This is a genomic window from Actinomadura opuntiae (assembly GCF_030283205.1).
GTDB lineage: Bacteria > Actinomycetota > Actinomycetes > Streptosporangiales > Streptosporangiaceae > Spirillospora.
The window spans coordinates 1-57086 of sequence record NZ_JASNWF010000002.1 but is presented as its reverse complement, the minus strand read 5'-3'; the positions used below and the strand labels follow the sequence as shown (position 1 = coordinate 57086).

Sequence of the window (57086 nt, the reverse complement as noted above, 5' to 3'; positions counted from 1 at the left end):
CGGGTAATGCACGATCATCATCGATTCGCCCGCTTCGGCCGGCCGCCGGCGGGTAGCGTTGAAGCGTGACGCATGTGACGGAAGACGATCTCGACGACCTGGAGTTCGACACCCTGCGCACCGGCGATCACATCTCGGCGGCCAAGCGGCTGTCCGAGCTGGCCGAGTCGGTGACGGGCGGGGTGTCGCGCGCCAACGTGCTGCTGCGCGCCGGCGAGCAGTGGCAGCACGCCGGCGACCACGCCAAGGCCGCCGACGCCTACCGCAAGGCCCTGGAGGACGGCGGCGAGGTGTACGGCGACCCGCGCGCCTACCTGGCCGACGCCCTGTTCGAGCTGGGCCGGGCCGAGGAGGCCCGCAGGCTCGTCGAGCAGATCCGCGCCGACCGGCCGCGCGACCCGGAGGTGTACCGCACCGTCGCCGAGGTGCTCTACGCGCAGGGCGACGCGTCCGGCGCGCACGAGTGGGCCACCAGCGGTGCCGACGTGGTGCTCGCGCTGCGCGACCGCGCCGTCGGCACCGGCATCGGCGACCCCGAAGAGCCGCCCGCCTCCGACGACGAGTCCCTCACCCCCGGCCCCGACGACGTCGCCCTGGCCGAGGACAGCCTCGAGGCGCTCCTGCGCCTGCGCTACCGCGCCCGCATCGACCTCGGACGCAAGGAGGACGACTACGACGCCCTCCTGGACGACCTGCTCAAGAACTGACGGCCCGGAAGCAGAGCCGCCGGCGGGCGCGACAGGCGCTTCCGGCGGCCCCTTACGCTGTGGGGATGCCTGAATCCGCCGCCGCCGAGGCGCGCACGCAGCCGGTGATGCTCACGTTCTTCGGCGCGCACGTGCTGGGCCGGCCCGTCGCGGTGTCCGCGGGCAGCGTCATCGCGGTGCTCGACCGGGTGGGGATCGGGGAGCACGCGGTCCGGACGTCGCTGAACCGGATGGTCAAGCGGGGGCTCCTGGAGCGGCACCGGCAGGGCCGCAAGATGTACTTCGCGCTGACCGCGCACGCCGCCGGGGTGCTGGAGGACGGCCGCGAGCGGATCTGGCGCACGGGCGTGGTGAACCGGCACTGGGACGGCCGGTGGACGCTGGTCGGGTTCTCGCTGCCGGAGGACTGGCGGCGCGAGCGGCACGACCTGCGGTCCCGGCTGATCTGGGCGGGTTTCGGCCCCCTGCAGAACGGCCTGTGGGTGGCGCCCGGCCTGGTCGACGTCGCCGGCGCGGTGGCGGGGCTGGGTCTGGAGGCGCACATCCGGGTCTTCGGCGGCAGCGTGCTGGCGCCGACGGAGGTGCGCGACGTGCTGGAGCAGGCCTTCGACGTGTCCACGATGGGCGCGCGCTACCAGGCGTTCCTGGACCGCTGGGACGTCCCGGACGCCGCGTCCGGGCTGCCCGACGACCTCGCCCGGCAGCTCGTCCTGCACAGCGACTGGCTGGAGCTGGTGCGCCGGGACCCGCACCTGCCGGTGGAGCACCTGCCCGCGGACTGGCCCGCGATGCGGGCCGAGTCGGTGTTCCGGGACCTCGCCGGGAAGTGGGCGGGGCCGGCCGCGGCGGAGGCGGCCCGGATCCTGGACACCCTCCCGCTCGGCTGAAACCGCTGGTGATCGGCCCGGGGTCCGGTCCGCGCCGATGTTCGTCACATTATTGACAGCCGTCAAGATTCGGACGTACATTCGCGGCGACCGTCCGGCACGCTCCCCCCGTCAGGAGCCCTCATGTCCCTGCTTCGCCCCGGCGGCCGTCTCGGCCGGCTCTCCGTCGCCGGTGCCGCCCTCGCCCTCGTTCCCGCCGCCGTCGCCCCTGCGGCCGCCGCGTCCACCACCGCGTCCACCGCCACGCCGTCCGCACCGGCGGACGGCACCACCTCGCACTCCGGAAAGCTCGCCGACGGCGCCACCTGGACCGCCGAGGTGCCCGCCCGCTGGAACGGCACGCTCCTGCTGTTCAGCCACGGCTTCGGCCCGCTCGTCGCGCAGGACGCGCCGAGGCCCGGCGCCCGGACCGCCCTGCTCGCCGAGGGCTACGCCCTGGCGGGCTCCTCCTACGACCCGAACGGCTCGATGTGGGCGCTGAAGTCGGCCGAGCGCGACCAGTTCGCGACGATCGACGCCTTCCGCGCCGCCGCCGGACGGCCCCGCCAGGTCATCTCGGTCGGCCAGTCCATGGGCGGGCTGATCAACGCGCAGATCGCCCGCGACGGCGCCGGACGCGTCGACGGCGCGCTCGGCCTGTGCGGGCTCGTCGCGGGCGGCGTCGACCTGGACAACTACCAGCTCGACGCCGAATACGCGATCTCCGCGCTGCTCGACCCGGGTGACCGGAACAAGCTCGTCGGCTTCTCCGACACCGCCGAAGCGGCGGCCCTCGGCGCCAAGCTCACCGACGCGGTCACCAAGGCGCAGGCCACCCCGCAGGGCCGGGCGCGCATCGCGCTCGCCGCCGCCTACCTCAACCTCGCCGACTGGGCCCCGGACCAGCAGCCGCCCGCCAGGAACGACTACGCGGGCCAGGAGAAGCAGCAGTACGCCTGGTTCGCGCAGGGCCTGCTGTCGTTCCTGACGACCGCGCGGTACCAGGTCGAACTGTCGGCCGGCGGCAACACCTCCTGGAACCGGGGCGTGGACTACGCCGCGCTGCTGCGCCGGTCTTCGCACGCCAAGCAGGTCGGCGCGCTGTACCGGTCCGCCGGGCTGAACCTCGGGACCGACCTGGCCCGGCTCACCAAGGGCGCCGACGTCACCGCCGACCCGGTCGCCGTCCGGTCGCTGCGGCGGACCTCCACCGCGGGCCAGGGCCTCGGCGTCCCGCTGCTGGACGTGCACACCACGTCCGACCAGCTCGTCCCGGTCGAGCAGGAGAGCGCGTTCGCCGCGCGGGTCCGGGCGTCCGGTGACGGGGCGCTGCTGCGGCAGGCGTACGTCGCCCGGCAGAGCCACTGCAACTTCACCACGGCGGAGACCGTCGCGGCCGTCCACGCCGTCCAGCGCCGGGCCGACACCGGCCGCTGGACCGGGACGTCCGCCGCCGGGCTCCAGCGCAGCGCCCTCGCCCTCGGCCTGGACGGCGCCGCCTTCGTCCGCTACCGGCCCGGCGTCCTGGTCGGCGCGCGCCGCTGACTCCCGCACCACCCACCCCTACAGGAGTTCACGTGTCCACCACCGCGGAGACCCCGCCCCGCTCCACGCCGGCGCCCGGCTCGGCCCTGGCGCGCGGCACGCTGATCGCCGGCTGCGTCGCGGTCTGCCTGGCGCAGATCGGCATCGCGATCCCGGCGACCCTCAACGGCCTGTTCCAGAAGGACCTGCATCCCGTCGGCTCCCAGCTCACCTGGATCTCCGACGCGTTCCTGCTGCCGGTCGCCGTGCTGGAGCTGACCTTCGGCGTGCTCGGCGACCTGTTCGGCCGCAAGCGGCTGCTCATCGGCGGCGCCGCGCTGATGGCGGTCGGCGAGCTGGTCAGCACCACCAGCTCCGGCGTCCACCAGCTGTGGGCCGGGCAGGCGCTGGCCGGCCTCGGCGCCGCCGCGCTGTTCCCGACCTCGCTGGCGATGCTCGCCGCCGGGACGAGCGGCACCACCCAGCGGGCCCGGGTCATCGCGCTGTGGGCGGCGTCCCTGTCCACCGGCGGGTTCCTGGCCCCGCTGCTCGGCGGCATCACCGCGACCTACGGCTCGTGGCGCTGGTCGTTCATCGTCGTCACGGTCGCCGCCGTGGCCAGCGCCGCGATCAGCACCGTGCTCGCGCGCGACTCCCGCGCGCCGCAGGGCCGCTCCCTCGACCCGGCCGGGCAGGTCACCATCGGCCTCGGCCTGTTCGCGCTGCTCTTCGCGATCATCCAGGGCCCCGAGGACGGCTGGGGGTCCACGCCCGTCGTCGGCGGGTTCGTGCTGGCCGCGGTGTTCCTGGTCGCGTTCGTGTTCGCCGAGCGGCGCGTCCGCTCGCCGCTGCTGCGGCTCGACCTGTTCGCCAACCGGGCCTTCGCCGTCGCCTCGATCGTCGCGGTCGTCGGCATGTTCAGCTTCCTCGGCACCGCCTACTCGGTCAGCATCCGGCTCGGCCCGGCGCAGGACCAGCCGCCCATGCACACCGCGATGGCGTTCCTGCTGCTCAACGGCCTCGCGCTCGTGCTGCTGCCGGTCACCGAACGGCTCCTGCACCGGGTCCCGCCCGGCCTGCTCACCGGCGGCGGGCTCATCCTGATCGCCGCCGGCGACTTCTGGACGGCGACGCTGCCGATCGGTGACCGCGCCATGACCTCGCTGATCCTGCCGCTCGGGCTCGTCGGCATCGGCTTCGCCGTCACCGTCTCCTCGATCACCGCGACCGCCGTCAACACCGTCCCGCACCACCTGGAGGGCATGGCCAGCGCGACCACCAACCTGCTGCGCGACTTCGGCTTCACCCTCGGCCCCGCCGTGATCGGCGCCGTGGCGCTGAGCCGCGCGAGCAGCGGGTTCACCGACTCGCTGAACGCCTCGTCCCTGCCCGCCGGCCTCAAGCACGCCGCCACGGAAGTACTGCGCGAAGGCGGGCCGCTCGGCATCAACAGCGCGTCGTCGGCCGCTCCGCCGCTCAAGCCCGTCCACTCGCTGGCGCTGGACGCCGTGGGCCACGGCTACTCGATCGGCTTCGTGGTCTGCGGGGCCGCCGCACTGGCGTCCGCCCTGCTCACCCTGGCGACGCTGCGCGGGTCGAAGCGCGCCATGTCCGCCGAGCCCGAGGTGGACGCCGCGGCCTGACGGCCCCTACAGGGTCGCTATCAGCTCGCTGAGCGCCTGCGCGGCGGCCGTCGGCGGCTCGTGCTCGATGACGGACCAGCCGCGCAGGCGCGCCGCCCGGACCGTCTCGTCGCGGCCCGGGAACGCGGCCCGGTCCGCGTGGGTGCGCAGGTAGCCGCAGGGCGCCTCCGGCCAGTCCGGGGGCGCCGCGGGCGTGTCGTGGTCGTGCGGGCCGGGCGGGCGCGGCAGGTCGGCGTCCACGAACACGTACCCGCCGACCGGACGGTGCGCGGCGCGCTGCGCCAGCGCGATCGCCGGCACCAGCGGACCGGCCGCGCCGTGCGCCGCCAGCACCAGCGGCACCGCCGGCCCCGCCGCCGAGACGATCAGCGAGACGCGGGCGACGTAGCGGGCTCCGGCGCCGTCCGGGACGTCCGGCGCGATCACGTCCATCCCGTAGGAGCGCAGCATCTCCGGCATGTCGCCCCAGGACGCGGCGGCCGCGCCCGGCGCGTGCAGCAGCACCACGGATCCCGGCGTCATGGCCCCCCTTCCCGCGGCCACCGTACATGGCGGCTGCGGGGCCCCGGCGCCGGATGAATAGGGTTCTCTCGTGAGCGATCGTGATGAGCTGCTGCGACAGATCAAGGACAAGGCCGTCGTGCACGGGGACTTCACGCTGTCCTCGGGCAAGAAGGCGTCCTGGTACGTGGACCTGCGCCGGGTCACCCTGGACGGCGCCGTGGCGCCCCTGGTCGGGCGGGTGATGCTGGACGAGACCGCCGACCTGGACTACGACGCCGTCGGCGGCCTCACCCTCGGCGCCGACCCCGTCGCCACCGCGATGCTGCACGCCGCCGCCGCGCGCGGCAGCCGGCTGGACGCGTTCGTCGTCCGCAAGGCCGGCAAGGCGCACGGGCTGCAGCGCCGCATCGAGGGCCCGGACGTGGCGGGCCGCCGCGTCCTCGCCGTCGAGGACACCTCCACCACCGGCGGGTCCGTGCTCACCGCCGTCGAGGCGCTGCGCGAGGCGGGCGCCGAGGTCGTGGCCGTCGCGACGATCCTGGAGCGCGGCGCCGCCGCCCGGATCGCCGAGGAGGGCCTCACCTACCGGCACCCCTACGACGTCGCCGACCTCGGCCTGTCGTCCTAGCCGGGCCCGCTCAGCTCTTCGGACGCACGTACCAGGTGGCGCGCTGCCCCTGCGGCTTCGGCGGCTGCACCTTGCCGTAGATCGTCACCTGCAGCGCGCCGCCGTTGGTCGCGACGACGTCGAGGGTCGTCTGGTCGAACTGGAGGGTGTCGCCGGTGTTCAGCACGCCGCTGCGCACCACCGTGCCGGTGTCGGGCACCCGGACGACCACCTTCGTGGGCTGGCCGGTCACCTCGATGAGCAGGGGGACGTTCGCGGCGGAGGTCGTCGCGGTGGGGGACGCGTCGGGGGCGGACGAGGTCTGGCCGCTGGGGGACGCCGCCGTCGAGGGAGGTTCCTTGTCGGGCGAGCCGGACACCGCGTTCACCAGTGCGATGCCGCCGACGACGAGAAGCGCTAAGGCGAAGACCACGGCGATGGCCGCGATCACGATGCGCGCGAGACCTATAGGGTCCGACCGATGACGTCCCACATGGGGAGGTTAGCGATAACTGTCACTGCTGAGCGACGGACGTGACTCTTCACGCTCATTCTTATTCGGACCGTTGCCACCGCCGCGGCGTCCCTTCATGATCTCCCGCACGATCGGGATCACCGACAGGACCAGGATCACGGCGACGCCCGGCAGGATGTACTTCTCGACGTCGGGCACCTCCGAGCCGAGGAAGTGGCCGAGCAGGAACAGCGCGTCCGTCCAGACGATCCCGCCGATGACGTTCCAGACGAAGAACCTGCGGGCGTCCATGCCGAGCATCCCGGCGAGCGGGTTCAGGAACGTCCGGACGATCGGGATGAACCGGGCCAGCAGCACCGCGCGGGCCGGGCCGAACCGGTTGAAGTAGTACTCCGCCTTGTCGACCCACTCCCGCCGGAACAGCCTGGAGTCGGGCCGGTCGAACAGGCGGCGGCCGTAGCGGGCGCCGAGGAAGTGCCCCAGCTGCGCGCCCGCGATCGCCGCCAGCGGCCCGCCGACCAGCAGCCAGGGCAGCGACAGCGACTGGAACTCCTGGCCGTTGACGGTCGAGACCGCCGTGAGGATCCCCGCCGTGAACAGCAGCGAGTCGCCCGGCAGGATGCAGCCGATCAGCAGTCCGGTCTCCGCGAAGATGATGGCCAGCACGCCGATCGTCGCGAACGTGCCGAACAGCTGCAGCCACGCGGTCGGGTGCAGCCACTCGGTGATGTCAAGGGGAATCGTCGTGAGATCCACACCGCGAGCGTACCTTTCCACCGCCCGCGATTAGGCGGAACGCGGGCCCCGAAGAGATACTGAGCACGGACGGCATGCCAGACCGGAGACCGTGTGACCCGGGCCGCTCACCTGGGTAGACGGTCGTTCGTGGTGCTACCGCCCGGCCGGATGCCCGGCGGCACCCTGCGTATGAAAGGACGCTGACAATGCCCATCGCAACGCCCGAGGTCTACGCGGAGATGCTCGACCGTGCGAAGCGCGACGGCTTCGCCTTCCCCGCCATCAACGTGACGTCGAGCCAGACGCTGAACGCGGCGCTGCGCGGCTTCGCCGAGGCGGAGAGCGACGGGATCGTGCAGGTCTCCACCGGGGGCGCCGAGTACCTGTCCGGCTCCACCGTCAAGGACATGGTCGTCGGCGCCAGCGCCCTGGCCGAGTACGCGCGGGTCGTCGCCGCCAAGTACCCGGTGAACATCGCGCTGCACACCGACCACTGCCCGAAGGACAAGCTGGACGGCTTCATGCGCCCGCTGGTCAAGATCTCGCAGGAGCGGGTGGCGCGCGGCGAGGAGCCGCTGTTCCAGTCGCACATGTGGGACGGCTCCGCCGTCGAGCTGCACGAGAACCTCGACATCGCCGCCGGGCTCCTCGAGGAGTGCGCGAAGGCGCGCATCATCATGGAGATGGAGATCGGCGTCGTCGGCGGCGAGGAGGACGGCGTCGCCAACGAGATCAACGAGAAGCTCTACACCACCCCGGGCGACGCGATCGCGACCGCCGAGGCCGTCGGCGTCGGCGAGAAGGGCCGCTACATCCTGGCCGCGACCTTCGGCAACGTCCACGGCGTGTACAAGCCGGGCTCGGTGAAGCTGCGCCCCGAGGTGCTCAAGGAGATCCAGGACGCGGTCGGCGCCAAGTACGGCAAGGACAAGCCGTTCGACCTGGTCTTCCACGGCGGTTCCGGCTCCACGCTGGAGGAGATCCGCGAGGCGGTGTCCTACGGCGTCGTGAAGATGAACATCGACACCGACACCCAGTACGCGTTCACCCGCCCGGTCGCCGACCACATGCTCCGCAACTACGACGGCGTCCTGAAGGTCGACGGCGAGGTCGGCAACAAGAAGCAGTACGACCCGCGCTCGTGGGGCAAGGCGGCCGAGGCCGCGATGGCCGCCCGCATCGTCGAGGCCGCCGAGAACCTGCAGTCGGCGGGCAAGAAGCTGGCTTGACCCAGGGGGGCGACCCCCTGGAACCCCCGTTGCGGTCGGCAGACCGTTTCGCGCTCCGCTGGCGCTCCGCGCGAAACAGCCTGCCGACCGTCGGGCGGGCCCGCTGCGCTCGCTGGCGCTCGCTCCGCGTGCCCGCCCGTGGCTCGGGCTGGGGTCCGGTTTTCCGGGGGGTGTGCGGCCGGGGCTTCGGTTCGCGCGTTTTGTGATGAAACCTCGGTAGTCTCGATGCGTGGCACTGCCCCGCACCTACGAGACGCAGAACTGCTCGATCGCCCGCGCGCTGGAGGTCGTCGGCGATCGCTGGACGCTGCTGGTGATCCGCAGCGCGTTCGAGGGCGTCCGCCGGTTCGACGACTTCCAGGACGTCCTCGGCGTGGCCCGCAACGTCCTCACCGACCGGCTGACCCGGTTGTGCGACGAGGGCGTCATGCGCCGCGTCCCCTACCAGGAGCGCCCCGAGCGGCACGAGTACCGGCTCACCCGCAAGGGCGTCGAGCTCTGGCCGGCGATGATGACCCTGCTGATGTGGGGCGACCGGCACTACGCCCCCGACGGTCCACCGGTGATCGTCGGGCATCGCGGCTGCGACGGCACCCTCACCCCCCGCTTCACCTGCGACTCCTGCGGCGCCGCCCTGGGGCCCACGGACGTCGACCCCCGCCCGGGTCCGGGCGCGTAGCGGGCCTCCCGCCGGATTTCCACCGGCCGTTCACGTCCAATGGGTTGCTTCACGAAACCTGCCTGCGGTCCAATGGGTTTCATGAAGCAACTCAATGTGCGCAACGTCGCCCACATTGCCGGGCCCACGCTGGACGACGTGCGGATCCGGCCCTACGGGGTGACCGACCGCGACCGGCTCGTCCGGATGTCCGGCCGCGTCTCCAAGGCCAGCCTCTACACGCGCTTCTTCTCCGGCACGCCCCGCATCCCCGACCACTACGTCGCCGCCATGGACCGCCTGGACCACTGGGACCGCGAGGCCATGGTCGGCCTGGTCGACGGCGAGATGGTGGGGATCGCGGAGTACGCCCGGGACGTCCGCGCGCCCCGGCACGCGGAGATCGCCGTCCTGGTGGCCGACCCGTGGCAGCGCCGCGGCCTCGGCAGCCGCCTCGTCGGCTACCTCACCCAGCTCGCCGCGCGCCGCGGCATCACCGAGTTCGGCGCCGACGTCATCCTCGACAACCGCGACGCGCTGCTGTTCGTCCGGAACGGATGGCCCGCCGCCCGCTCCCGCACCGAGGAGGGCGCCGCCCGCTTCCACCTCCGCGTCCCCGCACCCCGCCCCTGATCTCCGCCCGGCGGGCCCCATAATGCCGGGCATGGGGAACATGTCCGTCGGGGGAATACTGCGCGGCCGGGTCGGCGCCGGGATCGTGCTGGTGGTGGGGGTCGCGCTGGTGGCCCTCGGGCTCTTCCTCAGCATCCGGATCGCACCGGGCGGCGTTCGCGATCTACATGCGTACCAGGCCGCGCCGCGGTGCGCGGCGGCTCCGTCAGGCGCCGCCGACTGCCGGTGGACGCAGCGGTTCACCGTGGCGGACATCCGGCTGACCAGCAGCCGGGGCGACGTGGACCACGCGTTCCTGACCGACGAGCGCGGGCGCAGGTGGAGGACGGAGTACGCCGACCGCAAGCCCGTCCTCACCGATCTGAAGGAGGGCGACCAGGTCACGGGCACCGTCTGGCGCGGACGGCTCACCGAGATCTCGGCGAACGGCGCCTCCCAGAAGACGCAGGACGCCCCGGCCGACCTGCGCGCCCGGGTCCTCATCCTCGCGCTGATCGTCGTGCCCAGCGGCCTGCTCGTGGCGGTCGCGGGCGGCTGGCGGCTGGCGCGGCGCGCCCCGACGCCCGGCATGGCCGCCACCCTGGGGGTGGCGCTCGGGCTGTTCCTCGCCGGATTGTTCTCACCGATGATCGGCGGCGAGGACTTCTGGACGGTCGCGGCCGTCTGGCTGCCGGTGGCGGCCCTCATGGCCGCCGCCGGGCGCTACCACGTCGTCCGCAAGCGCGCCCCCGAGCCGGCCCCCTCCTAGCCTCGGCGCCGACGTGGTCGACGATCGCGGCCGCGACGAGGATCAGCTGAAGGCGCGGCGGTAGGAGTGGGGGCTGACGCCGGTGGTCTTCTTGAAGCGGTCGCGGAACGCGGTGGGCGAGCCGAAGCCGACCTGGGCGGCGATGCGCTCGACGGGGTGGTCCGTGGTCTCCAGCAGGTGCTGGGCGCGGCGGACGCGGGCGCGGTGCAGCCACTGGAGCGGCGTCGTGCCGGTCTGCTCGCGGAACCGGCGGATCAGGGTGCGGGTGCTGGTCCCGGCCTGCGCGGCGATGTCGGCGAGGGACAGGTCGCGGGCCAGGTTGCCCTCCAGCCAGGCGAGCAGCGGTTCGAGGGCGGAGCCCTGGGGCGTGGGCGCGTGGTCGTGCACGACGAACTGCGCCTGCCCGCCCTCGCGTTCCAGGGGCATGACCGACAGGCGGGCGGCGTCGGCGGCGACGGCCGAGCCGTAGTCGCGGCGGATCATGTGCAGGCACAGGTCCAGGCCGGCGGCGGCGCCGGCCGAGGTGAGGATCTGCCCGTTGTCGACGTAGAGGACGTCCGGGTCGACGTCGATGTCCGGATGGGCGGCGGCGAGGCGTCCGGCCGCGACCCAGTGGGTGGTGGCGCGCAGGCCGTCGAGGAGCCCGGTGGCGGCGAGGGGGAACGTGCCCGAGCAGATGGACGCGATGCGGGTGCCGCCCGCCGCGGCCGCCCGCAGCGCGCCGCGCACGTCCGCGGACGGCGGGACGAGCGGGCTCGCCGTGCCGGGGACGATGATCGTGTCGGCTCCCCGGAGCCCGTCCAGCCCCCACGGCGCGCGCAGGGTGAAGGCGCCCGCGTCGACCTCCGGCCGCTCGGCGCACACGCGGATCTGGTAGCCGGGGCGGCCGTCCGGGAGGCGGGTGCGGGTGAAGACCTCGATCGGGGTGGCCAGGTCGAAGGGGATCACCTGGTCGAGCGCGAGCACGGCGACGGTGTGCATGGCGGGAATCTACCTCTGCACCGGCGTTCGTGACGTCTTGCGAGCGCTGATTCAGGCAGGTCAGAGTCTGTTTCGCCAGGGTTGGCAATTATCCGTTGAAGACTGGCATTAATGCCACTGGGGTCGGGCGCGGCGGCCCTCTAGCTTCGGCTGTGGCCCCGGCGACCGCCGGGCTTCAGAGGGAGCCTCCATGCATGCCCAGATAGTCCTGTTCGACGGCTTCGATCCGCTCGACGCCGTCGCCCCCTTCGAGGTGCTGCACGCCGGCGGCACCGCCTCCTCCGGCGCGGTGACCGTGGAACTCGTCTCCGCGGAAGGACCGCGCGAGGTCGTCGGCGGCACCGGCGGGCTGGCGCTGCGCGCCACCGCCGCCCTCGATCCCGCGCGCGCGGACCTGGTCGTCGTCCCCGGGGCCTCCGGCCCGACCGGCGAGGGCGGCGCCCCGCAGGACGAGACCATCCCCGCGCTGCTCGGCCGCACCCTGACCACCGAGCTGCCCGCCCTGCTGAAGGCAGCGATGGACGACCCGGACGTGACCGTCGCGACCGTGTGCGGCGGCTCGCTCGTCCTGGCCATGGCCGGCCTGCTGGAGGGGCGCCACGCCGTCACCCACCACCTGGGGATGGACGTGCTCGCCGCCGGCGGCGCGCACGCGGTGCGGGCCCGCGTCGTCGACGACGGCGGCCTCGTCACCGCCGCCGGCGTCACCTCCGGGCTCGACCTCGGGCTCTACCTGCTGGAACGCGAGGTCGGCCCGCGGATCGCGCACGCCGTCGAGGAGCTGTTCGCCTACGAGCGCCGCGGCACCGTCTGGCGCGCCCGCGGCCCGGTGCCCGCCGGATTCTGAGCCATGGCGAAACTCCTGCTCTCCCTGCACGTGCTGGCCGCCGTGATCGCCGTCGGGCCGGTCACCGTCGCCGCGAGCATGTTCCCCAAGACGCTGCGCCGCGCCCAGAGCGCCCCGGACGACCGCGAGGCCCTCACGACGCTGCGGACGCTCAACCGCATCTGCCGCGTCTACTCCGCGGTCGGCATCGCGGTCCCGGTGTTCGGCTTCGCGACGGCGAGCACGATGGGCGTGCTCGGCGACACCTGGCTGATCATCGCGATCGCGCTGACCGGCGCCGCCGCCGGCGTCCTGGCGCTGCTGATCCTGCCCGCCCAGGAAGCGGCCCTCGCCGCCACGGGGACGCCCGGCGGCCGCCTGATCCCGGCCGGCCGGATCGCCATGCTCACGGGCGTCTTCAACCTGCTGTGGGCCACGGTCACCGTCCTGATGATCGTCCGCCCCGGCTCGACGACGGGAGCGTGAGGCGCGTGCGGGCACTGCGCATCGCGGCACGGGCCGAGCTCGTCTCGCTGATCGTCCTGCTGGGCAATCTGGCCACCGTCCACCTCGAACCCGTATCCTCGCTGGTGGGCCCGGCTCACGGCTGCGCCTACCTGGTCGTCGTGGGCGCGACGTGGCGCCTCAAGGAGGCGACGACCGCCACCAGGGTCACCGCCCTGGTCCCGGGCGTCGGCGGCCTCCTCGTCCTGCGCCGCCGGACGGGCCGTGACCCGGGTTGATGCGGACGGGCCGCGTCGACCTACGATGACCCGCATGACCCAGAACCTGCTCGGCGGCCCGCCTCCGACCGAACTCCCGGACAACACCGAGGCCCGCGAGGCGCTGCAGAACGGCGTCGACCCGTTCGAGGTCGCGGCGCGCCACCCCGACTACCCGGGCGCCTGGGCCGAACTGGCCGACCGCGCCTTCGCCAAGGGCAGCGTGATCGACTCCTACGCCTTCGCCCGCACCGGCTACCACCGCGGCCTCGACATGCTGCGCCGGGCCGGATGGAAGGGCCACGGCCCGATCCCCTGGGCGCACGAGGCCAACCGCGGCTTCCTGCGCGCGCTGCACGCCCTGGGCCGCGCAGCCGCCGCCATCGGCGAGGACGACGAGGCCGAGCGCTGCCGGACGTTCCTGCGCGACAGCAGCGCCGAGGCCGCCGACGCGCTCAACGGCTGATCGCCCACCCGTACCCGGCGCCCCGCGATGAGTGACGTGCGGTTTCTTTACCTGCCGGGTACGGGTAGGCTTTGATCGCAAGAGGCCCCTTCGCGCGCTTGCGGCGACCGGGGCCTTCGTCGTGGGAAGGAAAGTGGCATGCCTGCCATCGTTCTTGTCGGTGCCCAATGGGGAGATGAGGGCAAGGGCAAGGCAACAGACCTGCTCGGGGGCGACGTCGACTACGTCGTCCGCTTCCAGGGCGGCAACAACGCCGGCCACACCGTCGTCATCGGGGACAAGAGCTACGCGCTGCACCTGCTGCCGTCGGGGGTGCTGTCGCCGGACGTCGTCCCGGTCATCGGCAACGGGGTCGTGATCGACCCGGCCGTCCTGCTGCAGGAGATCGACGGGCTGCGGGAGCGCGGGATCGGCTGCGAACGGCTGCTGATCTCGGCGAACGCGCACCTGATCATGCCGCACCACCGGGCCCTCGACAAGGTCACCGAGCGCTACCTCGGCAAGGCGCGGATCGGCACCACCGGGCGCGGCATCGGCCCGGCCTACGCCGACAAGATCAACCGGATGGGCATCCGGGTGCAGGACCTGTTCGACCCGAACATCCTCACCCAGAAGCTCGACCTGTCGCTGCGCGAGAAGAACCAGGTCCTCACCAAGGTCTACAACCGGCGCCGCATCGACACCGGCCCGATCGTGCAGGAGTACCTGGCCTACGGCGAGCGCATCAAGCCGTTCGTCGCCGACACCACGCTCGTGCTGAACCGGGCGCTGGACGACGGCAAGGTCGTCCTGCTGGAGGGCGCGCAGGGCACGCTGCTGGACATCGACCACGGCACCTACCCGTTCGTGACGTCGTCGAGCCCCACGGCGGGCGGCGCGTGCGTGGGCTCCGGCGTCGGCCCCGCGAAGATCACCCGCGTGATCGGCATCCTCAAGGCCTACACCACCCGCGTCGGGTCCGGACCGTTCCCCACCGAGCTGCTGGACGAGCAGGGCGAGTACCTGCGCAAGACCGGCGGCGAGTACGGCGTCACCACCGGCCGCGACCGGCGCTGCGGCTGGTTCGACGCGGTGATCGCCCGCTACGCGTCCCGGGTGAACGGCATCACCGACTTCTTCCTCACCAAGCTGGACGTGCTGTCCGGCCTGGAGCGCGTCCCGGTGTGCGTCGCCTACGACGTGGACGGCGAGCGCGTCGACGAGCTGCCCGCCACCCAGACCGACTTCCACCACGCCAAGCCGATCCTGGAGTACCTGGACGGCTGGCAGGAGGACATCACCGGCGCCAAGACCTTCGACGACCTGCCGAAGAACGCGCAGGCCTACGTCCGGTCGCTGGAGGAGATGTCCGGCGCGCAGATCTCCGCGATCGGCGTCGGCCCCGGCCGCGACCAGACCCTCTCCCTCCGCCCCCTGGTGTAACACCTGACTCGCCGTTCCCCCTGGCATCACCGAACCTCCACCCGGGGTTCGGTGACGGGCCGTAGCGTCCCTCCGGTGACCACCATCGGGGGGACCGTGGAGCTGCACGGTCATCGGGGCGCGCGGGGGCTGCGCCCGGAGAACACGCTGCCGGGCTTCGCGCACGCCGTCGAGCTGGGCGTGGACGTCATCGAGCTGGACGTGGGCCTGTCGGCGGACGGCGCGGTCGTCCTCGGCCACGACCAGGCGCTGTCCCCGGCGAACCTCGCCGACACGGTGCCCGCGTGGCCGGACGACCCCGCGTTCCCCTATGTCGGCACGCCGATCAGGGAGCTGACGCTCGCGCAGCTCAAGACGGTCGACGCGGGCGTCCGGCAGCGCGACGACGCGTTCGCGCGGACGCAGCGTCCGCTGCCCGGCACGCCGATCCCCACGCTCGCCGAGGCGTGCGCGCTCCTCGCGCCCACCGGCGTCGGCCTGGCGGTCGAGCTGAAGACCGACCCGGACTGGCCGGACGAGGAGGTCGCGCTGTTCACCGCCGCGGTCGCCGCCGTCCTGGCCGCCGCCGGGATGACGGACCGCAGCCGGCTCCTCGCCTTCGACTGGCGCGTGCTGTCGGAGGCCCGCCGCAACCATCCGGCGCTCGGCCGCACCGCGCTGGTCGAGCGCAAGACGCTCGTCCCGGGCACGCGCTGGCTGGCGGGCCTGCCGTCCGGCGATCCCGTGGCGGCGGCGCGCGCGATCGGCGCGACCGCCCTGTCCCCCGAGCACGCCATCACCACACCCGGCCTGGTCGACGACGCCCACGCCGCCGGCCTGCCCGTCGTCGTCTGGACGGTCAACGAGCCCGAGGACATGTCCCGCTTCATCAAGTACGGCGTCGACGCCATCGTCACCGACTACCCCGACCTGATGCCCGCGGCCGCCCGCAACCGCAGACCCGAACCGTCACGCGAGCGCGTCATCTGACCGGTGGGGCGAAGCCGAAGGCGAGCCCGCTGGGCCGGGCTTGCATTGATCACAGCCAGCCGTTGCGGCGGAAGCCCCGGTAGAGGGTGAGGCAGATGAACGCGATGGTCCCGACGATCATCGGGTAGCCGAAGTGCCAGTGCGTCTCGGGCATGAAGTCGAAGTTCATCCCGTAGACGCCGGTGATCGCGGTGGGCACCATGAAGATCGCGCCCCAGGCCGAGATCTTGCGCATGTCCTTGTTGTCGGTGACCGTCACCTGGGTCATGTGCGCCTGCAGGATCGGGTTCAGCAGCTCGTCGTAGGACTCGACCTGCTCGCGGACGCGGGTCAGGTGGTCCTCGACGTCGCGCAGGTACTCCCTGATCTCGGCCGGCACGAAGCGGCGGCCGGACAGGTTGCGCAGCGGCCCGGCGAGCGGCCCGACGGCCCGCTTGAGCTGGATGACCTCGCGCTTGAGCCGGTAGATGCGGCGGGCCTCGTCGGTGCGCTCGGGCGAGAAGACGGCCTCCTCGACCTCGTCGATGTCCTCCTGGACGGCGTCGGCGACGCAGACGTAGCCGTCCACGACGCGGTCGGCGACGGCGTGCAGGACGGCCGCGGGCCCCATCGCGAGGCGGGCCGGGTCCTTCTCCAGCTGGCGGCGGACGGGGCCGAGCTCGCCGTGCGTGCCGTGCCGGACCGTCACGACGAAGTCCGGCCCGCAGAAGATCATGATCTCGCCGGTCTCGACGACCTCGGCCTTCTCCGGGCCGCTGGCGACGTAGCCGACCGTCTTCATCACCACGAAGTGGACGTCGTCGTAGCGCTCCAGCTTGGGCCGCTGGTGGGCGTGGATCGCGTCCTCGACGGCGAGCGGGTGCAGGCCGAAGACCTCGGCCAGCTCGGCCAGCTCGGTCGCGGACGGCTCGTGCAGCCCGACCCAGACGAAGCCGGCGCTGTCGCCGTCGGGGGTGAGGCGGCCGTCGCGGATGAGGCGGACGGCGTCCTCGACGGTGGCGGTGGACGCGCGGTGGCCGTCGATGTAGGCGGCCCAGTCGATGACGGCGGAATCGCGGCCGCGCCCCTGGACCTGTGCCCCGTGGGCTCGCCCGCGGGCCTTGAACAGCGACTTGGTGGCGCGCGCCGGACGGACTCGTGTCATGGCCATGAGGTGCTCCTAACCCGCCGGCCACGCACGCAGGGGCGCGCTCTACCCGTGCTGGATCAGCGAGGGGAGCGCGCGAGGGCGACGGCCGGACGCCAGATGGAGGCGGACGGATGGACAGTCCTGTCCGGACTGTGAGGGTTCTCTGGCGAACTGCAAGTATCACCAGGACTCATCCCGACCACCTCCTTCCAGGCACCTCGACTACGGGGCGTCAAGCCCGTCGCAGCTTATCAGCCGACATTTAAGACGCCGGTGCGTTCGGCGAGGTTCACACGGGACCCGTGTGACCGCCGCCTCACCGGCGCCCGCCGGGGACCCCGCCCGGCCCGCCGGCACTGCCCATAACGCCTTTTCGCCAGGGCCTTATGCCCGTCTTCGTACACCCCACACCGGTGCGCCCGGACCAGTAAGCTCGCGTCACGTGCGAGTACTCGTCCTTGGATCGGGTGGCCGCGAGCATGCGCTCGCCCGCGCCCTGCACCGCGACCCAGCCGTCACCGCCCTTCACTGCGCCCCGGGCAACCCGGGCACGGCCGAGATCGCGGACAACCACCAGCTCGATCCGCTGGACCCGACGGCGGTGACCGAGCTGGCCGGGAGGCTCGGCATCGAGCTGGTCGTCGTCGGCCCCGAGGCGGTGCTGATGGCGGGCGTCGGCGACGCGGTGCGCCGGGCCGGCGTCCCGTGCTTCGGGCCCGACCGGGAGGCCGCGCGGATCGAGGGGTCCAAGGCGTTCGCCAAGGAGATCATGGCGGCGGCCGGGGTGCCGACCGCCGACGCCCGGGTCTGCGAGTCCGCCTCGCAGGTGGAGGAGGCGCTCGACGCCTTCGGCCCGCCCTACGTGGTGAAGGACGACGGCCTGGCCGCCGGCAAGGGCGTGGTCGTCACCCTCGATCGCGGCGTCGCCGTCGCGCACGCCGAGGCCTGCGGCCGCGTGGTCATCGAGGAGTACCTCGACGGCCCCGAGGTGTCGCTGTTCGCGCTCTGCGACGGCCAGCACGCCGTCCCGCTGCTGCCCGCGCAGGACTTCAAGCGCGCCTACGACGGCGACGAGGGCCCCAACACCGGCGGGATGGGCGCCTACACGCCGCTGCCGTGGGCCCCGCCGGGCCTGGTGGACGAGATCATGGCGCGGGTCGTCCAGCCCGTCGTGGACGAGCTGCGGCGCCGCGAGACGCCGTACGTCGGCGTGCTGTACGCGGGGCTGGCGCTCACCTCGCAGGGCGTCCGGGTGATCGAGTTCAACGCGCGGTTCGGCGACCCGGAGGTCCAGGTCGTCCTGGACCGGCTGGCCACGCCGCTCGGCGTGCTGCTCCAGTCCTGCGCGATCGGCGGCCTCGACCCGGCGACCGCGCTGGAGTGGCTGCCCGGCTCCGCCGTCACGGTGGTCGTGGCGGCCGAGGGCTACCCGGCGGCGCCCGTCAAGGGCGGCGAGATCACCGGCCTGGACGAGGCCGCGCAGGTCGACGGCGCCTACGTGCTGCACGCCGGGACCAAGTACGGCGCGGACTGGCGGCTCGTCGCGGGCGGCGGCCGCGTCCTCAACGTCGTCGGCACCGGCCCCGACCTCGCCGCGGCCCGCGCCACCGCCTACGAGGCCGTCTCCCGGATCGGCCTCCCCGGCTCCCACCACCGCACCGACATCGCCCTCAAAGCCTCCCAAGCCTGACCCGCCCGACCACCGCACCTACACCACCTGGGAGAATCCGAGCGTGATCGAGCGGTACACACTTCCGGAGATGGGACGCGTCTGGAGCGACGCGCACAAATACGAGCTGTGGTGCCGGGTCGAGACCCTGGTGGTCGAGGCCCACGCCGAGGCCGGCACGATCCCGCCGGAGGTGGTGGAGCCGGTGCGCAAGGCGCCGCCGCCGACGCCGGGGGCGGTGCACGCGATCGAGGCGGTCACGCAGCACGACGTGATCGCCTTCCTGTCGGCGTGGGCGGACAACACCGAGCCGCGCGAGGCGGCCCGGTACGTCCACTTCGGCATGACCTCGTCGGACCTGCTGGACACGGCGCTGGCGCTGCAGCTGGTCGAGGCGACCGACATCCTGCTGGCGAAGGCGGACGCGCTGGTCGCGACGCTGCGCGACCACGCGCTGGCGCACCGGGCGACGCTGCGGGTCGGCCGGACGCACGGCATCCACGGCGAGCCGGACGTGTGGGGCCACCGGGTCGCCGACTTCGCGTTCGCGATGGCCCGCTCGCGGGACCGGCTGCGCCGCGCCCGCGAGGCCGTCGGGGTGATGGCGATCTCCGGGGCGGTCGGGACGTACTCCAACATCGACCCGGCCGTCGAGCTGCACGTCGCGCGCAGGCTCGGGCTGCAGAGCGCGGACGTCTCGACGCAGGTCGTGATGCGTGACGGCATCTCCGAGTGGACGTCGAGCCTGGCGATCATGGCGACGGTGTGCGAGGCGATCGCGCTGGAGGTCCGGCACGGGCAGCGCACCGAGGTCCGCGAGCTGTGGGAGCCGTTCGGCAAGGGCCAGAAGGGCTCGTCGGCGATGCCGCACAAGAAGAACCCGATCATCTCCGAGCGGCTCGCGGGGATGGCGCGGATCGTGCGGGCGCAGGTCGTCCCGGTGCTGGAGGGCATCCCGCTGTGGCACGAGCGCGACATCTCGCACTCCTCGACGGAGCGGATCGCGCTGCCGGACGCGTCCATCGCGCTCGACTACATGCTGAACCTGACGAACCGGCTGATGTCCGGGCTCGTCGTGGACGAGGCGCGGATGACGGCGAACCTGGAGTCGACGGGCGGGCTGATCTACACCTCGACGGTGCTGCTGGAGCTGGTCGAGGCGGGCATGTCCCGGGACGACGAGGCCTACCCGCTGGTCCAGCGGGCCGCGATGGAGACGTGGGAGACGGGCGTCCCGTTCCGTGAGACGCTGCGCAAGCACGCCGCCGAGGCGGGCCTCACACTGGACGAGGCACGGCTGGACGAGGTGTGCCGTCCCGAGCGCTTCGTGAAGCGCCTGGACGCCGTCTTCGAGCGCCTGGCCGCGCTGACCTGACCCGGCACCCGGAGCGACCCGTGACGGCGACCCTGACCGAGCTGAACGCCTACCCGCTCAAGAGCGGCGGCGGCACCGCGCTGCGCACCGCGGAGCTGACCGCGCGGGGGCTCCCGCACGACCGGGAGTTCATGCTCGTCGCGCCCTCGGGCCGGTTCCTGTCGCAGCGGGACCTCGCCGGGATGGCGCTGCTGCGCCCGTCCTACGACGGCGAGGTCCTGACGGTGGACGCGCCGGGCGCGTCCCGGCTCGTCCACAAGGCCGTGGACGACGGCGAGGTGCTGGACGTGACGGTCCACCGGCACGAGACCCGGGGCGTCGACCAGGGCGACGAGGCCGCCGGCTGGTTCTCGGCGCTGCTGGACGCCGACTGCCGGCTGGTCCGCTTCACCGGGCACCGCGCCACCTCGCGGGGCGGCGGCGAGCTGATGTTCGCCGACGGGTACCCGCTGCTGGTCATCTCCGCCGAGTCCCTGGACGACCTGAACGCCCGGCTGGACGAGCCGCTGCCGATGAACCGGTTCCGTCCCAGCCTCGTCGTCGAGGGCCTCGGCGCCTACGCGGAGGACTCCGTGCGGCTGCTGCGCGTCGGCGGGACGGTCATCGAGATGGTCAAGGCGTGCGCGCGGTGCGTCGTCACCACGACCGACCAGCGGACCGGTGAGCGCGGCCGTGAGCCGCTGCGGACGCTGGCGTCCTACCGGACCATCGACCGCGGCATCCGGTTCGGCCAGAACGCGATTCCGCGCACGCTGGGCACCCTCGCGGTCGGCGACCCGGTCGAGATCCTCGAACGGCGGGACTAGCCGTCCGCGCGACGCGCCGGCTCGGATTTTCCCGTGGAATGCGAACCTTTGGGACGCCCTGGGGGTCTCACCAAGCAGACTGGCGCAAGGGTGGCGCATGCGGACACCCCATCCCCGGTCCGGTGGTTTACTGGGGGCGCGTTGGCGCAGCGGGACCGAACGGCGCGCCCGGCCCCGTGGTCCCCACCTTCATCGGGCAGGCACCTTAACCGCGTTTCAAAGGAGATATGGCGGAATGAGCATGGGCCACGAGGTTCGGTATCGCGTGCGCGGCGGCCGGCAGCTGCACGGCACCGTCTTCGTCCAGGGCGCCAAGAACGCCGTCCTGCCGATGATCGGCGCGTCGCTGATGGCCTCGCGGGGCCGCACGGTGCTCAGGAACGTTCCCATCATCGAGGACGTGCGGCGGGCGGTGGAGCTCGCCCGGGCGGTCGGCGCCAAGGCCGAGCTGCACGAGACCGAGCGCACGCTCGTCATCGACGCCTCCTCGCTCACCAGCCCGGTGCTGCCGGCCGACATCGCCTCCCGGTTCCGCGGCTCGTTCCTGTTCGTCCCGGCGCTGCTGCACCGGCTCGGCGAGGCGATCATCGAGGGCGTCGGCGGCTGCAACCTCGGCAGCCGCAACCTGGACTTCCACTACAACGGCTTCAAGCGGATGGGCGCCACGGTCACCGAGCACGTGGCCGACAACGGCGACGGCATCATCCACATCAAGGCCGGCGACCTGCGCGGCGGGACGCTGTACTGCGACACCCCCTCGCACACCGGCACCGAGAACCTGATCATGGCGGCGGCGCTGGCGCACGGCACCACGCTGATCAAGAACGCCGCGCTGGAGCCGGAGGTGCTGGACAACATCGCCATCCTGCAGGCGATGGGCGCGAAGATCAGCGGCGGCGGCACCGGCTTCGTCACCGTCGAGGGCGTGGACGAGCTGACCGCCGTCGAGCACACCGTCATGCCCGACCGGATCGACGCGGGCGTGTTCGTGATGGCCGCCGCGATCACCGGCGGCGACCTGAACCTCGTCGGCGCCACGCTGGAGCACCTCGGCGTCGCGGCCGACAAGCTCGAGCAGATGGGCGTGGAGTTCCACCAGCAGGGCGCGGTGCTGCAGGTCCGCCGCGAGCGCACGCTCCGCCCGATCAACGTGATCACCGACGAGTACCCCGGCTTCGCCACCGACCTGCAGTCGCCGATCATGGCGCTGTCCTGCCTGGCCGAGGGCCCGTCCTACATCTACGAGCGGATCTTCGACGGCCGGTTCAAGCTGGCCGACGAGCTGCGCAAGATGGGCGCCGACATCGAGGTGGACGGCAACCGCGCCAAGGTGAACGGGCCGCGCGGGCTGCGCGGCGCCGAGGTGGAGGCGCACGACCTGCGGTGCGGCAGCGCGCTGGTGCTGGCCGGCCTGGCCGCCGAGGGCGAGACGACGATCACCTCGGCCTACTACCTCGACCGCGGGCACGCGCACACCGCCGAGCGGCTGTCCCAGCTCGGCGCCGACATCGTCCGCGAAGCCGACTAGAACTCCGAGGCGTTCGGATCGGCCCGGCGGGGGCTTCCCCGCCGGGCCGCTCTGCTGACTGAGGGGTCATTCCGTCCGGTCGAATCGGCCGCATGTGGCCTTCGCCCTGACCCAATCCGGAGTGGTCTCTGACCGTGCTTGTCACAGCGTGACGGGAAACACGGTGGGCTGACCGTCACCGCCCGGTTACCCACGGCCGCCCGCACTCGCTCACCTGCCCGGACGGGCGGCCCGCTGATCAGCGGAAAAGCGGGCTGGAACGATCTAGGACGGGGCGCTTCCAGAGCCGGTAAAAAATCACCCGGAGCGGCCGTCCGGGCCGTCCGGCCGGATCACTCGTCTTTCCGGGGCGGCGGGCACCGGGGCGATCGGGTTTCGGCCCGCGCGTAAACCAAACGGACGCGGCAGGGGTCTCCTCAGTGCGCGCGAGCGTCCCGAGGAGGCCCGCGTGGTGTTTTCGGGTCTTGTTTTTCAACTTCGGACGTCCGAAGATGCAGGATCAAGACTGACCGATTGGTGACAAATTACTGACCAGGGGGTCGCGTAGGTTACTTTTTCGCCGCACTCTTGATTCGATTTCGCGTCTGGGCGTCACACATCGCCGCCCTGACCCGATCTGCCCACTGAGGAACGAATCGCACGGGAACTGCGGTGCTGGGTCAGGAAGCAGGGGCGACAAGCCATGAGACGACCGTTGGGCGGAGCGTGCGCGAACGCGTGGCCGGGGCCGTGCCCCCGAGAGGATGGACCGGAAGCGAGCGATCATCGATGACGGCGGCACGAACGGGCTCGGTCACGCCGGATCTCACCATCGGCGTCGTCGGCCCCCATGACCTGGTCGAGCGGGTCATGCTGATGGGCCACGGCCCCACCCCGGTGCCGAGCCGGCTGGTGGCCGCCGCCTACCGCGACGAGCAGGAGGCGGCCGACAAGGTCGTCCGGCTGGGGTCGGGGGTGGACGTGTGCCTGTTCGCCAGCCCCGTCCCGTACGACTTCGCGCGCAAGGCCGGCGTGCTCACCATGCCCGCGACCTACGTGCCGCTGAACGGCGCCGCGCTGCAGGGCGCGCTGCTGCGCGCCTCCCTCGACGAGCGCTTCGACCCGTCCCGGGTCAGCATCGACGTGCTCGGCCGCGCCGAGGTCGAGGAGGCCTACGCCGAGATCAGCCTCGGCACCGAGCAGGTCCACCTGCGCGAGGAGGCCGCCGGCCCCGGCACGCTCGCCGCCTTCCACGAGCGGCTGTGGCGGCGCGGCGCGACCACCGTCGCGATGACCTGCGTGCACGCCACCGCCGAGCGGATGGAGATGGCCGGGGTGCCGACCATCCGGGTGCGCCCGACCGGCGCCGCCATCCGCAGCTCCCTGCAGACCGCCGCGCTCCTCGGCGCCCACCACCGGCTGGAGGAGTCCCAGCTCGTCGTCGTGCTGGTGGACGTCCCGACCCTCCGCGAGACCCCGCGCCGCGTCACCCCCCGCTACTGGCGCGACGAGCTGAAGCTCGCGCTGCACCGCGTCCTGCTCCAGGAGGCGCACCGGATGAACGCGTCGGTGTGGCCGCTGGACGACCACAGCTACCTCGTCATCGCCACCCGCGGCTCGGTCACCTCCTCCACCGAGGGCTTCCGCACCCCGCCGTTCGTCGAGCGCGTCCGCGAGGAGCTGGGCCTGGCCATCGAGGTCGGCATCGGCATGGGACGCACCGCGCACGAGGCGGAGAACCACGCGCGCGCCGCGCTCGCCCGCTCGCAGAGCTCGCAGCGCGCGCAGGGCTTCGCGCTCGACCGGGACGGCCGCGCCCTCGTCCCGGCGCCGCGCACCCCGCCGCGCAGCCAGCCGCAGGCCAAGCCGAAGGGCTTGGAGATCCTCGCGCGCCTCGCCGACAAGCTCGGCGACCAGGAGCAGCCGCTGATCGTGGACGCCGAGAACGCCGGCAAGATGCTCGGCGTCACCCCGCGCACCGCCCGCCGCCTGCTGCGCACCCTGGTCGAGGAGGGCCTCGCCTGGCCGCTGCCGCCGAACCGCACGCCGCAGCCGGGCCGGCCCCGCCAGCTGTACCGGCTGATCGTCGAGAAGCTCGGCAACCCGGCCAAGTCCGGCTGAGCTACCACCGCCCGCCGTACCGCCCCCATCGCGACCGGGGCCGTGCGCGGCCGGCTGCCGCCCGCCGGTCGTCGCCCCCTGCTCTGGCGCCCGGCACCGTCGTGCTGTAAAACAGACATCAGTGTTCTTTTGGTTTCTGGCGCCGCGGCCGGCGCCGGGACCGGCTCCCAGCACACTGACGGAAGGCGGCGGCGGATGGCAGGGTCATCGGACGCGAACGGCACGGCACCCGGCGGGTACACCCGCCGCGGGCTCCTCAGGATCGGCGCGGGCGTCGCGGTCGGGGCGGGGATCGCCGGCGCGACCTGGGTCGAACTCGGCCGGAACCGGGAGGCGGCAGCCGCACCGGCCGCCGCACCGGCCGGCAACCCGGGCGACCCGACCAGCCCGACGGTCGCGGTCAAGGTGAGGAACCTCAGCGGGCCCGCCGAGACCGGCCCGTTCAACGCGCCGTGGACCGACCTCGGCATCCCCGTCCGGTGCCCCGACGGCACCATGCTGTTCGTCTGCGGCGACACCTTCGACGGCCCGCACGTCCCCGGGCCCGGCGAACCCTCGTACTGGCGCGCGCCCGCGGGCCTGCGCTCCGGCAACGGGGACGTCAACAACCTGCGCATCGACGGGAGCGTCGGCGGAGACAACGCCCGGAGCCTCGTCGACGAGCCGCACAACCCGGTCGGCGACGGCAGGTTCACGACGGCGATCCCGTCCGACGCGTTCGTCGTCAACGGCGTGATGTACATGCACCTGATGCGCGGTGTCATCTACGACACCCACCACACCGACTTCTGGCGCTCCTTCGACAACGGCGAGACGTGGGAGTACCTGTGCCAGTGGCCGGGTGACATGCACGGCGGGCAGTTCCAGCAGAAGACCTACGCCGTCGCCGACGACGGGTACTGCTACGTCCTGTCCTCGGTCTTCAATCGCGACCGGGACTCGGGGCTGCTGCTGCACCGGGTCCGCCAGGACGCTCTCGGCGACCCCGATGCCTACGAGCCGTGGGGCTACGACGGCGGCTGGCGCTGGGGCGCGCCCCCGACGACGGTGATGGCCAACCGCCGCTACGGCGAGATCTGCTTCCGCGCCATGGACGGCAAGTACGTCCTCACCTGGCTGGACGCCCCGACGGCGACGATCCGGGCGATGGTCTTCGCGCTGCCGACCTCCGACCTGACGCGGACGCTGGAGCAGACGATGATCGTCAACGGACCGGCGCAGGCGCAGGTGGCCAACGTCGTCACCGCCCCGTACGGCGGGTTCGTCGTCCCCGGCTCGACGTTCGGCAACTTCCACATCATCGTCAGCCAGTGGTACGACCCGACGAACTACCGGTTCATGCAGTACCGGGTGTACATGGCGTCCTGAGCCCGGCCCGCGCCACCGGCCTCGTCACCGGCCCGTGCGGGCCTCGGCACCGCCGGTCTCCTTCGCGACCGCCTCGCGGACGGCCGGGACGATCTCTCCCGCCCAGCGGCCGAGCGATGTCTCGTCCGGTGTTCCGCCCTCGGGCGAGAAGAGCATGAAGCCGGACGCGCCGTGCTCCAGCACCGCGCCGGTGAGCTCCTCGGTCCACTGGTCCGCGGAGCCGCCGACCCAGCGGCCGTCGCCGTCGCGGGTGGTGGGCAGCGGCCGGTCGGTGATGCGTCCGGGGAAGTTGAAGACGGTGCGGATCTCGCGCGGGTCGCGGCCCGCTTCCGCCGCGGCCTCGTCGATGAGCGGCCGCGACGTCCTGTACCGCTCGCTGAGCCAGTCGGCGGCGTGGCCGGGGAGCCAGCCGTCGGCGACGCGGCCGGTCGCGGCCAGCGACCTGCGGCCGACCGAGCCGGTCCACACCGGCGGCGCGGCCGCCGGTGTGGGCGCGATCTCGTTCACCCGGTAGTGCTCGCCCTTGTAGGTAACGGGCGGGCCGCCGCCGGACAGCTTCTTGACCAGGACGATCGCCTCCTCGAACGCGTCCACGGCGGCGGCGGGCGAGAGCCACGGCACGCCCATGTCGGAGATCCGGTCCCACAGCCCGCCGGCGCCCATGCCGAGGACGATGCGTCCGCCCGACAGCTCCGCGAGGGTCGTGACCGTCCGGGCCAGCATGGGAGCGGGCCGGGTCGGCAGGTTGGTGACGTTGGCGAAGCCGGCGATGCGGTCGGTGCGGCCGAGCAGGAAGCCGATGGTGGCGTAGGCGTCCAGGCGCTCGCCGATGTAGGGGTGGTCCGACAGCGAGAAGAGGTCCAGTCCGTCGCGGTCGGCCCGCTGGACCATGCGCATCAGCGTGGGGCGCTCGTCGAAGGTGCTGTGCGCGCCGAAACCGAAGACGACGTCTTGTCCGGACATGACCGTGCCTTTCGTTCGATGGGATCGGGATGCCGCCGGGGCGCGGCGGCTTCAGGCGGTGGGGCCGAACTGCTCGACGAAGCGTCCGGTGAACAGGTCGGTGCCCTTGTACTCCGCGACCATCGCGGGCGAGGCCGCCAACGGGCCGTCCGGCGACGGCAGCTGCCCGACGCCGCCGGTCGTGCCGAGCGGGAGCAGCATCATCGGGAACGGCAGCGGCTGATAGGTGGCCGTGGGCCGGTCGCCGTTCAGCCGGGCCTTGATGTTCTGCACGACGACCTCGGCGTGCCGCATCGCCCAGCCGGCCATCTTCGCCTCGGCGACGTCGGTGATGTCACCGACCGCGTAGACGTGGTCGTGCCCCCTGACGTTGAGGAACTCGGTCACCGGCACCAGGCCCTCCGGGGTCAGCGGCGTGAGCGCGCCGTCGGCGAGGTAGTCGCTGTTGGTGCGGACGCCGAAGGCGCGGAACCAGATGTCGGCGGTGATCTCGTCGCCGCCGGCGGTGGCGACGGTGAAGGATCCGGCCCGGCCGGGCCCGGTGGGCGGCGTCTCCAGGGCGGTGCCGAGGCGCAGCTCGATGCCCCGGGCGTCGAGCTGGGCGCGCAGGTCGCCGACCACCTCGGGCCGGAAGCCCGGGAGCAGCTCCGCGGCCGGGTCGGCGACGGTGACGTGCTTGTCCGGCCAGACCTCCTTGATCTCCCCGGCGAGCTCCAGGCCGACCGGGCCCGCGCCGAGGATCAGCACCCGGCCGGCTTCGCGCAGTTCCTTGTGGGTGCGGCGGAGATCGTCGAGCGCCTCGTCGACCGTGTCGGAACCGGGTTTGGCGGGGTAGGCGTAGCTGGAACCGGTGGCGAGGACGATGTGGTCCGCGTCCACACGGTCTCCGGACGCCAGCGTCACGCCGCGGGGATCGACCGAGACCGCGCGGTCGCGGACCACCCGGCCGCCCTCGGTGAGCAGCGTCGCGTAGGGGAAGAACATGTTGGCCGCCCAGTCGGGACGGGTCAGCGCCCGCAGCGACGCCGCCGCGTTGACGAACGCGTCCCGCGGATCGATCAGGACGACGTCGGCCTCCGACTGCAGCGCCTTGGCGACCGAAGCGCCGCCGTACCCTCCGCCGATGACCGCGACCGTACGGCTCATGATGACATCACTCCCTAGGAGAATCCGACTGAGTTCGTAGTACGAACCGTAGCTGTTCGCACTACGAACTACAAGCCGGATGCCCGGGAAATGATTCCGCGGCGTCAGTCCGCGTGCTCGGCGGCGGCCCCCTCGTCGGGCTCCTGGAAGACCACCGGGACCTCGTTGTCGAACACGACGCGGCCGAGCAGCTCGGCGAGCGTGTCGCGTTCCTCGGCACTGAGGCCGGACGGCAGCTCGTCGATCCGGCGGCACGTCTCGGCGTAGAACTCGTCCGCGAGCTTGGCGCCGTGGGCGGTGAGCGCGACCCGCACCGCGCGCGTGTCCCGGGGATCCGGCTCGCGCCGCACCAGGCCGTTGCGCTCGGTGCGGTCCACCAGGCCGGTCAGGCTCGACTTCGCCAGCCCCAGCGTCGCGCCCAGCTCGCTCATGCCGTACGACCGCCCCATCAGCACGCAGAGCAACTGCCCCTGCTGCTGGGTCAGCCCGTACTCCCGGGCCGAGGCCGCATATACGGCGTCCACCAGGAACGAGGACCGCACGAGCGCGGCCACGACCCCGATCCGTCCCTCTTCATGCTTAGCCACCTGGCCAGGCTAACACCGGAGGCCACGTATAATTCGCGCAACGAACTGCACCGGAGACCCGGGCGCCGGCGCCGGTGCGGCGACCGCCGGCGTTCGGGACACCCGGCCGCCGCGTCGGCGCCTCGGCCCCGCTCTACGGTTCGGGGGCGACGCCATCCGGCCGCCGCGCACTCGAGAGCATCCGGAAATGGGGCTTCCGGGCGTCCGGATCAGGCATACCGGGAGCGGTCTTGACCGATCATCTTTCGCCGTTCATCATGACGGTCACGTGAGGCATCATCGCCGAACCCGGCCGCACCACCGGCCGGATCAGCCGGCGATGGGCGCGTGCCTTCATATCGGTTCCTGCCGTATCCAGGTCCGTGGGAGCGCGCCGTGCACTCGACAACTCCGATCGCCTCGGCCGGCGCGGTGCGCCTGCCGCCGAGCCGCGCCGGTCCGGGCCCCCCGAAGGCTTCCGCAGAGCAGCTCCTGACCCGCCTTGGACGCCCCGGCCGTGCGCCGCCGGGCGTCCGCGAACCACCCGGGGCGTGATCGCACCGCGTCACGGCCCCCCGACTCCCACCCCGCCTTTCACCCACCCCGCCATTTCCCTTCCTGCACACGCGCCATTCACTGAGCGCGCGATTTCGCATGCCCGAATGCGCCAATTAGCCCCTCAGTACAATAGAAACCAGCAAGTGTCTCAATCTGGTAACGCACTTGAATTCGCCCGGCGGAGATGTGCTTAATCCCGGTACCACCCCCTTGACACCTCGCGAAGGGAGCAACAGGTGTCACGTGCTCGCAAGCTCGCCGTCGTAGGGGCCGCTTCGGCCTCCGTACTCGCGCTGACGATCGCGCCGGCGTCCGCCGCCGGCACCACCATCCACAGCGGGAGCAGCACCGGGCCCGCCTACTCCGGCGGCGTCGTCGCGACCAACCTCGGCAACGTCTCGGTGGTCACCTCGCTCAGCAACGCCACCTGCACGTCCGCCGTCCAGAACGGCACGATCAACTCCGACGGCACCGGCCTGGACGTCACGTCCGCGTCGTTCAGCGGGTGCACCAGCAGCCTCGGCGCGGTGACCGTGACCGCCCAGAGCCTGCCCTGGACCGGCGGCTCCGTCGTCTACGCCCCCGTCGCCGGCGGCGCGGACGGCACCATCACCGTCGCCAACTACACCGTCGGCGCCACCGTCTTCGGTCTCAGCTGCGTCTACTCCGGAACCCTCACCGGCAACGGCTACAACCCCGACAACCCCACCCGGCCCGACACCTCGGTCGCGCAGGCCCAGGCCCAGATCACCAACGGCACCGTGTCCAAGAAGAGCGGGTCCTTCCTGTGCCCCGCCACCGCCACGGTGACCGCCGCCTTCCAGCTCGTCGGCAGCGGCGGCGAGCAGCTCTGGGCGGCCGCGAGCTGATCCGGCGACCGGGCCGTCCCGTCCCCGGCGGGCGGGACGGCCCGGTCCGCGGCGTCAGTTGCGGTGCGGGAACGCCTTGGCGACGGCCAGGAAGGCGTCGTTCTCCTCCGGCGAGCCGATGGAGACGCGGGCGCCCTCCCCCTCGAACGGGCGGACGCTCACGCCCTGCGCGTCGCAGGCGGCGGAGAAGTCCATCGTCCGCTCGCCGAGCCGCAGCCACACGAAGTTGGCCTCCGTCGGCGGGACCGTCCAGCCGTCGGCGAGCAGCATGCCCCGGACCCGGTCGCGCTCCTTCACCGTCCGCTCGACCCGCTCCAGCAGCTCGTCCGTGGCCTCCAGGGACGCGATGCCGGCGGCCTGCGCCACCGAGTTCACGCTGAACGGCAGGAACGTCTTGCGGATCGCGCCCGCCACCTCCGGGTGCGCGACCAGGTACCCGATCCGCAGTCCGGCCAGGCCGTAGGCCTTGGAGAACGTGCGCAGCACCGCCAGGTTCGGCCGGTCGCCGTACAGCGTGAGCCCGTCCGGGACCTCGTCGTCGCGGACGTACTCGCGGTACGCCTCGTCCAGCACGACCAGGCAGTCGGCGGGGACCCGGTCGAGGAACGCCTCGATCTCGGCCCGCCGCACCACGGTGCCGGTCGGGTTGTTCGGGTTGCAGAGGAAGACCAGCCGCGTGTTATCGGTGATCGCGTCGGCCATCGCGGGCAGGTCGTGCGTCTCGTCCTTCAGCGGCACCTGGACGCCGGTCGCGCCCGACAGCGACACCAGCAGCGGGTACGCCTCGAACGACCGCCACGCGTACACCACCTCGGCGCCCGGCTCGGCGACGGCCTCCAGCAGCATCTGCGTCATGCCGACCGAGCCGCAGCCCACCGCGACGTGGTCGGCCGGGACGCCGCAGAACCGGGCGATCGCCTCGGTCAGCGCGGTCGCGTTGTTGTCGGGGTAGCGGTTGACGTTCGCCGCCGCCGCGCCGATCGCGTCCAGCACCGAGGGGAGCGGCCCCTCCGGCGACTCGTTGGACGAGAGCTTGAACGAGCGGCCCTCGGGCGACACCACGACCTTTCCCGGCCTGTACGCCACGAACCGGTCGAGAACCGAGCGGAATCGCGGAGTGGTTGCCTCGGACACCGTTGTCCTCCAGGGTGCACAGGGGTGTTGGGGTCAAGCCTACGGAACACGCCGTGTTCAAGGCCAAAGCGGACGTATCGGGAAGTGCGGGATGCGTCAGGGGGTGCGGGCCTCCCGCATCATCCAGCACACCGCCACGATCCGGACGAACTCCCAGTCGCGGGTGCTGTCCGGCCACCAGCCGCGGTTGAACGCCTCCTCGGCGAACGCCCGCAGGTAGCCCATCAGCGCGTCCTCGTCCGGCTCGCCCAGCTCGTCGCGCAGGCTCGCGACGTGCTGGTCGACCGCCGCCGCCAGCCCCGGGGACCCGGCCATCTCCGCGACGCCGGCGTCCCCGATGTCCCGGACGAGCAGGCCGAGCACTTCGGACGAGTCACCGTTCATAGGTCGCAAGCTAGCAATCCCGTCCGGATGCCCGCGACATCCCCCCAGGTCAATGCGGGGATCTTTTACCCTCGTGGCCGCGACCGGCCACGCGCGGGGCGGCGCCGTCCGGGCAAGCGGCCCTCCGCGCCGGGCGGCGCTATCCGCGCGGGCGCAGCATCGGCGGCCGCAGCTGCTCGGCGTCGCCGCGCCGGTACAGCCGCGCGGGCCGGCCCCCGTCGCGCGTCGTCGTCCGGTCGGTGGGGATCAGGAACCGGTCCGCGCCGGTGACCTTGCGGTGGAAGTTCCGCGGGTCCAGGGCCGTCCCCCAGACGATCTCGTACACGCGGCGCAGCTCGGCGACCGTGAACTCGGGCGGGCAGAACGCGGCGGCGAGCGAGGTGTACTCCAGTTTGGCCCGCGCGCGCTCCATCCCGTCGCACAGGATCCGCCGGTGGTCGAACGCGGCCCGGTCGCTGTTGAGCAGGTCATCGACCGCCGTCCACAGCACCTGCGCGCGGCTGGAGGCGGGTAGGTCCGGCGCGAGGCCGAGGTAGGCGACGCTCACCACGCGCTGCCGGGGGTCGCGGTCGGGATACCCGTAGGTCGCGAGCTGCTCCAGGTGGATCCGGACGTCGGCGAGCCCCGCCCGCTCGGCCATCAGCCGGGACGCGGCGGCCGGCAGGTCCTCGTCGAGCTGGATGAACCCGCCGGGCAGGGACCACGCGCCCTCGTAGGGCGGCCGGTCCCGCCGCCACCGCAGCGCGGACAGCCGCTGCTCCCGCACGGTGAGCACGACCAGATCGACGGAGACAGCGAGCCGCGGCACGGACATGCCTGGAGTCTATTGGGGAGCGGCCCCCGGAACTCCCGTCCCGAACGGGCTCCGCGGGCCCTGCGGGCATGCGGAAGGCCCGGCCACGGCGGCCGGGCCTTCGTCGTCTCCGGGTCAGCTCTCCTCGGGGGTCGACGGCGCCGGAACCGGCGGGACCGGCCCGTGCCCGTTCACCGCGTTCTGCCCGTTCTGCCCGTTCATCCCGGCCAGCAGCTGGCGCGCCACGCCGAGGCCGGTGCCGCCGAGCGTGAGCGCCTTGGCGAGCATGTCCTCGATGCCCTCCGCGCCGTTCAGCACGACCATGTTGTCGACGTTGCCGAACACGCCCGCGCCGGCCTGGACGATCTCCGGCCACTTCTCGGCGAGCTGCTGGGCGATGACCGCGTCGGTGTTCTGCGCCAGCGCCTCCGCGCGCGCCTTGATCGCCTCGGCCTCCGCCAGGCCCTTGCGGCGGGTCGCGTCGGCGTGCGCCTCACCGAGCAGCCGGGTGGCCTCGGCCTCCCGCTGCGCCTTCAGCTGCACCTCGGTCGCGGCGGCCTGCGCGTAGGAGATGCGCTCCTCCCGCTCGGCCTCGGCCAGCTTGACCTGCTCGTACGCGCGCGCGTCGGCGGGCTTGCGGACCTCGCTCTCCAGCCGCTTCTCGGTCCGCTCGGCCTCCAGCTCGGCGTTGCGGGTCTCCTTGAGGATGACCTCCTGCCGGGCCTGCTGGGCGGCCTGCTGCACCTGGCCCTCGTACTCGGCCTTCTTGATCTCGGTGTCGCGGATCACCGCGGCGTTCTCCCGCATGGCCTCCTGCTCCTTGCGGGTGGCCTCCTGGTCGCGCTCGGCCTCGGCGATGCGCGCCTCCGAGGCGACCTTGGCGGCATGCGGGCGGCCGAGGTTGGTGATGTAGCCGGTCTCGTCGTCGATCTCCTGTATCTGCAGCGAGTCCACGACCAGGCCGAGCTTGCTCATCTCGTCGGCGGCCGAGCCGCGGGTCTCGGAGGTGAGCCGCTCGCGGTTGAGGATCAGGTCCTCGACGGTCAGGTTGCCGATGATCGAGCGCAGGTGGCCGGTGAACAGCTCGTGGATCGCGCCGTCCATCGACTTCTGCTGCTCCAGGAAGCGGCGGGCCGCGTTGGCGATCGACACGAAGTCGTCGCCGACCTTGTAGATCACGACGCCGCGGACCTTCACCGGGATGCCCTGCTGGGTCACGCAGTGCACCTCGAGGTTCGCGGCGCGGCTGTCGAGCCGCAGCCGGCGCGCCGTCTGGAAGCCCGGCAGCACCGAGGTGCCCTTGCCGGTGATGATCTTGAAGCCGAGGCTCTCCACCCCGTCGATCGGCTTGGACCGGGCGCCCAGACCCGAGATGATCAGGGCCTCGTTCGGCTCCGCGACCCGCCAGACCATCTTGAACAGCACGATCAGCACGATGATGGCGGCGACCACCGCGATCGCCACCGCGACTATGGGCATGCGGCCTCCTCACTGTCGGCGGGCGGCCGGCCCGGGAAGGGGGTCACGTCCGCGTTTCCCAGTAGACGCAGGGGACCCGAAATCGGTTCGCCCCCTTAAAGGGCAGTATCTACGAACCGAACGCGTGCGCCACGTACACCGTCCGCGGCGGGTGGTACTCGACCACGACGATGATCGCCCCGACCGGGATCTCCTCGCGCGGGTCGACCGGATGGGCGTAGAACGCCTCGGAGCCGCCGCGGATCGGGATCATGACCTCGCCGACCAGCCCCGGGCCGATCCTGCCGGTCACCCGGCCCTCCTTGCCGATCAAGGCCACCACCCCGTACTCGAATCCGGCTGCGCTCGCGATCACGACACTAGAGGTCCGCGGGGGTGCGGTGGAACCGGGCTACCCGTCGAGGATCCCGCGGGCCTGCGCCACCGAGGCGCGGGCGAGGCCCTCGGCCTCGGCGCGGGTGGCGTTCGGTCCGAAGACGGTCACGGTGCCGAGGTAGTGGCGGCCCTGGAACACCACGTACCAGGTGTTGATGCGCTGGTCGCCGCTGGTGGTGGTGACGCCGACCGTCCGGGAGCCGTCGCCGATGCCGCCGCGCCGGGCCTCGGTGACCCGGTGCTCGGCCCACTGGCCGCCGAGGCGGGTGCGGAACGTCAGGCAGCCGGCGGGGACGCGCGTCTCGACCTGCTGCTCGGCGTCGGCGTCCGCGACGCCCATCAGCGTCTCCGTCGCCGTCTGGCCGTCGCTCTTGGCGAACGTGACGAGCGCGGCGGGCACGTCCGCCGCGACCTTCCCGCCGCCGGACTGGGCGTCCGCGCAGGTGGGCTTGTCGAGCTTCGCCTCCTGCCGCACCTGGGCGGCGTTGCGGAGCGCCTTCAGCGAGCCGTACTCGCCGGAGTCGGGCTCGCCGCGCCGGTAGCCGGTGACCTGCTGGAGCAGCGCCTGGCCGAGCTGGTCGGAGGTGTAGCCCGTGCCGGCCGGCGCGGCGCGGGCGGTGCCGTGGACCCGGCCGGCGCGTCCGCCGCCGCCACCGCAGGCGGACGCCGCCGCGACCGCCGCCGCCAGCACCGCGATCGGAAGGAGCCTGTTCGCCATGCCCGCGACCCTAGGCGGAACGCGCGCCCCGCGACCCGGACGACACGCTGTGCGGGCGGTAGGAGCACCCCATCCGGGCGGGAATCAGCCCGCGGGCGCCCAATGCGGGGCATTCCACAGGGCCGCGAGCTCCGCGGCGCGCCGCTCGTGCGGTGACGGGTCCGCGCCGACGAGGCGGGCGAGCCGTCCCAGGGTGCGGGCGGGCGGCGGCAGGGCGACCGCCAGGCTCTCCAGCCCGGCCGGCGGGCCGTCCCGGTACGGCAGCAGCGCCTCGTACAGCTCGGCCGCGCCCCGCTCGTCGCCCAGCGCGACCACGGTCATGGCGCGGAACGTGCAGAACATCGTGAAGAAGTAGTCCGGCTGGATCGGCGGCGCGGACGCGTGGAGGCGGCGCGCCTCGTCGAACCGGCCGGCGGCGGCGTGCGCGGCGGCGAGGACGTCGGCGGCCAGCGGCGTCATCTCGGGCGCGAGCGTCCCGGCCTCGTCGGCGAACCCGGCCAGCGTGCCGCGCGACACCGCCAGCGCCGCGCGCGCGATCAGCGCGAACCCCGTGGTGTGCAGCGACCCCTGGTCCGCCATGGCCCGGGTCGCGGCGGCGTAGTGGCGCTCGGCGTCGTCCGGCCGGGCTTCGGTGAGGGCGAGCGCGGCCTCGGCGACCTCGCAGACGACGCCCGCCTCGGGCATCCGGTAGCGGCGGGCCAGGTCCGCCGCCTCGGCGATGCGGGCGCGCACCTCGGCCGGGCGCTCCTCCCACACGGCCGCTGCGGCGAGGTTGAACGTGCCCGACCACAGCGCCGCGGGCATGTCGTGCTCGGTGCCGAGGGCGCGGAGCTCGCGGGCATGCGCCGCCAGGCGGTCTGTCTTGCGGTCGTCGTGCTCGCGGGCGAGCGTGAACAGCGTCAGCACGCGCAGCTTCGGGTCGCCCAGGCTCCGCGCGATCTCGACGGCCTCCTCGGCGGCGGCCCGTCCCCGCGCGTCGCCGGTGCCGGTCAGCTCGGCGGCGTAGGCGTCCAGGAGGCGGCACCGCACGTCCGGTGCGAGGCCGTCGCGCTCCAGGAGCCGGGACAGCAGGCCGACCAGGTGCCCGTCGACGACCCCGTACGGGCGCAGCTGCCACGGGGCCGGTTCCGTCCACGCGGTGAACGCCGCCAGGAGCAGGTCGTCGCGTCCGGCCTCCTCGGCGAGGTCGACGGCGCGCCGGCGGGTGGCGCGGGCGTCCTGGACGGCGCCCGCGCGGGCCTGGGCGCGCAGCAGCCGGCCCAGCAGGTCGACGCGGTCCGCGGCGTCCCGGCCCGGCAGGCGCTCGAACGACTCCAGCGCCTGGGTGAGCAGCTCGACGGCCGTCTCGTGCGCGTACCGGCGTTCGGCGAGGTCGGCGGCCCGGACGGCGTACTCGACGGCCTTGGCCGCGGTCGCGGCGGACGCGGCGCGGTGGAAGTGGTACGCCAGCGCCGGCGCGTCGTCGGGGGCCAGCCGCTCCAGGGCGGCGCCGAGCCGGGCGTGCATGCGGGTGCGGCGCAGCGCGCTGAGGTCGGCGACCATCGTCTCCCGGACGAGCGCGTGCGCGAACCGGACCCGGCCCGGGTCCCGTTCGGTGAGCAGGCCCGCGACGAGCCCGGCGTCGAGCGCGTCCAGCACCGCGTCCTCGCCGGCGTCGGCGGCCAGGACGAGCGCGTCCATGTCGGCCTCGCGGCCGGCGAGCGCGGCCAGCCGCAGGACCGCGACGGCGGGCTCGGGCAGGCGGGCGAGCCGGCGGCGCAGCACGTCCCGCACCCCCTCGGGGACCTGCGAGGTCGCCACGAGCGCGCCCTCGCCGCTGAGCAGCCGGGCGCTCTCGCGCACGTAGAAGGGGTTGCCGCCGGTGCGCTCGGCGAGCGCGGAGACCGTCGCCGCGTCCACGCCGTCGCCGCACTCGGCGGCGATGAGCCGGGCGACCGCCGGCTCGGGCAGCCCGCTCAGCGGCAGCCGCAGCGGCGACCGGCGGGCCAGCACCGCGAGGGTCTCGGTGAGGCGCGTGCCGGCCTCGTCGGCGCGGAACGCGGCGACCACGAGCAGCGGCGCGTCGCCGGACAGGGCGGCCAGCAGGGCGAGGGTCTCGGCGTCGGCCCAGTGCAGGTCGTCGAGCATGACCGCGAGCGGGCGCCGCCGGGCCGCGTCGTTCAGCCAGGCCCAGACGGCACGGTGGAGGCGGAAGCGGCCGGCGGTGGTGTCGCCGGGGTCGCCGGCGGACGCGTCGCGCAGCAGCGGCGCCGCCTCGGCGGGCGCCGGGACGTGCCGGTCGAGCGCGGTGAGGGCCTCCGTCCACGCCCATGCGGGGGGCGCGCTCTCGCTCTCCGGGCAGCGGCCGGTCACGACGAGCCGGCCCTGCTGCTCCAGGACGTCGGCGAGCCGGGTGAGCAGCGCGGTCTTGCCGAGCCCGGCCTCACCGGTGACGAGCGCGACGCGCACGCCGCCTTCGGCCGCGAGGCCGGTGAGGGCGGCCAGCTCCTCGTCGCGGCCCAGGAAGGCGGGCCCTCCAGGGGCGGGCGCAGGGACCGGGACGGGGGCGGGAGCCGGGAGGTCGAACGCATCGGTGCGCTGCTGGAGGATCGCCGTCTCCAGATCGGCCAGCGCGGGGCTCGGGTCGAGGCCGAGCTCGCCGGCGAGCGTCGCGCGGACCTCGCGGAGCGCGGCGAGCGCGTCGGCCTGGCGCCCCGACCCCCACAGCGCCAGCGCCAGCAGCCGCCAGCCCTCCTCGCGGAGCGGCTCGTCGCGGGTCAGGAGTTCCGCCTCGGGCACGGCGGCAGCGGCGTCGCCCGCGCGCAGCAGGGCGGCGACGTGCCGTTCCCGGGCAGCCAGGCGCAGCTCGTTCAGGTAGCCGATCTCGGCGCGCGCCCAGTCCTCGTCGGCGAACTCGGCGAACGCCGGGCCGCGCCACAGGACCAGGGCCTCCGCCGCCCGCTCGGGATCGCGGGCGAGCGCGGCGAAACGCCAGGCGTCCACGGCCTCCTCGGGCAGGCGCAGCGCGTAGCCGGGCGCGGCGGACACCAGCACCCGGGCCGGGGCGCGCGGCGGACGCCCGGGCTCCAGCAGCCTGCGCAGGTTGGAGACGTAGGCCTGCAGGGACGTGACGGCCTGCGCCGGGGGCTCGCCGCGCCACAGGTCCTCGATCATGCGGTCGACCGGCACGACCTCGCCGCGCGCGGCGACCAGCAGCGCCAGCACGGCCCGCTGCCGCGGCCCGCCGAGCGCCGCCCGCACGCCCGCCACCTCGGCCTCGAAGGCCCCGAGCACCCGAATCCGTACCATCCCAGACAGATCGTAGCCACCGGCCTCCGAGCCGGTCTCCAAGCCGCGTTCCAAGCCGGTTCCAAGACGGCCCGGGCAGCGTTGGCGGCATGAGCACCGACACCGTTCACGCCGCCCCGTCCTTCACCCACTCCATGGTCGTCATCCACCGCGGCATGCGCCGCGAGTCGCGCCTGCTCGCCGAGCTGATCGGCGCGACCCGTCCCGGCGACCGCCGCCGCGCCCGCGCGCTAGCCGCGCACCTCTCCGACTACCTCCTCGGCCTGCACAACCACCACCACGGCGAGGACGAGCTGATCTGGCCGCTGCTGCTGTCGCGGGTCGACCTGGACGCCGACGTCGTGCTGCGGATGGAGGCCCAGCACGAGAAGGTCGCCGCGACCATCGACCGCCTGCGCGGCCTCGCCGGTCCCTGGGCGCGGTCGGCGGACGCGGCCGGCCGCGACGCCCTGGTCGCCGCGCTCGCCGAGCACCGCGCCGTCCTGGTCGAGCACCTGGACGACGAGGAGGAGCACCTGCTGCCGCTCGCCGAGCGCCACCTCACCGAGGACGAGTGGAACGCCCAGGGCGACCACTTCGCCGAGCACACCCCGAAGACGAAGATCCTCACGCTTCTCGGCGTCGTGCTCGAGGACGCGACGCCGGGCGAGCGCGCCGAGTTCCTCTCCGGGCTGCCCGCTCCGGCCCGCGCGTTCTGGCGGCTCTACGGCGAACGCCACCACGCCGCCCGGATGCGGCGGCTCCGCGAGGACGTCCGCACGTCCCGCACCGGCAGCGGCATCGCGCTGCTCACCGGCGTCGGCATCGGCTACGTCGGGCTGTCCTACATCCTCGACCCGACCGGCACCGCGCAGGGCTTCGGGCTGCCGTCCGTGCCGTCCGGCGACGCCGCCGCCTGGTTGAACATCAAGGGCGTCCGGGACCTCGGCACCGGTCTCGCCGTCCTCGCGCTGCTGGCCCGCGGGAAGCGCGAGGCGCTCGGCCTGGTGATGTGCGCGTTCTCGACGATCGCGGCCGGCGACATGCTGACGGTCCTCGCCCACCACGGCTCCAAGGCGACCGCGTTCGGCGTCCACGGCGCGACCGCCGCGGCCGTCCTCGCGTCGGGCCTGCTGCTCCTGCGCACCGCTCGCCGCCGCTGACCGGCGGGGCGGCTCGACCATTGCAATACGTGTCGAATCGGTGACTGTCCGCAATGATCGGGTAGAGGGCTTCCGGGGTGCGCCCGGTACGCGGGCGCACCAGGACGTTCGGGGGAAGAACAACGATGTTCCGCAGAGTATTGGTGCTGCCGGTCCTCCTGTTGACGCTGGCGGGCGCGTCCGGGTGCGGCGGCGGCGGCAAGAGCGCCGACAACGTCGCCGCGGGGCGGGGCGCCGCCGCGTCCTCGCCGGCCGCGTCGCCGTCGTCCTGCCCGACCGAAACGACCAAGAAGTTCGCCAAGACGCGGTTCGTCGCCGACGCCGGCCTGGCGTTCGGCGCCTTCCACCGCTACATCTGGAAGCCGTACCAGGCGGGGAGCTTCAAGCAGGGCGCGAACGGCCGGACGAAGGCGTTCGCGAAGGCCGCCGCGGCGGGGCTGTTCGCCGCCAACCGGCTGAACGCGGCGCGCAAGCTCATCGGCGCCGACCCGAAGCTGTGCAAGGCGCTGAAGGTCCCGGCGGAGAAGGTCTCGGCGATGTTCGGCTCGCTGGCCGGCAAGTTCAAGTCCGGGCAGCTCGACCCGTCGGAGATCGGCTCGGTCGGCTCGGCGGTCGACGGCCTGAAGTCCGACGCCAAGAGCCAGGCGGGCGCCGACATCAAGGAGAAGTCCCCCAGCCTCGGCGGCTGACCCGCGCGGCGCTATTCCCCTTGCTCGCTGGCTCGGTCGTTGTAGGTGTCGGCGTACTCCTGGCCCGACATCTTGTGGATCGTCTCGACGATCTCGTCGGTGATCGCGCGGCGGGCCTTGGCGGGCGGGAGGTCGCGGTAGTGGGAGAAGTCCATCGGGGGGCCGATGCGGACGGTGGGCCGCGGGCCGAAGACGCGGGGCCGGGACGAGCCGATCGGCTGGATCTTCTCGGTGCCCTCCAGCGCGACGGGCAGGACGCGGGCGCCGGAGGCCAGGACGAGCCAGCCGACGCCGGTGCGGCCCCGGTAGAGGCGGCCGTCGGGCGAGCGGGTGCCCTCGGGGTAGATCGCGAACGCGCCGCTGTTGGCGAGCACGTCCGCGGCCTGCTCGAGGGCGCCCATCGCGGCGCGGCGGGCGCCGCGCTTGACCGGGACGTGGCCGAGGTTGGTGAGGAACCAGCGGACGAAGCCGCGCTTGAGGCCGCCGCCGGTGAAGTAGTCGGCCTTGGCGATGTAGGTGACGGGGCGCGGGACGGCGAGCGGGATGATGAAGCTGTCGATGAACGACAGGTGGTTGCTGGCCACGATGAGCGGCCCGTAGCCGGGCACGTTCTCGCCGCCGACCACCCGGGGGCGGAAAAGCAGCCAGAGGATCGGACGCACCACTCGCGTCATGAACGTGTAGAACACCCAGCCTCCTGTATTTCCCACCGCCACTGTAACCTCTGTCCCGATCCGTGCCCCGGTCAGCACCTGCTTTTCTCGCCGCCCCGGAGGCAATGAATGGTTCAATCGCTGGTCACGGTGGGTGCCGTCGGGCTATTGGGGGACTTGATCCGAGGGTGGGACTTCGGTCACATTGGGGTGGTGCGGCAATCGTGAAACCATTTCTTACCGCACAGTAAGTTTCTCTGCGGTAAGTTATTCGGCGGCACCCGCGCGGCGCCCCGGCGGCGCGCCGGGCACCGGGCGCCCGCGGCCGGACCGGGAACGGGTGTTACGGTCCGGGACGGGGGAGGGCGACCCGGACCTTATCCCGGGAAGTGCTTGGATTGCGGGCACGGGTGCGCAATCCTGAGGAGTCGCCTGAGTCGGGCCGGGGTGCCCGTGGAGCGGGGCGAGAGGTGGCCATGGACTTCGACATCAGCCTGATGAAGGACGAACGCTGCACCCTCGTCCGGGTGCAGGGCGACATCGACGTGGTGTCCCGCGCGCGTTTCGAGGAGGCCCTCTTCGAGGTCGTGGACTCCGGCGAGCCCATGGTCGTCGACATGCGGCAGGTCACGTTCTGCGACTCGACCGGGCTGAACGCGATCGTCGCCGCGAACCGCCGCGCCGGGGAGCGCGGCACCACCGTGTCGCTGGTGGCGCTGCCGCCGCGGGTGCAGCGGGTGTTCCGCATCACCGGGATCGACAAGTTCGTCCCGATCTACGACACGCTGCGCGAGGCGATCGGCGCGCTGCCGTCCACCACCACGCCCTGACCCGCCGCCGGCGGCCCGCCGACCGCGGCCCGTCACCAGCGGCGACCCGTCTAGCTGCAGCCCTCGAACTGCGGCACGCTCGTGGTGAGCTTCAGGCCCGACCTGCCGAACCACTTGCGCAGCAGCCGCGCGGCCGTGCCGTCCTGGTACATGGCGGTGATCGCCCGGTTGACCTGCTCGCAGCCCTCCAGGTCGCCCTTCTTCAGCCCGACGCCGTACTTCTCGTCCGTGAACGGCGCGTTGATGATCTTGCCGGGGTGGCCGGCGGCGAACCCGGCGAGGATGAGGTCGTCGGTGGAGACCGCGTCCAGCTTCCCGGCGGCCAGGTCGTCCATGCAGGCCCCGTAGGTCGGCGCCTGCACCGGCACCGCGGCGGTCTTGCGCTCCTCGATCACCCGCCGCCAGGAGTTCGACCCGGTCACCGCGCAGATCTTGCGGCCCTTCAGGTCGCGGACGTCGCGGACCGCGCCGTTGCCCGGCGCGACCAGGGTGTCCTGGTGCGCGACGTAGTAGGGCCCGGCGAAGGTGACGACCCGCTTGCGCTTGGCGGTGATCGAGTACGTCGCGACGATCATGTCGACGGTGCCGTCGGCGAGCGCCTTCTCGCGGACGGAGGAGTTCGTCGTGCGCCAGGTGATCCGGTCCTTCGGCACGCCGAGCCGCCCGGCGATGTAGGTGGCGACGTCGACGTCGAAGCCCTCGTAGGTCCCGTTCCTGGCCTTCACGCCGAGGCTCGGCTGGTCGGCCTTCACCCCGATCGTCAGCGAGTGCTTGTGGGCGATGGTCGGCTTGTCGGCGCCGCCGAGCCCGCACGCCGTCAGCAGCCCGGCGGCGGACAGGACGGTGCAGGCCAGGGCGGCGCCGCGGACGGCGCCGGCGCGGATGGCGGGCATGGGTCGTCGTCTCCTCCGGTCAGCGGAACTCGGCCAGCCGGGGACGGACCCCCGCGATGATCAGCACGGCGATGACGGCGGCGGCCGGCGGGACGGCCTTCCAGCCGCGCAGCCCGCCGTCCGCGTCCTTGATCGCCCGGGTGAAGGCGTCCTGGTGGACGGCGGTCAGCGAACCGAGCGCGGCGTCGTAGGCGTCGAAGTCGTGGATCGCGCCGCGCTCGCGGCCCATCCGCAGCGTGATGGCGCCGCTGCGGTCCCCCGACGTCGCGAGCGAGCGTATCCGCTGGTCGTCGGCCTGGACGGCCTGGTACGCGCGGAGCGTGCGCTGGAGCGCGTCGGCCTCGCGGCCACGGTCCGCGGTCCGCGCCTCGTCCCCGAAGAAGCCGAGGAACGGCACCTTCTGCCCGGATCCCGCCCGGTACGAGCCGACCTCGCCGCTGACGCCGGCGTAGTAGTTCTCCAGGTTCAGCGGCTTGTCGCCGATGTCGGGATAGAACACCGACAGCGACTTGTCGAGGTAGGTCTGCTCGTAGGTGTCGGCGCGGCCGGGGTCGAGGAGGTAGCGGCTCTGGTCGGCGAACGCGCTGTGGCTGATGGCCCGGGCCCGCGACAGCGACAGGACGGAGTCGAAGCCGTCCTCCTTCGCCTCCCAGATGTGCCCGGCCTGCGCCGACAGCAGGCCCGCCCCGACGACGGCGAGCGCGGCGGTGCCGAGCGTCGCCAGCACCAGCGCCGGGTTCAGCAGCCGCCGGAACGTCCGCGCCAGGTACAGCTGCGTCGCGACCAGCAGCAGCAGGGTCAGCGCCCCGGCGGCGATGACCCAGTCGCGCCCCGCCAGCACCGCCGACCGCTTCGTCTCGTACGCCTGCCGGACGTGCGCGCCGGTGTCGAGCGTGATGTTGTACGCCTTCGGCAGCAGTTCCAGCTTCATCAGGTCGGTGGCCTGCCGGTAGGCGTCGACGACCTGCTTCGGCGGCTCCCCCGCCGGATGGCCGGCCTGCTCGTTCAACTGCATCGCCGACCCGACGAGCCGCTCGTACCGGCCGAGGCCGTCCAGCACGTCCTGGACGGTCTGCCGCAGCGCCGGGTCGCGCCCGGCGAGCTGCGCGGCCTGCACCGCGGCGGAGTCGGCTTCGGCGCGGCGCCGCTCGTACACCTGGAGCGTCCGGTCGTAGCCGATGCCGAGGTCGTGCTGCCGGCCGATCAGCAGGATGTTGGACACCTGCGCGTCCATGTCGCTGAGCGCGAAGTACAGCGTGCTGGTCGCGACGACCTGCGGGCCCGCGTCGTGCCCGATCGTCTGGACGGAGTCGCGCGCGTTCCCGACCGCGACCGTCAGCAGGGCCAGCAGCGCGACGAGCGCGGCCAGCACGAGCGCGACGTGCGCGCGGATCCGGCCCGGGATCGTCCGCAGCCACCGCCCGCGCGCGAACGTCGCGAGCCGCCCCCGGCGCGCCGGACCGGCGACCGCCGCGGCGTCCTCGGGCGGCGGCGCTTGCGGGCCCGCCGCCGGGTCCGCGGTCGTCATCGTCATGGCGTGCCCTCCTGAAGGGACAGCGTGATGGTCGTCCAGGCGCCGACGTGGACGCGGTCGCCGTCGCCGACCGGGACCGGGACGTTCACCGCGATCGGCTCCGTGCCGCCGTTCACCGTCGTCCCGTTGGTGGAGCCGGGGTCGACGAGCAGCCAGCCGCCGCCCGGCCGGGCGAGCAGCACCGCGTGCAGGTGCGAGACGCCAGGGTCCTCGGGCGGGCCGCCGAGGTCGATCTCCGGGGCGATCGCGCGGGACGCGCTGCGCCGGCCGATCCGGATCTGCTCGCCGGCCAGCGGGACGCGGCGCTCGGGGCAGTAGGGCGGGAACTCCAGCGTCGCCGAGTCGGGGCCCTCCTGCGCGATCACGGAGGAGTAGTACTCGCGGTCGGCGACGATCACCGCAGACCAGCCGGACGCCACGGACGATCCGGGGGACTCGGGGGGCGCGGACGGCTCGCCGGGCGGCGCGGGCTCCGGTCCCGGTCCCGGTCCCGGTTCCCCGCCGGACCGGGCGGCGCCGGTCGCGAAGTCGTAGCCGCAGTTCTCGCAGAACCGCCCGCTGCGCGGCGTGCCGCAGTCCGGGCAGGTCTCGGGGGCCGCCGCCTCCTGCTCCGGCGGCGGCGCGGCGGCCCCGCGCTCGCGGGCCGCGGGCTCGGCGATCGGCCCGCCGCCGCGCTCGACCATGGTGAGCTCGGCGCGCGGCGCGCCCTCCATGAGGTCGCCGCACACGTCGCAGTAGTCGTCGGCGGCGGACACGTGCCCGCTCGGGCATACCGGCATGGGCCTCAGCTCCCGGCCTCGTCCGGCGGCGTGCCCGGCGGGGCGTGCGGTGGCAGGTCGTCCTTGCGGGTCCGGACGGTCCGTACCGAGCGGGTGTCGAGCGACATCTCGTCGGCCTTGGCGACGTCCGCCTTCAGCCGGACGGTCCCGGTCGCCGGGTCGATGACGTCCACCACCTTGTCCAGCAGCCCGGCGATCTGCTCGTTGCCGACCTCGCGGGCGAGCACCACGGCGCGGCCGAGCCGGGCGGTCGCGGTGTCCTCGTCGCCCTCGCGCCTGGCCTCCAGGCCCTCCTGGATGGCGTCGGCGAGCTCGGACTGGCCGGTGTGGTGCGCGACCCGCCCGTTGATCCGCGTCGACCTGGCCTCGTCGTCGGTCCACTCGGCCAGGACGTTCCCGGACGCCAGCTCCCGCTCGGCCTCGCCCTCCGCGCCGGGCGCGATCAGCTTCACCCACGCGGCGCGCATCTGCCGCCCGATGTCGCCCGGCTGGACCTGCACGCACAGGTGGTACTCGCGGTTCTCGCTGCCCCAGGCGCCGAGCGGGTAGTCGACGGTCTGCGTCCCGGACTCGGCGTGCCGGCCGGTGAGGTCCTCCACGGCGGGCACCATCTGCTTGAGGAACTTCAGTTCGGCCTGCTGCGGCGTCCACACGCGCAGCGCCACGTCCGCGACCTGCTTGCTCATCGCCGCCCGGGTCATCGCCAGGAAGTCGGCCTCCAGGTCCTTGGGGTCGGGGACGTCCAGGAACCCGCCCAGCAGCGCCGAGGTGATCTTGCGGAGCTCGGCGACCTCCCAGTCGGTGCCGACGCCGCGCGCGTCGCACAGGAAGCGGCCCGAGCACACCCGCAGCGCCGCGTCCAGCTCCTCGTCGCTCTCGTGCTGGTTCTTGCCGTCGGTGAGCAGGATGGCGTGCTTCACCGCGCCGTCCTGGCCGTCGAACAGGCGGTTCGCCAGGCGCAGCCACGAGCCGATCGCGGTGCCGCCGGCCGCGTCGAGCCGGGCCACCGCGTTGGCCGCGCTGCGCCGCGTGGACGCGCTCGCCTCGACCAGCCGCTCCCCCTGCGGGTAGATCATCCGGGGCCGGTTGGCACCCGCGACGACCGCGAACCGCACCCCGTCCCGCAGCACCCCGACCGCCGCCTTCGCCGCGCGCCGGGCGGCGGCCATCTTGCCGCCGTAGGACATCGACCCGGACGTGTCGATGATGATGATCTCCACGGCGTCCGAGCCCGCCCGCGGCCCGGCGTCGTCGGAGTCGGCGTCCTGCGAGCGCGCCTCGACGGTGACGATGGCGTGCATCTCCCGCCCGCCCGCCGGGAGGTAGGGATTCTGGTCCACGCGGATCGTGAACTCGGGACGTTCGCTCATCTGCCGGGCTCCCTCGTCGTCGGCTCGGGCGGCGGGAACTCGATGACCACCACCGTGACGTTGTCGTGTCCCCCCGCGTCCAGCGCCGCCCCCAGCAGCCGCCGCGCCGCCCCCATCGGCCCGCCCGCCGCCTCCGGCCCACACGCGCCCCGGCCGGGGAGCGCGAGGGAGGCCAGCGCCGCCGCGTCCGGCAGGCGGTTCCACAGCCCGTCGCTGCAGATCAGCACCAGCCCGGGGCCGGACGGCTCGAACGAGGCCAGGTGCGGGTCGAACGCGCCCGCGTCCGCGCCCATCCAGGCCGTCAGCAGGTGCGCGCGGCGGTCCGCCCACGCCGCCTCCGCGCTCAGCTCTCCGCGCGCGACCGCCCGCACCGCCCACGAGTCGTCCCTGGTCAGCGGGAACGATCCGGACGGCGACAGCCAGTAGGCGCGGCTGTCGCCCAGCCAGCCGACCGTGACCCGGCCCGCGGCGACGACCGCCGAGACGAACGTGCACGCCGGCCCGGACCCGCCGGGCGCGCCGTCCGCGAGCGCCGCGACGGCCCGGCCCGCCTGCTCGGCCGCCTCGCGGGTCGCCTCGCCGGGGTCGGCGCCCGCCGCGATCCGGTCGAGCAGCACGGCCGACGCCGTCTGCGCCGCGGCCCGCGCCGCCTCCTCCGACCCGGGCGCCGTCGCCACCCCGTCGCAGACCACCCCGCACGCGCCGTGCGGCAGCGCCGCCAGCGCGAACGCGTCCTCGTTGCGGGAGCGGCGCAGCCCGAGGTCGCTGATGCCGGCGCCCAGCGCGGACCGCCCGTCCACGACCAGCTCCGCCTCGACATGCTCGTGCCCGCTCGGCTGCCGCAGCCCGCACGCCTCGCAGAACCCGTCCGCCGCGACGGCCCAGCTCCCGCAGTCGCCGCAGGCCGCGTCCCGGTCCCGGGCCGTGGATCCGCGCACGGCCCCGCCGGGGTCCATGGCGGCGTTCCTGTCCGCGTTCATCGTCAGAACAGCGTCCTCGGGCGGACGGCGTTGGCGCGTCTGACCATCGCGTGGCGGTGGTCGGGGCCGTCCGCGAGCTTGGCGAGCACCCGGTAAGTGTCCTCCAGCTTCGCCCGCAGTCGAGGCTCTTCGAGCGGTATGCCGAGGATGTCCTTTTCTGGACGCAGCTGCGCCGGGGTCCGGTCGGCGCGCAGCCAGGCGATCGCAGCCTCCAGCACCTCGGCGACGAACGCCGAGTACCGCTCGGTGTCGAGGCGCAGGGACCGCAGCCGCCGTCCCGCGTCCACCAGCGCCGCCGCGTTCAGCTCCGCCGCCGGACGGCCCCGGACCGCCGCCCCGACCGCGCCGAGCTGCGCGGCGAGATAGTGGCTGGAGATGCGCGGCACCGAGTCCAGGACGCGTCCCGCGCTGCCCCGGTCGCCGCCCGCCAGATAGGCGCGGGCCAGCCCGAACGCGGCGCTGACATGCGTCGGGTCGGTGCGCCACACCGTCGCGTAGAAGCCCCCGGCGACCACGTGCTCGCCCAGCAGCTCCTTGCAGAAGCCGAGCGCCAGCTTCGGCGCCTGCTCCCCCGGCATCAGGTCGTACAGGTCGGAGAACACGGCGGCGGCGTCGGCGGCGCGGCCGTCCGCCAGCGCGCGGGCGCCCCGGTACCAGTCGACCCGCCAGTCGTCGGCCTGCTCGGCGTCCAGCTCCTCCAGCAGCCGCCCCGCGAGCTCCAGGTCGCCCAGCTCGATCCGGACCCGGACCAGCGCGAACCGCACCTCCCGCGAGGCCACCGGCGCGGCGGCCAGCGCCGCGGCGAGGTCGCCCGGGTCGCGGGCGGTCAGCCCGGCCAGGAACGCGGCGGCCGGATCGGAGCCGTACACGAGTGGGACGGGCAGCGCGATCGCCGCGGCGGCCGGCTCCAGCGGCGCCAGCACCGGCGCCGCGCCGTCCTGCGAGGGGTCGGGGTCGATGATGTCGGTCCCGGCGGTGTGCTGCTCGGGGCCGAACAGCGGCGACGGCGCCGGACGGGCCGTGCCGTCCTCCGCCGACAGCACCTCGCGCAGCACCCCCGTGAGCTGCTCGGCCATCTCGGCGGCGCTCTGGAACCGGCGGGCCGGATCGGGGTGCGTGGCGCGGCGCAGCAGCCGGTGGTACGACTCGTGCCGCTGGAACAGCGGCACCTCCTCGCGCGGCGGCAGGCTGCGCAGGTGCCGCCGGGTGTAGCCGCGGAACGGGAAGCTCAGCACCGCGAGCGTCCGGCCCACCGTGTACAGGTCCGACACGATCGACGGGCCCGACGAGCCGATCTCCGGCGCCTGGTAGCCGGGCGTGCCGAAGATCGGGCTGTCGACGTCGAACGCGCGCCGCACGCCGCCGAGGTCGATCAGCTTCAGCTGCTCCTCGGACTGGATCGCGTTGTCCGGCTTGAAGTCGCAGTACAGCAGGCCGACGCCGTGCAGGTAGCCGAGCGCGCTCAGCACCTCCAGGCCGTAGGCGAGCACCTGGCCGAGCGGCAGCGCCGCCTGCTCGCCCTCCCGGTCGCGGCGCTCGAGCAGGATCTCCTTCAGCGACCGGCCGCCGACGTACTCCATGACGATGTAGCCGGAGTCGTCGTGCCGCACGAAGTTGTAGATCTTGACGATGTTGGGGTGCTCGACCTCGGCCAGGAACGCCCGTTCGGCCGCCGCGGCGGCGAGGGAGTCGGCGTCGCCGGTGTCCAGCAGGCCCTTCAGCACCACCCACCGCTCGCTGACGTTGTGGTCGCGGGCCAGGTACACCCAGCCGAGCCCGCCGTGCGCCAGGCAGCCCAGCACCTCGTACTGCCCGCCGATCACCTCGCCGGGCTTCAGCTTCGGGGTGAAGGAGAACCGGTGCCCGCAGGTCGCGCAGAACCCCTCGGTGCGGCCCGGCCGGCCGTCCCGGCTGCGGCCGACCTTCTCCCCGCACCGGCTGCAGTACCGCCGGTTCTCCGGGACCTCCGGGTTCTCCATGATCGCCGACGCCGGGTCGCGGAACGGCACGGGCGGCACCTCGACCAGGCCCGCGCCGAGCATCCCGCGCCGGGCCGAGCCGGTGGAGCCCGTCCCGCGCGTCCCGCCGCGGGACGCGGTGCGGCCCGACCCCCCGGACCCGCTCGTCCCGGACCCGCCGGTCGGCTCGCTCCCCGGCCCGCCCGACGACCCCGCGCCCGACGACCCCGCGCCCGACGATCCTGCGCCGGACGGGCCGGTGCCGGACGGGCCGGTTCCCGGGGCCGCGCCGTTCGGCCGCTCGACCGACGTCGCGGGCGCGTTCACGATCGTCACCGGAGCCGCGCCCAGGGAGGAGCCCGAGCCGGACGACGCGGACGACGCGCCCGCGCTCACCGGGTCGGCGGGCGGCGGCTCGGCGAGCGGCGCCATCCCGCAGACGTCGCAGAAGCCGTCCGCGCCGACCTCGCCGGTGCAGCCGGGCTGGGTGCATCGGGTCATGGGGTCCCCGTCCCGTTCTCACGCGCCCTGATCGCGCGTTGGTACTCGGCCAGCAGCGTGGTCGCCCGGCGCAGGTCGCACGGCGCCGTCCACAGCACGTCCCGGGCCTGCCCGTGCAGCGCGGCGAGCGCCTCGTCCTCGGCGAGCCCGAGCCGCGCCGCCTTGGCGCGGTACGCCTCCAGCCGCCCGCGCAGCTCGCCCCGCCGGTCGAGGAGTCCCTGGCTGAGACGCAGGTCGTCGCGCGCCCGTTCCAGCTCCTGCGCGGCGGCGGCCTCCAGCGCGGCGACGCAGCCGGCCATCTCCACCCAGCGGCCCGCCTCGCGCAGCCGCTCCAGCGCCGCGAGCCGATCGCGCAGCGCGCCGCCGCGCCCCCGCGCCGGCTCCGGCACGTTCGGCGCGTGGATCTTCAGCAGCACCGCCGCGTGCGCCTCGCAGGCCGCCCGCTCGGTCGCCTCGACCCGCTCGACGGCCTCGGCGAGGCCCGCGACCAGCTCGGGGTACTCGTCGCGGAGCCGGGCGACCCCCGCCAGCTCGTCGCCGATCGAGGTCAGCGACGCGCGGACCCGGTCCAACCGCGAGGTGTCCGGCTTGCCGCCCGGGCACAGCGACAGCGGATCGGTGCGGACGAGCCGCCCGAGCGCCGTCAGCTCGCGGCCCAGCCGGTCCAGCTCCGGATGGCGGGTGCCGTCGAGGGAGTGCGCCAGCCGCGCCGTCTTCCGCCAGCTCTTCTCCGCCCGCTCCAGCGGCTTCAGCAGCGCCGACCACGCCGCGTCCGCCGCCGCGACCTCCTTCGCCACGAACGCGTACGCGTCGGACATCATCCCGACCGCCTCGTCCAGCGTGGCGCGCTTGTCCTGCGGGCCGAGCAGCGTGCGGTCCTCCAGCGGGATCTCGCCGTCCGGCAGCTCGACCGACCGCCCCGACAGCAGCCCGGTCAGCTCCACCAGCGCCGCCGCGTCCGGCCGCGACGACCGGCCGCGCAGCGCGCACGCCTCGTCCAGCACCCGCTGGTAGGCGTCGAAGACCCGCCACAGCGTGGCCAGCCGGGCCCGCACCGCCTCCCAGCGCCGCCACGTCTCCCCGGCGAGCCGGGCGCCCTTCAGCAGCCGGACGCCGGTGTGCCCGTCGAGCTCCAGCAGCGACGCCGCGATCCGCTCCCGGTCGGCCTGGAGCGACTTGAGGGCATGGTCGATCCCCTCCCGGCTCATGGGCGCGGCGGCCCCGGGCCCGCTCTCGTCCACCTCAGCCCCGCGTTCGGTTCTCTCGGTCCCCGTGCGCGCCCCCGTACCGGCGGTCTGGGAGCAAGGACCGCTCAAGTATCGGGCGTGCGCTCTCCGACAAGTGTGATCCGTGACACTGGCGGAGGACAAGGTGCTGACCCGCGCGACAGCCCCCGCCTCCGTGGGACGATCGGCGCGGGCCCGTACCCTGGTGCGCCGGGAACCCCGCCGCCCGAGGCGGCGTTACGCAGGTAGGCCCAGATGAGAGGAGTGGTGAGTCCGCGGTGTCGGACCCCAGTCACAGACCCGGTGCCCCATGCTGACGGCGGTGCTGGGAGTGCTCGCGGTGATCGTTCTCACCGCCGCCACCGGATACTTCGTCGCCCAGGAATTCGCCTACGTCGCCGCCGACCGCGCGTCCCTCGAGCAGGCCGCCGCGCGCGGCGACGCGTCCGCCCGCCGGGCCGTCAGGGTCATCGGCCGGCTGTCGTTCATGCTGTCGGGCGCGCAGCTCGGCATTACGATGACCACGCTGGTCGTCGGGTTCATCGCCAAGCCCGCCCTCGCCGAGCTGATACGGCCGCTGCTGGACGCCGCGGGCGTGCCGGCGGGCGCGACCGGCGCGATCGCGCTGGCCACCGGGTTCGTCCTGGCCACGCTGATCCAGATGCTGCTGGGCGAGCTGTTCCCCAAGAACCTCGCCCTGGCTCGCGCCGAGTCGCTGGCGCGCGCGCTGTCCCGCTCCACGCTGCTCTACCTGACGGTCGCGGGCCCGCTGATCCGGCTGTTCGACCGCGCCGCCGAACGCCTGCTGCGCGCCGTCGGCGTCGAGCCCGTCGAGGAGCTGCACAGCGGCGCCACCCTCGAGGAGCTCGGCGACATCATCGGCAAGTCGCAGAGCTCGGGGCACCTGCCCGCCGACCTGTCCGGCCTGCTCGACCGCGCGCTGTCGTTCGGCGACCTCACCGCCGACGCGGTGATGGTGCCGCGCCCGCAGGTCAGCACGCTGCCCGCCACCGCGCCGGCCGCCGACCTCGTCGCGCTGATCCGCGAGACCGGGCACAGCGCCTACCCCGTCTACGACGGCGAGGTCGACGACGTCGTCGGCGTCGCGGGCGTCCGCGAGGTCGCCGACGACGCCCTCGACCCCGCCACGCCGATCGGGCGGATCGCCCGGCCCGCCCTGCTCGTCCCCGGCAGCCAGCCGCTGTACGGGGTGATCGAGCGGATGCGCGAGTCCGGCGAGGAGTTCGCCTGCGTGGTCGACGAGTACGGCGGCCTGGCCGGCATCCTCACCTTCGAGGACGTCGCCGAGGAGCTCGTCGGCGAGATCACCGACGAGACCGACGCCCGCGAGGACGCCCCGACCAGCGGCCCCGACGGGTCCTGGCTGGTCGACGCCGGCATGCGGATCGACGAGGTCGGCCGGCTCACCGGCCTCGACCTGCCCGAGGGCGACGCCTACGACACCCTCGGCGGCCTCGTCATGGCCGAGCTGCGCCGGCTGCCCTGCCCCGGCGACCGCCTCACCGTCGCGCTGGACGGCTCGTCCGGGCACGCCGAGCTGGAGGTCGTCAGCGTCGCCCGCCGCGTCGCCGAGAAGATCCGGATCCGCACGGCCGCCGCGCCGGCGCCCGCGGACCGCCCGGAGATCTCCGACCCGCCCTGCGCCGCCCCGCGCCCCGAGGAGGTGTCGTGGACCCGCTGACCTCCCTGCTCATCACCGTCCTGCTGCTGATCGGGAACGGCTTCTTCGTCGCCTCGGAGTTCGCGCTGGTCGCCGCCAACCGGTCCCAGCTCGAACGCGCCGCCGGCCGGGGCAGCCGCCCCGCGGCCGCGGCCGTCGCGGGCGTCCGCGAGCTGTCGCTGATGCTCGCCGGCGCGCAGTTCGGCATCACGATGTGCTCGCTCGGCCTCGCGATCGTCACCGAGCCCGCGTTCGAGCACCTCCTCGAACCGCCGCTGCACGCGGCCGGCGTCCCCGAGGCCGGCGCGAAGGCCGCCGCCCTCGCCTGCGCCCTCGGCGTGATCACGTTCCTGCACATGGTCGTCGGCGAGATGGCGCCGAAGTCCTGGGCGATCGGTAACCCGGAACGGTCGGCGATCTTCCTGGCGCTGCCGTTCCGCGCGTTCGCGAAGGTGTCCCGGCCCGTCCTCGCCGCGCTGAACGCCGCCACCAACGGGCTGCTGCGGCTCGTCCGGGTCACCCCCCGCGACGAGCTCGACGACCACACCGACCCGGCCGGGCTGAGCCACCTGGTCGGCGAGTCCCGGCGCCTCGGCCTCATCGGGCGGCACGACCACGAGCTGTTGCGCCGCGCGATCTCCGCGCGGGAGGCGACCGTCCGGCACCTGGTCATCCCCGCGTCCTCGGTCACCACCATCGACGCGGGCGCGTCCGCCGCCGACATCCGCCGCACCGCGACCGCCAGCGGCCACAGCCGCCTCCTCGTCCGCGGCCCGGACGGCGCCGCCACCGGCATCGTCCACGTCCGCGCCGCCATCACCGAACCGGACGGCGACCGCCCCGCGGGCGAGCTCGCCTACCCGGCGCCCACCCTCACCGCGCGGACGACCGTCCTGGACGCCGTCAGCCGGATGCGCCGCGCCCGCGCCCAGCTCGCCGTCGTCAACGGCGACCGCGGCGAGTTCGCGGGCATCGTCACCCTCGACGACCTCCTGGCCGAGCTCCTGGCGACCAACCCGCACTGACGCCCCCCCCGGCCGCCCCGCGGAGGATCACCGATGATCGTTTCCATGTGAGACGTTAGACACGGGCAGAAGGGGACACATACGGCCCCGGGGTCGAACTGGGACGGGATGGCGTCGGTGAACAACACAACGGAACCCAACGAGCCGGACGACGTGCCGGAGCCCGCTCTCGACGCCCGCCCGGATCTGGAGACAATGCCGCTGACCGAGACGTCCGGGGTGGAGACGCCGGCTCTCGGCACCGAACAGGTCCCCTGGGGCGGCCGCGAACTCGTCGAGAGCGTCTACGGACCGCTGACCGACCACTACGAGCGCCTCCAGGCCGGGTCGGCCGGGGACGGGCCCGGCTGGTCCGCCCAGATCGCCGCGCTCCGCGCCCTGCGCACCGGGCACGTCGCGGGCGACTGGGAGACCCTCGCCCGCCTCCTCGTCGCCCCCGGCTCCCTCGAAGCGACCGACGCCGTCCGCCTCGTCCGGATGGAGAACGAGCCGGAGACCGTCCGCGCCCTCGTCAACGACCTCAAGGCCGCCGGCGAACGCACCCTCCTCCTCACGTCCACCCCTGAGCAGGCCGCCGCCCTCCTCGAAACCACCGAGGACCTCTTCACCCTCCTCGTCGAAACCCAGCCGCCCGCCCCGGACGAGCCCCTGCCCCAGAACGACGAGGCACCCGCCTCCGTCCCGATCCCGCCGGGCGACGAGACGCTCAAACTGCCGACCATCCCGGACGACGCCACGGCCGTGCAGCCGATCGTCCAGGACCCACCCGCAGCCGCCGAGACCGCTCCTCCCGAACCGCAGACGCAGTTCAGGGAGGACTTCGGCTCCCACGGCACGGTCGAGTTCAAGCCCGTAACCGGCCTCCCCGACCCGGGAGCAGCCCCCACACCCCCTCCGGACGCCACCCGAGCCGACCCCCTGCCGGCGGCAAGCGCAGCGGACCCGACCCGCGCCGAACCGCCAATCGCGGGCACGGGTGAGACGCCGCAGGACGTGCCAACCGCTGAGGCCGCCGCGCAATACGCGGCGCCGCGTCTGGAAACCGCGGCGGACGCCACACTGCCCGCCCCGGCGGCCCCCGCACCCGGCGCGGGCCAAGACCTGACGAACACGCAGGCCAGCGCGAGTGCGGCGGACGTGACGATGCCTGATCCGGCAGGGGACATACCCGGTGCGGGTGACGTGCCGGTCGGGGAAGGGGGCGCGCCCTGGGTCGAGCAGTTGGCTGCTGAGACGGGCAGTGCGCAGGGCGACGCGCTCGGTGCGGAATCCGTAGCGGGGGCTGGCCGCGTCGAGGCGCCGCGCGGTCCTGCGGGGAATGAGCCCGGCGCGTCACGAGGCGTCGCGATGCCGCAGGACGTTCCGGCTGGTGAAGGTGTCGCGCCTCCGGTGGCGCCGCTTGGGGAAAGCGGTGCGGGCGCCACGTTGGCGGGCCCGGTGGGCGCGACCGGTGCGGCGGATCAGCCTGGTGGGCCGGGTTACGCGGACCCTGCGGGCGTGACGCCGGTGCGGCCGCCGGGTTGGGCGGACGCTGCGTCCGGCGGTGAAGCGGGGATTGACTACACGCTGGCCGAGGCCGGAGGAAGCGCGGCGGGTGAGACGTTGCCGGGCGGGCGTGCGGGGGCGGACGTCCAGGGGCCGGAGTCATGGGTTCGGGGTGCGGTGCTGCGGCCGGTCGGTGAGGCGTGGACGCGGTCGTGGCGGGAGGAGGCCGGGCTGCTGCGGCGGGGGCTGATGTGGCTGGAGCAGTGGCCGCGGGACGCGGAGGCGCTGGCGGCCGTCCGGGCGGAGGGGGTTGCCCGCAAGGAGGCGTTGGACGCGGAGCTGGCCGGGCTCGCGCAGGCCATCGAGGAGGCGCGGGGCGCGGCGCAGACCGCGGAGCAGCGGGCCGTCGAGGCGGAGGCCGAGGCGGAGCGGCTCGTCGCGGTCCAGCGCGAGGCCGAGGCGGAGCTGGCGGGCCCGCGGGCGGAGGCGGAGCGGCTGCAGGCCGCCGCGGACGCGGCGGGCGCCGAGGCGGGCGAGCTGACGCGGGTCGCGGACGAGGCGTTCGCGCGCTGCACGCAACTGGACGAGCGGGCCCGCAACGCCCAGCACGAGTTGCAGGGCGCGCAGCAGGTGGAGGCGTCGCTGAAGGACGAGCTGGCGCGGGCGCAGGAGGCGCTGCCGGCGGCGGCGGAGGAGGCGGACAGGCTGGCCGCCGTGGACGCCGACGCCTCGGCGGAGGGCCATGCGGCCTACTACCGGCTGGTGTCGGCGGAGTCGGCGCTGGCGGCGGTGCGGCGGAAGATGTCGGTGGCGCAGCGGCTGCACGTGGCGGCGCCGCCGTCGGACTTCAAGAGCGTCCGGGCGGAGGTGCGGGCGCGGACGCGGGAGGCGGACGAGGCGGCGAAGCGGGCGCAGGAGGCGAAGGACGCGGCGGAGCGCGCGGAGGCGCACCGGCAGGGGCTCGCGGGGTTCGTGTCGGAGGGCGGGGCGCGGCTGGCGACGGCGCGGGAGGCGCAGGAGCGGTTGACGACGGAGCTGGCGTGGCTGGCGACGGAGCGGGAGACGGCGGGCGCTGAGCATCAGGAGCGGGCCAGGCATGCGGCGGAGGCGGTGGACCGGGCCACGCAGGCGGGGCTGGAGGCGCGCGCGGCGCACCAGGCCGCGCGGGTGATCGAGGAGCGGGTTGAAGCCGCGGTGGCGGCCCGGGAAGGGGCGCTGGCGGCGGCGCAGCAGGCGCGGTCGGACGCGGACGCGGCGACGGCGCGGGAAGCCGAGGTGCGGGCGGCGCTGGAGCGGCGCGCCGCGGACGGCGAGCGGGAGACCGCCGCGCATGCCGTGGAGCTGGAGTCGGCGGCGGAGGCCGAGGCGCGGTCGCGGGAGAACGTCCGGGAGATCTGCGGCGCGGACCCGGCCGAGGACCCGGAGACCGTCGCGCAACACCAGCGGCTCGCGATGGCGCGGATCGAGGAACTGGGCGGCTTGCTGGAGGGCGGCGAGGCCGACGGCGCGGCACTGCTGCCCAGAGCCGATGTGGTGGTCGGGACGCCGCTCGGCGTGGGCGCCGCGCTGGCGGACGAGCGGTTCGACGCCCTGGTGGCGGTGGGCGGGCTCGCGGACGCGGAGTTCCTCGTCGGCGCCGTCCGGACGCGCCGCTGGTTCCTCGTCGGCCCGCCCGTCGGCGAGGCGCCGGAGGGGGAGGGGCGCGGGACGTTCGAGCGTTCCGCCGTCGCCGCGCCCCACCTGCTAGTGGACGGCTCCTAGATCAGTCGTCGTCATCGTCGTCGCCGGGGACGATCAGGTGCAGGAGCCAGCCGACGATGCCGACGACGATCGCGCCCCAGAAGGCGGGCCAGAACCCGCTGACGTGGAACGGCAGGTCGAGGCGGTCGGCGACGGCGCTGGTCAGCCAGAGCAGCAGGCCGTTCACCACCAGCCCGATCAGGCCGAGGGTGAGGATGTAGAAGGCGCAGCCGAGCGTCTTGACGATCGGCTTGATGAGGGCGTTGACCAGGCCGAAGATGACCGCGACGCAGAGCAGCGTCAGGGCCCGGTGGGCGGTGTCCCGGCCGGTGAGCGTGATGCCGTCGAGCAGCGTGGCGGCCCAGAGGGCGACCGCGGTGATGACGACCTTGAGAAGAATGCGCACACCATGATGATGGTGGGAGAGATCGCGAAAACCATCCCTCTGCGCGGCGATTCGCCGGACTTCTCGCTCATCATCCGGAACGACCGGCGGCGCGATCAGTCGTCGGTGCGGTCGAAGAACGGGGACCGGGCGGAGACCTGCGACCGCGGCCCGACGCGGGTCGCCTGCGCGGCCGGCGCGGGCGCGGGCGCGGGCGGCGCGGGTGCGGCCGGCGCGGGCGCGGCCGGG

Annotated in this window: 52 protein-coding genes; 28 read left to right on the top strand and 24 right to left on the bottom strand. The window is 73.8% G+C overall.

Annotated elements, in window-relative coordinates; genetic code table 11:
- The first annotated feature begins 65 nt into the window (after window positions 1-65).
- The 4 genes from QP089_RS03625 (at window position 66) to QP089_RS03610 (ending at window position 4740) form a co-directional block, all read left to right on the top strand.
- Window positions 66-707 carry a tetratricopeptide repeat protein gene (locus tag QP089_RS03625; RefSeq protein WP_285909797.1) on the top strand — a complete coding sequence of 214 codons (642 nt, stop codon included), beginning with the start codon at window positions 66-68 and terminating at the stop codon, window positions 705-707.
- 65 nt (window positions 708-772) lie between these two features.
- Entirely contained in the window at window positions 773-1594 is an 822-nt protein-coding gene (locus tag QP089_RS03620; RefSeq protein WP_285909796.1) for a PaaX family transcriptional regulator, read from the top strand.
- A 123-nt stretch (window positions 1595-1717) separates the two neighbouring features.
- Complete coding sequence (locus QP089_RS03615) at window positions 1718-3118, top strand: alpha/beta hydrolase (RefSeq protein WP_285909795.1); 1401 nt, start codon at window positions 1718-1720, stop codon at window positions 3116-3118.
- Window positions 3119-3150: 32 nt separating this feature from the next.
- A complete protein-coding gene (locus QP089_RS03610; RefSeq protein ID WP_285909794.1) occupies window positions 3151-4740 on the top strand; it encodes an MFS transporter in 1590 nt (529 codons plus the stop codon).
- A gap of 6 nt (window positions 4741-4746) precedes the next feature.
- Here the strand turns inward: QP089_RS03610 and QP089_RS03605 are convergent, their stop codons facing one another.
- The gene (locus tag QP089_RS03605; protein WP_285909793.1) at window positions 4747-5262 is read right to left on the bottom strand and encodes a lipase family protein; all 516 of its coding nucleotides are present in this window, start codon (window positions 5260-5262) and stop codon (window positions 4747-4749) included.
- Between the two features lie 70 nt (window positions 5263-5332).
- Here QP089_RS03605 and pyrE point away from each other — a divergent pair, with 70 nt between their 5' ends.
- Window positions 5333-5872, top strand: a complete 540-nt coding sequence (gene pyrE / locus QP089_RS03600) for an orotate phosphoribosyltransferase (protein ID WP_285909792.1) — start codon at window positions 5333-5335, stop codon at window positions 5870-5872.
- 10 nt (window positions 5873-5882) lie between these two features.
- On the opposite strand, the gene QP089_RS03595 is transcribed toward pyrE, so the two are convergent.
- Window positions 5883-6302: a hypothetical protein gene (locus QP089_RS03595; RefSeq protein WP_285909791.1), complete on the bottom strand. Its 420-nt coding sequence runs from the start codon at window positions 6300-6302 to the stop codon at window positions 5883-5885.
- Between the two features lie 51 nt (window positions 6303-6353).
- Window positions 6354-7082 (bottom strand): DedA family protein, encoded by a 729-nt coding sequence (locus QP089_RS03590; protein WP_285909790.1) that lies wholly within the window; start codon window positions 7080-7082, stop codon window positions 6354-6356.
- 188 nt (window positions 7083-7270) lie between these two features.
- On the opposite strand from QP089_RS03590, the gene fbaA reads away from it, so the two are divergent.
- From fbaA to QP089_RS03570, 4 genes are all read left to right on the top strand, one after another.
- The gene (gene fbaA / locus QP089_RS03585; protein ID WP_285909789.1) at window positions 7271-8293 is read left to right on the top strand and encodes a class II fructose-bisphosphate aldolase; all 1023 of its coding nucleotides are present in this window, start codon (window positions 7271-7273) and stop codon (window positions 8291-8293) included.
- Between the two features lie 229 nt (window positions 8294-8522).
- Entirely contained in the window at window positions 8523-8972 is a 450-nt protein-coding gene (locus tag QP089_RS03580) for a winged helix-turn-helix transcriptional regulator (RefSeq protein ID WP_285909787.1), read from the top strand.
- An 81-nt stretch (window positions 8973-9053) separates the two neighbouring features.
- Window positions 9054-9584 (top strand): GNAT family N-acetyltransferase, encoded by a 531-nt coding sequence (locus QP089_RS03575; RefSeq protein WP_285909785.1) that lies wholly within the window; start codon window positions 9054-9056, stop codon window positions 9582-9584.
- A gap of 31 nt (window positions 9585-9615) precedes the next feature.
- Window positions 9616-10332: a hypothetical protein gene (locus tag QP089_RS03570; RefSeq protein WP_285909783.1), complete on the top strand. Its 717-nt coding sequence runs from the start codon at window positions 9616-9618 to the stop codon at window positions 10330-10332.
- Between the two features lie 42 nt (window positions 10333-10374).
- Here the strand turns inward: QP089_RS03570 and QP089_RS03565 are convergent, their stop codons facing one another.
- Complete coding sequence (locus QP089_RS03565) at window positions 10375-11313, bottom strand: GlxA family transcriptional regulator (RefSeq protein ID WP_285909781.1); 939 nt, start codon at window positions 11311-11313, stop codon at window positions 10375-10377.
- Between the two features lie 190 nt (window positions 11314-11503).
- Here QP089_RS03565 and QP089_RS03560 point away from each other — a divergent pair, with 190 nt between their 5' ends.
- From QP089_RS03560 to QP089_RS03535, 6 genes are all read left to right on the top strand, one after another.
- Window positions 11504-12160, top strand: coding sequence for a DJ-1/PfpI family protein (locus tag QP089_RS03560; RefSeq protein ID WP_285909780.1), 657 nt, complete (start codon window positions 11504-11506; stop codon window positions 12158-12160).
- A 3-nt stretch (window positions 12161-12163) separates the two neighbouring features.
- Window positions 12164-12625, top strand: coding sequence for a hypothetical protein (locus QP089_RS03555; RefSeq protein ID WP_285909778.1), 462 nt, complete (start codon window positions 12164-12166; stop codon window positions 12623-12625).
- A 5-nt stretch (window positions 12626-12630) separates the two neighbouring features.
- Window positions 12631-12882: a hypothetical protein gene (locus QP089_RS03550; protein WP_285909777.1), complete on the top strand. Its 252-nt coding sequence runs from the start codon at window positions 12631-12633 to the stop codon at window positions 12880-12882.
- A gap of 25 nt (window positions 12883-12907) precedes the next feature.
- The gene (locus QP089_RS03545) at window positions 12908-13327 is read left to right on the top strand and encodes a DUF3151 domain-containing protein (protein WP_285909776.1); all 420 of its coding nucleotides are present in this window, start codon (window positions 12908-12910) and stop codon (window positions 13325-13327) included.
- Between the two features lie 138 nt (window positions 13328-13465).
- The gene (locus QP089_RS03540) at window positions 13466-14749 is read left to right on the top strand and encodes an adenylosuccinate synthase (protein ID WP_285909775.1); all 1284 of its coding nucleotides are present in this window, start codon (window positions 13466-13468) and stop codon (window positions 14747-14749) included.
- A 75-nt stretch (window positions 14750-14824) separates the two neighbouring features.
- Complete coding sequence (locus QP089_RS03535) at window positions 14825-15718, top strand: glycerophosphodiester phosphodiesterase family protein (RefSeq protein ID WP_285909773.1); 894 nt, start codon at window positions 14825-14827, stop codon at window positions 15716-15718.
- A 49-nt stretch (window positions 15719-15767) separates the two neighbouring features.
- Here the strand turns inward: QP089_RS03535 and QP089_RS03530 are convergent, their stop codons facing one another.
- Window positions 15768-16868, bottom strand: a complete 1101-nt coding sequence (locus tag QP089_RS03530; protein WP_285909771.1) for a magnesium and cobalt transport protein CorA — start codon at window positions 16866-16868, stop codon at window positions 15768-15770.
- Window positions 16869-17289: 421 nt separating this feature from the next.
- On the opposite strand from QP089_RS03530, the gene purD reads away from it, so the two are divergent.
- The 6 genes from purD (at window position 17290) to QP089_RS03500 (ending at window position 25693) form a co-directional block, all read left to right on the top strand.
- A complete protein-coding gene (purD, locus tag QP089_RS03525; RefSeq protein WP_285909770.1) occupies window positions 17290-18537 on the top strand; it encodes a phosphoribosylamine--glycine ligase in 1248 nt (415 codons plus the stop codon).
- A 43-nt stretch (window positions 18538-18580) separates the two neighbouring features.
- Window positions 18581-19891: an adenylosuccinate lyase gene (gene purB / locus QP089_RS03520; protein WP_285909769.1), complete on the top strand. Its 1311-nt coding sequence runs from the start codon at window positions 18581-18583 to the stop codon at window positions 19889-19891.
- A gap of 20 nt (window positions 19892-19911) precedes the next feature.
- Window positions 19912-20697, top strand: a complete 786-nt coding sequence (locus QP089_RS03515; RefSeq protein ID WP_285909768.1) for an MOSC domain-containing protein — start codon at window positions 19912-19914, stop codon at window positions 20695-20697.
- Between the two features lie 241 nt (window positions 20698-20938).
- Window positions 20939-22225, top strand: a complete 1287-nt coding sequence (gene murA, locus QP089_RS03510; RefSeq protein WP_285910349.1) for a UDP-N-acetylglucosamine 1-carboxyvinyltransferase — start codon at window positions 20939-20941, stop codon at window positions 22223-22225.
- Between the two features lie 768 nt (window positions 22226-22993).
- On the top strand, window positions 22994-24325 hold the full coding sequence (locus tag QP089_RS03505; RefSeq protein ID WP_285909767.1) for a transcriptional regulator: 1332 nt from the start codon (window positions 22994-22996) through the stop codon (window positions 24323-24325).
- A gap of 195 nt (window positions 24326-24520) precedes the next feature.
- Entirely contained in the window at window positions 24521-25693 is a 1173-nt protein-coding gene (locus QP089_RS03500; RefSeq protein ID WP_285909766.1) for a DUF4185 domain-containing protein, read from the top strand.
- 24 nt (window positions 25694-25717) lie between these two features.
- Here the strand turns inward: QP089_RS03500 and QP089_RS03495 are convergent, their stop codons facing one another.
- From QP089_RS03495 to QP089_RS03485, 3 genes are all read right to left on the bottom strand, one after another.
- Window positions 25718-26656 carry an LLM class flavin-dependent oxidoreductase gene (locus QP089_RS03495; RefSeq protein ID WP_285909765.1) on the bottom strand — a complete coding sequence of 313 codons (939 nt, stop codon included), beginning with the start codon at window positions 26654-26656 and terminating at the stop codon, window positions 25718-25720.
- A 51-nt stretch (window positions 26657-26707) separates the two neighbouring features.
- Window positions 26708-27802: an NAD(P)/FAD-dependent oxidoreductase gene (locus QP089_RS03490; protein WP_285909764.1), complete on the bottom strand. Its 1095-nt coding sequence runs from the start codon at window positions 27800-27802 to the stop codon at window positions 26708-26710.
- A gap of 104 nt (window positions 27803-27906) precedes the next feature.
- Window positions 27907-28389, bottom strand: coding sequence for a MarR family winged helix-turn-helix transcriptional regulator (locus QP089_RS03485; RefSeq protein WP_285909763.1), 483 nt, complete (start codon window positions 28387-28389; stop codon window positions 27907-27909).
- Between the two features lie 773 nt (window positions 28390-29162).
- Between QP089_RS03485 and QP089_RS03480 the strand changes: the two genes are divergently transcribed.
- Window positions 29163-29795 carry a hypothetical protein gene (locus QP089_RS03480; protein WP_285909761.1) on the top strand — a complete coding sequence of 211 codons (633 nt, stop codon included), beginning with the start codon at window positions 29163-29165 and terminating at the stop codon, window positions 29793-29795.
- Window positions 29796-29849: 54 nt separating this feature from the next.
- Here QP089_RS03480 and hisC read toward each other — a convergent pair whose 3' ends face one another.
- The 7 genes from hisC to QP089_RS03445 form a co-directional block, all read right to left on the bottom strand.
- Window positions 29850-30929 (bottom strand): histidinol-phosphate transaminase, encoded by a 1080-nt coding sequence (gene hisC, locus QP089_RS03475; protein WP_285909759.1) that lies wholly within the window; start codon window positions 30927-30929, stop codon window positions 29850-29852.
- Window positions 30930-31025: 96 nt separating this feature from the next.
- Window positions 31026-31313, bottom strand: a complete 288-nt coding sequence (locus QP089_RS03470; protein ID WP_285909758.1) for a DUF6401 family natural product biosynthesis protein — start codon at window positions 31311-31313, stop codon at window positions 31026-31028.
- Between the two features lie 139 nt (window positions 31314-31452).
- Window positions 31453-32127, bottom strand: a complete 675-nt coding sequence (locus tag QP089_RS03465) for an NUDIX hydrolase (RefSeq protein ID WP_285909756.1) — start codon at window positions 32125-32127, stop codon at window positions 31453-31455.
- Window positions 32128-32241: 114 nt separating this feature from the next.
- Window positions 32242-33585, bottom strand: coding sequence for a flotillin family protein (locus tag QP089_RS03460; RefSeq protein ID WP_285909755.1), 1344 nt, complete (start codon window positions 33583-33585; stop codon window positions 32242-32244).
- A 109-nt stretch (window positions 33586-33694) separates the two neighbouring features.
- Window positions 33695-33940, bottom strand: coding sequence for an NfeD C-terminal domain-containing protein (locus tag QP089_RS03455; RefSeq protein ID WP_285909754.1), 246 nt, complete (start codon window positions 33938-33940; stop codon window positions 33695-33697).
- Window positions 33941-33976: 36 nt separating this feature from the next.
- Window positions 33977-34678, bottom strand: a complete 702-nt coding sequence (locus QP089_RS03450; RefSeq protein WP_285909752.1) for a hypothetical protein — start codon at window positions 34676-34678, stop codon at window positions 33977-33979.
- Between the two features lie 84 nt (window positions 34679-34762).
- Complete coding sequence (locus tag QP089_RS03445; RefSeq protein WP_285909750.1) at window positions 34763-37966, bottom strand: ATP-binding protein; 3204 nt, start codon at window positions 37964-37966, stop codon at window positions 34763-34765.
- An 89-nt stretch (window positions 37967-38055) separates the two neighbouring features.
- On the opposite strand from QP089_RS03445, the gene QP089_RS03440 reads away from it, so the two are divergent.
- The gene (locus tag QP089_RS03440) at window positions 38056-39108 is read left to right on the top strand and encodes a DUF4267 domain-containing protein (protein WP_285909748.1); all 1053 of its coding nucleotides are present in this window, start codon (window positions 38056-38058) and stop codon (window positions 39106-39108) included.
- A 125-nt stretch (window positions 39109-39233) separates the two neighbouring features.
- On the top strand, window positions 39234-39797 hold the full coding sequence (locus tag QP089_RS03435) for a hypothetical protein (RefSeq protein ID WP_285909747.1): 564 nt from the start codon (window positions 39234-39236) through the stop codon (window positions 39795-39797).
- Between the two features lie 11 nt (window positions 39798-39808).
- Here QP089_RS03435 and QP089_RS03430 read toward each other — a convergent pair whose 3' ends face one another.
- Window positions 39809-40486, bottom strand: coding sequence for a lysophospholipid acyltransferase family protein (locus tag QP089_RS03430; RefSeq protein ID WP_285909746.1), 678 nt, complete (start codon window positions 40484-40486; stop codon window positions 39809-39811).
- A 440-nt stretch (window positions 40487-40926) separates the two neighbouring features.
- Here QP089_RS03430 and QP089_RS03425 point away from each other — a divergent pair, with 440 nt between their 5' ends.
- Window positions 40927-41280 carry an STAS domain-containing protein gene (locus QP089_RS03425; RefSeq protein ID WP_285909745.1) on the top strand — a complete coding sequence of 118 codons (354 nt, stop codon included), beginning with the start codon at window positions 40927-40929 and terminating at the stop codon, window positions 41278-41280.
- Window positions 41281-41330: 50 nt separating this feature from the next.
- On the opposite strand, the gene QP089_RS03420 is transcribed toward QP089_RS03425, so the two are convergent.
- Genes QP089_RS03420 through QP089_RS03390 form a run of 7 tightly spaced genes read right to left on the bottom strand, consistent with a single transcriptional unit; the run spans window position 41331 to window position 50536 of the window.
- Window positions 41331-42173 carry a glutamate ABC transporter substrate-binding protein gene (locus QP089_RS03420; RefSeq protein WP_285909744.1) on the bottom strand — a complete coding sequence of 281 codons (843 nt, stop codon included), beginning with the start codon at window positions 42171-42173 and terminating at the stop codon, window positions 41331-41333.
- A 19-nt stretch (window positions 42174-42192) separates the two neighbouring features.
- Window positions 42193-43707, bottom strand: coding sequence for a GlnX family signal transduction membrane protein (locus QP089_RS03415; RefSeq protein ID WP_285909743.1), 1515 nt, complete (start codon window positions 43705-43707; stop codon window positions 42193-42195).
- Window positions 43704-44486, bottom strand: coding sequence for an FHA domain-containing protein (locus tag QP089_RS03410; RefSeq protein ID WP_285909741.1), 783 nt, complete (start codon window positions 44484-44486; stop codon window positions 43704-43706). The genes QP089_RS03415 and QP089_RS03410 overlap by 4 nt, the downstream gene beginning before the upstream one ends.
- A 5-nt stretch (window positions 44487-44491) precedes the next feature.
- The gene (locus QP089_RS03405; RefSeq protein WP_285909739.1) at window positions 44492-45856 is read right to left on the bottom strand and encodes a vWA domain-containing protein; all 1365 of its coding nucleotides are present in this window, start codon (window positions 45854-45856) and stop codon (window positions 44492-44494) included.
- Window positions 45853-46836: a PP2C family protein-serine/threonine phosphatase gene (locus QP089_RS03400; protein WP_285909737.1), complete on the bottom strand. Its 984-nt coding sequence runs from the start codon at window positions 46834-46836 to the stop codon at window positions 45853-45855. The genes QP089_RS03405 and QP089_RS03400 overlap by 4 nt, the downstream gene beginning before the upstream one ends.
- A 2-nt stretch (window positions 46837-46838) precedes the next feature.
- Window positions 46839-49295, bottom strand: a complete 2457-nt coding sequence (locus QP089_RS03395; protein ID WP_285909735.1) for a serine/threonine-protein kinase — start codon at window positions 49293-49295, stop codon at window positions 46839-46841.
- Window positions 49292-50536 (bottom strand): hypothetical protein, encoded by a 1245-nt coding sequence (locus QP089_RS03390; RefSeq protein ID WP_285909733.1) that lies wholly within the window; start codon window positions 50534-50536, stop codon window positions 49292-49294. The genes QP089_RS03395 and QP089_RS03390 overlap by 4 nt, the downstream gene beginning before the upstream one ends.
- Before the next feature lie 307 nt (window positions 50537-50843).
- Between QP089_RS03390 and QP089_RS03385 the strand changes: the two genes are divergently transcribed.
- From QP089_RS03385 to QP089_RS03375, 3 genes are all read left to right on the top strand, one after another.
- Window positions 50844-52223, top strand: a complete 1380-nt coding sequence (locus QP089_RS03385) for a hemolysin family protein (protein ID WP_285909731.1) — start codon at window positions 50844-50846, stop codon at window positions 52221-52223.
- Window positions 52211-53227, top strand: a complete 1017-nt coding sequence (locus tag QP089_RS03380) for a hemolysin family protein (RefSeq protein ID WP_285909729.1) — start codon at window positions 52211-52213, stop codon at window positions 53225-53227. The genes QP089_RS03385 and QP089_RS03380 overlap by 13 nt, the downstream gene beginning before the upstream one ends.
- Window positions 53228-53344: 117 nt before the next feature.
- Window positions 53345-56473: a hypothetical protein gene (locus QP089_RS03375; RefSeq protein WP_285909727.1), complete on the top strand. Its 3129-nt coding sequence runs from the start codon at window positions 53345-53347 to the stop codon at window positions 56471-56473.
- A 1-nt stretch (window position 56474) separates the two neighbouring features.
- On the opposite strand, the gene QP089_RS03370 is transcribed toward QP089_RS03375, so the two are convergent.
- Window positions 56475-56858, bottom strand: a complete 384-nt coding sequence (locus QP089_RS03370) for a phage holin family protein (RefSeq protein ID WP_285909726.1) — start codon at window positions 56856-56858, stop codon at window positions 56475-56477.
- Between the last annotated feature and the right edge of the window lie 228 nt (window positions 56859-57086).

What these genes read in the sequence shown, in the direction of transcription:
- QP089_RS03620 (WP_285909796.1), top strand. Translation starts at nt 773, where the DNA reads ATGCCTGAATCCGCCGCCGCCGAGGCGCGCACGCAGCCGGTGATGCTC.
- QP089_RS03615 (WP_285909795.1), top strand. Translation starts at nt 1,718, where the DNA reads ATGTCCCTGCTTCGCCCCGGCGGCCGTCTCGGCCGGCTCTCCGTCGCC.
- QP089_RS03605 (WP_285909793.1), bottom strand. Translation starts at nt 5,262, where the DNA reads ATGACGCCGGGATCCGTGGTGCTGCTGCACGCGCCGGGCGCGGCCGCC.
- fbaA (WP_285909789.1), top strand. Translation starts at nt 7,271, where the DNA reads ATGCCCATCGCAACGCCCGAGGTCTACGCGGAGATGCTCGACCGTGCG.
- QP089_RS03575 (WP_285909785.1), top strand. Translation starts at nt 9,054, where the DNA reads ATGAAGCAACTCAATGTGCGCAACGTCGCCCACATTGCCGGGCCCACG.
- QP089_RS03570 (WP_285909783.1), top strand. Translation starts at nt 9,616, where the DNA reads ATGGGGAACATGTCCGTCGGGGGAATACTGCGCGGCCGGGTCGGCGCC.
- QP089_RS03565 (WP_285909781.1), bottom strand. Translation starts at nt 11,313, where the DNA reads ATGCACACCGTCGCCGTGCTCGCGCTCGACCAGGTGATCCCCTTCGAC.
- QP089_RS03560 (WP_285909780.1), top strand. Translation starts at nt 11,504, where the DNA reads ATGCATGCCCAGATAGTCCTGTTCGACGGCTTCGATCCGCTCGACGCC.
- QP089_RS03555 (WP_285909778.1), top strand. Translation starts at nt 12,164, where the DNA reads ATGGCGAAACTCCTGCTCTCCCTGCACGTGCTGGCCGCCGTGATCGCC.
- QP089_RS03545 (WP_285909776.1), top strand. Translation starts at nt 12,908, where the DNA reads ATGACCCGCATGACCCAGAACCTGCTCGGCGGCCCGCCTCCGACCGAA.
- QP089_RS03540 (WP_285909775.1), top strand. Translation starts at nt 13,466, where the DNA reads ATGCCTGCCATCGTTCTTGTCGGTGCCCAATGGGGAGATGAGGGCAAG.
- QP089_RS03530 (WP_285909771.1), bottom strand. Translation starts at nt 16,868, where the DNA reads ATGGCCATGACACGAGTCCGTCCGGCGCGCGCCACCAAGTCGCTGTTC.
- murA (WP_285910349.1), top strand. Translation starts at nt 20,939, where the DNA reads ATGGGCCACGAGGTTCGGTATCGCGTGCGCGGCGGCCGGCAGCTGCAC.
- QP089_RS03505 (WP_285909767.1), top strand. Translation starts at nt 22,994, where the DNA reads ATGACGGCGGCACGAACGGGCTCGGTCACGCCGGATCTCACCATCGGC.
- QP089_RS03500 (WP_285909766.1), top strand. Translation starts at nt 24,521, where the DNA reads ATGGCAGGGTCATCGGACGCGAACGGCACGGCACCCGGCGGGTACACC.
- QP089_RS03495 (WP_285909765.1), bottom strand. Translation starts at nt 26,656, where the DNA reads ATGTCCGGACAAGACGTCGTCTTCGGTTTCGGCGCGCACAGCACCTTC.
- QP089_RS03490 (WP_285909764.1), bottom strand. Translation starts at nt 27,802, where the DNA reads ATGAGCCGTACGGTCGCGGTCATCGGCGGAGGGTACGGCGGCGCTTCG.
- QP089_RS03470 (WP_285909758.1), bottom strand. Translation starts at nt 31,313, where the DNA reads ATGAACGGTGACTCGTCCGAAGTGCTCGGCCTGCTCGTCCGGGACATC.
- QP089_RS03465 (WP_285909756.1), bottom strand. Translation starts at nt 32,127, where the DNA reads ATGTCCGTGCCGCGGCTCGCTGTCTCCGTCGATCTGGTCGTGCTCACC.
- QP089_RS03460 (WP_285909755.1), bottom strand. Translation starts at nt 33,585, where the DNA reads ATGCCCATAGTCGCGGTGGCGATCGCGGTGGTCGCCGCCATCATCGTG.
- QP089_RS03450 (WP_285909752.1), bottom strand. Translation starts at nt 34,678, where the DNA reads ATGGCGAACAGGCTCCTTCCGATCGCGGTGCTGGCGGCGGCGGTCGCG.
- QP089_RS03445 (WP_285909750.1), bottom strand. Translation starts at nt 37,966, where the DNA reads ATGGTACGGATTCGGGTGCTCGGGGCCTTCGAGGCCGAGGTGGCGGGC.
- QP089_RS03440 (WP_285909748.1), top strand. Translation starts at nt 38,056, where the DNA reads ATGAGCACCGACACCGTTCACGCCGCCCCGTCCTTCACCCACTCCATG.
- QP089_RS03435 (WP_285909747.1), top strand. Translation starts at nt 39,234, where the DNA reads ATGTTCCGCAGAGTATTGGTGCTGCCGGTCCTCCTGTTGACGCTGGCG.
- QP089_RS03425 (WP_285909745.1), top strand. Translation starts at nt 40,927, where the DNA reads ATGGACTTCGACATCAGCCTGATGAAGGACGAACGCTGCACCCTCGTC.
- QP089_RS03420 (WP_285909744.1), bottom strand. Translation starts at nt 42,173, where the DNA reads ATGCCCGCCATCCGCGCCGGCGCCGTCCGCGGCGCCGCCCTGGCCTGC.
- QP089_RS03415 (WP_285909743.1), bottom strand. Translation starts at nt 43,707, where the DNA reads ATGACGATGACGACCGCGGACCCGGCGGCGGGCCCGCAAGCGCCGCCG.
- QP089_RS03410 (WP_285909741.1), bottom strand. Translation starts at nt 44,486, where the DNA reads ATGCCGGTATGCCCGAGCGGGCACGTGTCCGCCGCCGACGACTACTGC.
- QP089_RS03405 (WP_285909739.1), bottom strand. Translation starts at nt 45,856, where the DNA reads ATGAGCGAACGTCCCGAGTTCACGATCCGCGTGGACCAGAATCCCTAC.
- QP089_RS03400 (WP_285909737.1), bottom strand. Translation starts at nt 46,836, where the DNA reads ATGAACGCGGACAGGAACGCCGCCATGGACCCCGGCGGGGCCGTGCGC.
- QP089_RS03395 (WP_285909735.1), bottom strand. Translation starts at nt 49,295, where the DNA reads ATGACCCGATGCACCCAGCCCGGCTGCACCGGCGAGGTCGGCGCGGAC.